The 57,207-nt window shown below is 70.6% G+C and carries 51 protein-coding genes, 1 tRNA gene and 1 pseudogene (1 of these 53 only partly in view); 19 read left to right on the forward strand and 34 right to left on the reverse strand.

Annotation, left to right across the window (positions count from 1 at the left end):
* Positions 1-55: 55 nt before the first annotated feature.
* From STRIP9103_RS02835 to STRIP9103_RS02860, 6 genes are all read right to left on the reverse strand, one after another.
* Entirely contained in the window at positions 56-1,234 is a 1,179-nt protein-coding gene (locus tag STRIP9103_RS02835; RefSeq protein WP_009297385.1) for a serine hydrolase domain-containing protein, read from the reverse strand.
* 87 nt (positions 1,235-1,321) lie between these two features.
* Positions 1,322-1,768: an organic hydroperoxide resistance protein gene (locus STRIP9103_RS02840; protein WP_009297314.1), complete on the reverse strand. Its 447-nt coding sequence runs from the start codon at positions 1,766-1,768 to the stop codon at positions 1,322-1,324.
* A 114-nt stretch (positions 1,769-1,882) separates the two neighbouring features.
* A complete protein-coding gene (locus STRIP9103_RS02845; protein ID WP_009297379.1) occupies positions 1,883-2,347 on the reverse strand; it encodes a MarR family winged helix-turn-helix transcriptional regulator in 465 nt (154 codons plus the stop codon).
* 75 nt (positions 2,348-2,422) lie between these two features.
* Positions 2,423-3,226 (reverse strand): energy-coupling factor ABC transporter ATP-binding protein, encoded by an 804-nt coding sequence (locus tag STRIP9103_RS02850; RefSeq protein WP_048819578.1) that lies wholly within the window; start codon positions 3,224-3,226, stop codon positions 2,423-2,425.
* 8 nt (positions 3,227-3,234) lie between these two features.
* Positions 3,235-3,996: a cobalt ECF transporter T component CbiQ gene (gene cbiQ / locus STRIP9103_RS02855; protein WP_009297347.1), complete on the reverse strand. Its 762-nt coding sequence runs from the start codon at positions 3,994-3,996 to the stop codon at positions 3,235-3,237.
* A gap of 1 nt (position 3,997) precedes the next feature.
* Positions 3,998-5,065 (reverse strand): energy-coupling factor ABC transporter permease, encoded by a 1,068-nt coding sequence (locus tag STRIP9103_RS02860; RefSeq protein WP_009297312.1) that lies wholly within the window; start codon positions 5,063-5,065, stop codon positions 3,998-4,000.
* Positions 5,066-5,288: 223 nt separating this feature from the next.
* On the opposite strand from STRIP9103_RS02860, the gene STRIP9103_RS02865 reads away from it, so the two are divergent.
* Both STRIP9103_RS02865 and STRIP9103_RS51155 read left to right on the forward strand, forming a co-directional pair.
* Complete coding sequence (locus STRIP9103_RS02865) at positions 5,289-5,633, forward strand: SsgA family sporulation/cell division regulator (protein WP_009297316.1); 345 nt, start codon at positions 5,289-5,291, stop codon at positions 5,631-5,633.
* Positions 5,634-5,701: 68 nt separating this feature from the next.
* Complete coding sequence (locus STRIP9103_RS51155; protein WP_009297377.1) at positions 5,702-5,947, forward strand: hypothetical protein; 246 nt, start codon at positions 5,702-5,704, stop codon at positions 5,945-5,947.
* Between the two features lie 20 nt (positions 5,948-5,967).
* On the opposite strand, the gene STRIP9103_RS02875 is transcribed toward STRIP9103_RS51155, so the two are convergent.
* From STRIP9103_RS02875 to STRIP9103_RS02900, 6 genes and pseudogenes are all read right to left on the reverse strand, one after another.
* Positions 5,968-6,834 carry an intradiol ring-cleavage dioxygenase gene (locus tag STRIP9103_RS02875; RefSeq protein WP_009297359.1) on the reverse strand — a complete coding sequence of 289 codons (867 nt, stop codon included), beginning with the start codon at positions 6,832-6,834 and terminating at the stop codon, positions 5,968-5,970.
* Between the two features lie 132 nt (positions 6,835-6,966).
* A complete protein-coding gene (locus STRIP9103_RS02880) occupies positions 6,967-7,284 on the reverse strand; it encodes a hypothetical protein (protein ID WP_048819579.1) in 318 nt (105 codons plus the stop codon).
* Positions 7,285-7,299: 15 nt separating this feature from the next.
* Positions 7,300-8,174, reverse strand: a pseudogene (locus STRIP9103_RS02885) (LLM class flavin-dependent oxidoreductase).
* Positions 8,175-8,228: 54 nt separating this feature from the next.
* Complete coding sequence (locus STRIP9103_RS02890) at positions 8,229-8,741, reverse strand: DinB family protein (RefSeq protein ID WP_048819590.1); 513 nt, start codon at positions 8,739-8,741, stop codon at positions 8,229-8,231.
* Between the two features lie 289 nt (positions 8,742-9,030).
* On the reverse strand, positions 9,031-11,280 hold the full coding sequence (locus STRIP9103_RS02895) for an MMPL family transporter (protein ID WP_009297327.1): 2,250 nt from the start codon (positions 11,278-11,280) through the stop codon (positions 9,031-9,033).
* 225 nt (positions 11,281-11,505) lie between these two features.
* Positions 11,506-12,105, reverse strand: a complete 600-nt coding sequence (locus tag STRIP9103_RS02900) for a TetR/AcrR family transcriptional regulator (protein ID WP_048819580.1) — start codon at positions 12,103-12,105, stop codon at positions 11,506-11,508.
* 266 nt (positions 12,106-12,371) lie between these two features.
* On the opposite strand from STRIP9103_RS02900, the gene STRIP9103_RS02905 reads away from it, so the two are divergent.
* Positions 12,372-15,764, forward strand: coding sequence for a S41 family peptidase (locus tag STRIP9103_RS02905; protein ID WP_009297283.1), 3,393 nt, complete (start codon positions 12,372-12,374; stop codon positions 15,762-15,764).
* A 107-nt stretch (positions 15,765-15,871) separates the two neighbouring features.
* Here STRIP9103_RS02905 and STRIP9103_RS02910 read toward each other — a convergent pair whose 3' ends face one another.
* The 4 genes from STRIP9103_RS02910 to STRIP9103_RS02925 form a co-directional block, all read right to left on the reverse strand.
* On the reverse strand, positions 15,872-16,123 hold the full coding sequence (locus STRIP9103_RS02910; protein ID WP_009297323.1) for a hypothetical protein: 252 nt from the start codon (positions 16,121-16,123) through the stop codon (positions 15,872-15,874).
* Between the two features lie 105 nt (positions 16,124-16,228).
* A complete protein-coding gene (locus STRIP9103_RS02915) occupies positions 16,229-17,134 on the reverse strand; it encodes an SDR family oxidoreductase (RefSeq protein ID WP_009297398.1) in 906 nt (301 codons plus the stop codon).
* Positions 17,131-18,096 carry an alpha/beta fold hydrolase gene (locus tag STRIP9103_RS02920; RefSeq protein ID WP_009297297.1) on the reverse strand — a complete coding sequence of 322 codons (966 nt, stop codon included), beginning with the start codon at positions 18,094-18,096 and terminating at the stop codon, positions 17,131-17,133. Before STRIP9103_RS02920 ends, STRIP9103_RS02915 begins: the two co-directional genes overlap by 4 nt.
* Positions 18,093-19,721 (reverse strand): flavin-containing monooxygenase, encoded by a 1,629-nt coding sequence (locus STRIP9103_RS02925; RefSeq protein ID WP_009297356.1) that lies wholly within the window; start codon positions 19,719-19,721, stop codon positions 18,093-18,095. Before STRIP9103_RS02925 ends, STRIP9103_RS02920 begins: the two co-directional genes overlap by 4 nt.
* A gap of 177 nt (positions 19,722-19,898) precedes the next feature.
* Between STRIP9103_RS02925 and STRIP9103_RS02930 the strand changes: the two genes are divergently transcribed.
* Positions 19,899-20,549 (forward strand): MerR family transcriptional regulator, encoded by a 651-nt coding sequence (locus STRIP9103_RS02930; RefSeq protein WP_048819581.1) that lies wholly within the window; start codon positions 19,899-19,901, stop codon positions 20,547-20,549.
* Positions 20,550-20,574: 25 nt separating this feature from the next.
* Here the strand turns inward: STRIP9103_RS02930 and STRIP9103_RS02935 are convergent, their stop codons facing one another.
* A complete protein-coding gene (locus STRIP9103_RS02935; protein ID WP_048819591.1) occupies positions 20,575-21,369 on the reverse strand; it encodes an exodeoxyribonuclease III in 795 nt (264 codons plus the stop codon).
* 117 nt (positions 21,370-21,486) lie between these two features.
* On the opposite strand from STRIP9103_RS02935, the gene STRIP9103_RS02940 reads away from it, so the two are divergent.
* The gene (locus STRIP9103_RS02940; protein WP_009297369.1) at positions 21,487-21,963 is read left to right on the forward strand and encodes a GNAT family N-acetyltransferase; all 477 of its coding nucleotides are present in this window, start codon (positions 21,487-21,489) and stop codon (positions 21,961-21,963) included.
* A gap of 58 nt (positions 21,964-22,021) precedes the next feature.
* Positions 22,022-22,399 carry a hypothetical protein gene (locus tag STRIP9103_RS02945; protein WP_048819592.1) on the forward strand — a complete coding sequence of 126 codons (378 nt, stop codon included), beginning with the start codon at positions 22,022-22,024 and terminating at the stop codon, positions 22,397-22,399.
* A gap of 69 nt (positions 22,400-22,468) precedes the next feature.
* On the opposite strand, the gene STRIP9103_RS02950 is transcribed toward STRIP9103_RS02945, so the two are convergent.
* The 7 genes from STRIP9103_RS02950 to galU form a co-directional block, all read right to left on the reverse strand.
* A tRNA-Ala gene (locus STRIP9103_RS02950) sits at positions 22,469-22,542 on the reverse strand.
* Between the two features lie 223 nt (positions 22,543-22,765).
* Positions 22,766-24,157, reverse strand: a complete 1,392-nt coding sequence (gene sepX / locus STRIP9103_RS02955; protein WP_009297375.1) for a divisome protein SepX/GlpR — start codon at positions 24,155-24,157, stop codon at positions 22,766-22,768.
* A gap of 200 nt (positions 24,158-24,357) precedes the next feature.
* Positions 24,358-24,996, reverse strand: a complete 639-nt coding sequence (locus STRIP9103_RS02960) for a GNAT family N-acetyltransferase (RefSeq protein WP_009297354.1) — start codon at positions 24,994-24,996, stop codon at positions 24,358-24,360.
* A 20-nt stretch (positions 24,997-25,016) separates the two neighbouring features.
* The gene (locus tag STRIP9103_RS02965) at positions 25,017-25,604 is read right to left on the reverse strand and encodes a MogA/MoaB family molybdenum cofactor biosynthesis protein (protein ID WP_009297335.1); all 588 of its coding nucleotides are present in this window, start codon (positions 25,602-25,604) and stop codon (positions 25,017-25,019) included.
* Positions 25,601-26,083 (reverse strand): cyclic pyranopterin monophosphate synthase MoaC, encoded by a 483-nt coding sequence (gene moaC / locus STRIP9103_RS02970; RefSeq protein ID WP_009297304.1) that lies wholly within the window; start codon positions 26,081-26,083, stop codon positions 25,601-25,603. The genes STRIP9103_RS02965 and moaC overlap by 4 nt, the downstream gene beginning before the upstream one ends.
* 148 nt (positions 26,084-26,231) lie before the next feature.
* Positions 26,232-27,554: a molybdotransferase-like divisome protein Glp gene (gene glp, locus STRIP9103_RS02975; protein ID WP_009297358.1), complete on the reverse strand. Its 1,323-nt coding sequence runs from the start codon at positions 27,552-27,554 to the stop codon at positions 26,232-26,234.
* 5 nt (positions 27,555-27,559) lie between these two features.
* Positions 27,560-28,462: a UTP--glucose-1-phosphate uridylyltransferase GalU gene (gene galU, locus STRIP9103_RS02980; RefSeq protein WP_009297300.1), complete on the reverse strand. Its 903-nt coding sequence runs from the start codon at positions 28,460-28,462 to the stop codon at positions 27,560-27,562.
* 133 nt (positions 28,463-28,595) lie between these two features.
* On the opposite strand from galU, the gene STRIP9103_RS02985 reads away from it, so the two are divergent.
* The gene (locus tag STRIP9103_RS02985) at positions 28,596-29,171 is read left to right on the forward strand and encodes a 5-formyltetrahydrofolate cyclo-ligase (protein ID WP_100243830.1); all 576 of its coding nucleotides are present in this window, start codon (positions 28,596-28,598) and stop codon (positions 29,169-29,171) included.
* Between the two features lie 107 nt (positions 29,172-29,278).
* On the opposite strand, the gene STRIP9103_RS02990 is transcribed toward STRIP9103_RS02985, so the two are convergent.
* Positions 29,279-32,056, reverse strand: a complete 2,778-nt coding sequence (locus STRIP9103_RS02990; RefSeq protein WP_009297287.1) for a penicillin acylase family protein — start codon at positions 32,054-32,056, stop codon at positions 29,279-29,281.
* 250 nt (positions 32,057-32,306) lie between these two features.
* Here STRIP9103_RS02990 and STRIP9103_RS02995 point away from each other — a divergent pair, with 250 nt between their 5' ends.
* The 6 genes from STRIP9103_RS02995 to mscL all read left to right on the forward strand — a co-directional run bounded on the left by STRIP9103_RS02995 (position 32,307) and on the right by mscL (position 38,402).
* Positions 32,307-33,890, forward strand: a complete 1,584-nt coding sequence (locus tag STRIP9103_RS02995; protein ID WP_009297336.1) for a potassium/proton antiporter — start codon at positions 32,307-32,309, stop codon at positions 33,888-33,890.
* 369 nt (positions 33,891-34,259) lie between these two features.
* Positions 34,260-35,540 carry an MFS transporter gene (locus STRIP9103_RS03000; protein WP_009297318.1) on the forward strand — a complete coding sequence of 427 codons (1,281 nt, stop codon included), beginning with the start codon at positions 34,260-34,262 and terminating at the stop codon, positions 35,538-35,540.
* A 69-nt stretch (positions 35,541-35,609) separates the two neighbouring features.
* Positions 35,610-35,936, forward strand: a complete 327-nt coding sequence (locus STRIP9103_RS45435) for an FmdB family zinc ribbon protein (protein ID WP_009297381.1) — start codon at positions 35,610-35,612, stop codon at positions 35,934-35,936.
* A 130-nt stretch (positions 35,937-36,066) separates the two neighbouring features.
* Positions 36,067-36,990 (forward strand): S-methyl-5'-thioadenosine phosphorylase, encoded by a 924-nt coding sequence (locus STRIP9103_RS03005; RefSeq protein ID WP_009297322.1) that lies wholly within the window; start codon positions 36,067-36,069, stop codon positions 36,988-36,990.
* A 173-nt stretch (positions 36,991-37,163) separates the two neighbouring features.
* Positions 37,164-37,820 (forward strand): CpaB family protein, encoded by a 657-nt coding sequence (locus STRIP9103_RS45825; RefSeq protein ID WP_309474689.1) that lies wholly within the window; start codon positions 37,164-37,166, stop codon positions 37,818-37,820.
* Positions 37,821-37,943: 123 nt separating this feature from the next.
* Entirely contained in the window at positions 37,944-38,402 is a 459-nt protein-coding gene (mscL, locus tag STRIP9103_RS03015; protein WP_078613776.1) for a large conductance mechanosensitive channel protein MscL, read from the forward strand.
* Positions 38,403-38,430: 28 nt separating this feature from the next.
* Here mscL and STRIP9103_RS03020 read toward each other — a convergent pair whose 3' ends face one another.
* Entirely contained in the window at positions 38,431-38,613 is a 183-nt protein-coding gene (locus tag STRIP9103_RS03020) for a hypothetical protein (RefSeq protein ID WP_009297373.1), read from the reverse strand.
* 181 nt (positions 38,614-38,794) lie between these two features.
* On the opposite strand from STRIP9103_RS03020, the gene STRIP9103_RS03025 reads away from it, so the two are divergent.
* From STRIP9103_RS03025 to STRIP9103_RS03040, 4 genes are all read left to right on the forward strand, one after another.
* Positions 38,795-40,069, forward strand: coding sequence for a low temperature requirement protein A (locus STRIP9103_RS03025; protein ID WP_009297321.1), 1,275 nt, complete (start codon positions 38,795-38,797; stop codon positions 40,067-40,069).
* Positions 40,070-40,109: 40 nt separating this feature from the next.
* The gene (locus STRIP9103_RS03030) at positions 40,110-41,153 is read left to right on the forward strand and encodes a P1 family peptidase (protein ID WP_048819596.1); all 1,044 of its coding nucleotides are present in this window, start codon (positions 40,110-40,112) and stop codon (positions 41,151-41,153) included.
* Between the two features lie 208 nt (positions 41,154-41,361).
* Entirely contained in the window at positions 41,362-42,582 is a 1,221-nt protein-coding gene (locus STRIP9103_RS03035) for a L,D-transpeptidase (RefSeq protein WP_048819597.1), read from the forward strand.
* Positions 42,583-42,757: 175 nt separating this feature from the next.
* Positions 42,758-43,522: a DUF6227 family protein gene (locus tag STRIP9103_RS03040; RefSeq protein WP_009297282.1), complete on the forward strand. Its 765-nt coding sequence runs from the start codon at positions 42,758-42,760 to the stop codon at positions 43,520-43,522.
* A gap of 27 nt (positions 43,523-43,549) precedes the next feature.
* Here the strand turns inward: STRIP9103_RS03040 and STRIP9103_RS03045 are convergent, their stop codons facing one another.
* From STRIP9103_RS03045 to STRIP9103_RS03065, 5 genes are all read right to left on the reverse strand, one after another.
* Entirely contained in the window at positions 43,550-43,828 is a 279-nt protein-coding gene (locus tag STRIP9103_RS03045; protein ID WP_009297306.1) for a hypothetical protein, read from the reverse strand.
* A 235-nt stretch (positions 43,829-44,063) separates the two neighbouring features.
* Complete coding sequence (locus tag STRIP9103_RS03050) at positions 44,064-46,154, reverse strand: PTS fructose transporter subunit IIABC (RefSeq protein WP_009297378.1); 2,091 nt, start codon at positions 46,152-46,154, stop codon at positions 44,064-44,066.
* A gap of 201 nt (positions 46,155-46,355) precedes the next feature.
* Positions 46,356-47,303 (reverse strand): 1-phosphofructokinase, encoded by a 948-nt coding sequence (gene pfkB / locus STRIP9103_RS03055; RefSeq protein WP_048819583.1) that lies wholly within the window; start codon positions 47,301-47,303, stop codon positions 46,356-46,358.
* A gap of 11 nt (positions 47,304-47,314) precedes the next feature.
* Positions 47,315-48,076, reverse strand: a complete 762-nt coding sequence (locus tag STRIP9103_RS03060) for a DeoR/GlpR family DNA-binding transcription regulator (RefSeq protein ID WP_009297382.1) — start codon at positions 48,074-48,076, stop codon at positions 47,315-47,317.
* 134 nt (positions 48,077-48,210) lie between these two features.
* On the reverse strand, positions 48,211-49,593 hold the full coding sequence (locus tag STRIP9103_RS03065) for an MFS transporter (RefSeq protein ID WP_086019213.1): 1,383 nt from the start codon (positions 49,591-49,593) through the stop codon (positions 48,211-48,213).
* A gap of 412 nt (positions 49,594-50,005) precedes the next feature.
* Between STRIP9103_RS03065 and STRIP9103_RS03070 the strand changes: the two genes are divergently transcribed.
* The gene (locus tag STRIP9103_RS03070) at positions 50,006-50,983 is read left to right on the forward strand and encodes a helix-turn-helix transcriptional regulator (RefSeq protein WP_009297393.1); all 978 of its coding nucleotides are present in this window, start codon (positions 50,006-50,008) and stop codon (positions 50,981-50,983) included.
* Between the two features lie 740 nt (positions 50,984-51,723).
* On the opposite strand, the gene STRIP9103_RS03075 is transcribed toward STRIP9103_RS03070, so the two are convergent.
* Positions 51,724-52,722, reverse strand: coding sequence for a sigma-70 family RNA polymerase sigma factor (locus STRIP9103_RS03075; protein ID WP_009297329.1), 999 nt, complete (start codon positions 52,720-52,722; stop codon positions 51,724-51,726).
* A 235-nt stretch (positions 52,723-52,957) separates the two neighbouring features.
* Between STRIP9103_RS03075 and STRIP9103_RS03080 the strand changes: the two genes are divergently transcribed.
* On the forward strand, positions 52,958-53,476 hold the full coding sequence (locus STRIP9103_RS03080; RefSeq protein WP_009297308.1) for a GNAT family N-acetyltransferase: 519 nt from the start codon (positions 52,958-52,960) through the stop codon (positions 53,474-53,476).
* 38 nt (positions 53,477-53,514) lie between these two features.
* Here STRIP9103_RS03080 and STRIP9103_RS03085 read toward each other — a convergent pair whose 3' ends face one another.
* Both STRIP9103_RS03085 and STRIP9103_RS03090 read right to left on the reverse strand, forming a co-directional pair.
* The gene (locus STRIP9103_RS03085; protein ID WP_009297384.1) at positions 53,515-53,862 is read right to left on the reverse strand and encodes a DUF1330 domain-containing protein; all 348 of its coding nucleotides are present in this window, start codon (positions 53,860-53,862) and stop codon (positions 53,515-53,517) included.
* Positions 53,863-54,076: 214 nt separating this feature from the next.
* On the reverse strand, positions 54,077-57,207 hold the 3' portion of the coding sequence (locus tag STRIP9103_RS03090) for a wHTH domain-containing protein (RefSeq protein WP_009297394.1). It continues 943 nt past the right edge of the window; only the last 3,131 of its 4,074 coding nucleotides appear in the window; the start codon falls outside the window, past its right edge; it ends in the stop codon at positions 54,077-54,079.

Here is a 57,207-nt window from a genome sequence, read left to right on the forward strand (position 1 = left end):
CCCCACCGCCGCCGGACCAGCGCCCCTCACCGCCGCCCCGTACGAGCGCGCCCCCTCACCTCTGAAGCGCGCGTCCCACCGCCCGTACCAGCGCCTGTGCGCGGGGGTCCGCCGTCACCGTCTTGCGGTAGCCGTTCGTGACGTAGCCGAAGGCGATGCCCGACTCGGGGTCGGCGAAGCCGAGGGGGCCGCCGCGGCCGGGGTGGCCGAAGGAACCGGCGGCGAGGAGGGGGGAGGCGCTGCCGTGGAGCATGTAGCCGAGGCCGAAGCGGGTGTTGATGACGAGGGTCCGGTCGGGGCCGGCGGACTCCTCGGCTCGGGCGGCCTCCATCGTCGCGGGGCTGAGGAGTCGTACGCCGTCGACCTCGCCCAGCAGCGCGGCGTAGAAGCGGGCCAGTCCCTCCGCCGTGGCTATGCCGTTGGTCGCGGGGAGGGCGGTGGCACGGTAGGCGGGGTCGTTCTGGTCCGGGAACGGGGTGATCGCGGCGAAGGCGCGACGGGTGAGGGAGTCCGGGTCGTCGTAGGCCTCGGTGACCGCGCGCTTCGGGCGGAGCCGTAGTCCGCCGGCGGGCTCGGGCGCGGCCTCCAGACGGCCCGCGCGCCCCACCCGGCCCGCCGCCGCGACCGCCTCCGGCAGCCCGAGCCACAGGTCGAGCCCCAGCGGCCCGGCGATCTCGGACGCGATCCACTCACCGCTGCCCCGGCCCGTGACGCGCCGCACGACCTCGTCGAGGAGCCAGCCGTACGTCAGCGGGTGGTAGCCGTGGTCGGTGCCGGGCTCCCACACGGGGGTCTGCGCGGCGACCGCCTCGGGGCCCCGGCGCGGGTCCAGCGCCTCGGCCGGGGTGAGCGGACGGTCCAGCAGCGGGAGCCCGGCGCGGTGGTTCAGTATGTGCCGGACCAGCACCCCGTCCTTGCCGTGCGCCTTGAACTCCGGCCAGTACCGTCCCACCGGCGCGTCCAGGTCCAGTTCCCCGCGCTCGGCCAGCATCAGCGGTACGGCGGCGGCGACGCCCTTCGTCGCCGAGCGCATGATCTGGGCGGTGTCCGGCTGCCAGGGCCGGTCGCCGTCCGTGCCGTCCACGTCCCGGGTGCCGGCCCACAGATCGACGACCTTGCGGCCGTGCCGGTACACGACGACCGCCGCGCCCCGCTCCCCCAGCGCCTCGAAGTTCCGTACGAACGCCTCCCTGACCGGCTCGAAGCCCTCGGCCACCACGCCGTTCACGTCCACGCCCGTACTCCCTGTCCGTCTGTCCGTCCACTCGCCACGATGACGGGTGCAACGTACACACACGGGCCGGGATTCCTCGCTCGGCGGTCAGCCCAGCACGATCGTGACGTCGATGTTGTCGCGGGTCGCGTTGGAGTACGGGCAGACCTGGTGGGCCGCGTCGACGAGTTTGGCGGCGATGTCCTGGTCGATGACGGGGAGGGAGACGCTGAGGGCGACGGCGAGGCCGTAGCCGCGCTGCTTGTTGGGGCCGATGCCGACCTTCGCCGCGACGGTGGACCCGGTCAGGTCGTAGCCCTCCCGGCGGCCGACCAGCACGAGCGCGTTGTGGAAGCAGGAGCTGTACCCGGCGGCGAACAACTGCTCGGGATTGGTGCCGTTGCCGTCGCCGCCCAGCTCCGGCGGCATCGCGACCTTCAGGTCGATGCGGCCGTCCTGGCTGGTGATGTAACCGTCCCGGCCGCCGTGCGCGGTGGCCTCGGCGACGTACATGATCTTCAGCGGACGGGTGTCGACAGCCGCGCCGTCAGTCATTGATCGGCCTCCCCCAGGACACGAGTGCACGAATACATCGTGCACAAGGTACCGGTCGGTAGGCGCCGCCGGGTTACCAGGGGGTAGTAACCATGGGTAATCCAAGGTCACCGCTCAGCGGCCCGCCGCCCTCCCGGCCCGTACCGCCAGCTCCCACAACTCCTCGCGCAGCCGGGCCACATCGTCGCCGCGCAACCCGGTGGTCGCGGCCAGCGTGGCCGGGATGCCCGAGGCCCGCTCCTTGAGCTGCTCGCCGCGCCCGGTGAGGGCGACATGGACCGACCGTTCGTCACGGACCGACCGCTCGCGGCGCAGCAGCCCGGCCGACTCCAGCCGCTTCAGCAGCGGCGACACCGTGCCGTAGTCGAGGCGCAGGGCGAGGGCCAGGTCCTTGACCGTGGTCTCGCCGCGCTCCCAGAGGCAGAGCATGACCAGGTACTGCGGGTAGGTGAGACCGAGTTCGTCGAGCAGCGGACGGTACGCGGCGGTCACCGCGCGCTGGGCGGCGTACAGCGCGAAGCACAGATGCTCGTCGAGGAGCAGCGACCCGTCCCAGGCGGCATCCTCTTGGTTCGTCACGCGCCCCATTGTCACGGACGGCCCACCGCCACCATCGACGGGCCACCTCCACCATCAGGCACCATCAGGGAGCCGTCAGCGAAGCGGCCCGGCGTCCACCGATCGCGGGTCGAAACCGAACGGCAGCTCCAGCCGGTGCGCCCGCATCAGCGCGTCGTCGGCGAGGAGTTCACCGGTGGCGCCGTCGGCGGCGATGACCCCCTCGCTCAGGATCAGCGAACGGGGGCACAGTTCGAGGGCGTACGGCAGGTCGTGGGTGACCATGAGGACGGTGACGTCCAACGACCGCAGGATGTCGGCGAGTTCGCGGCGCGAGGCCGGGTCGAGGTTGGAGGACGGCTCGTCGAGTACGAGGATCTCCGGCTCCATGGCGAGCACGGTGGCCACGGCCACGCGTCGCCGCTGCCCGAAGGAGAGGTGGTGCGGCGGCCGTTCCTTGAACTCGACCATGCCGACCTGTTCGAGGGCCTTGTCCACGCGGGCCTCCAGCTCGGCCCCCTTGAGCCCGGCAGCCGCGGGCCCGAAGGCCACGTCCTCCCGCACCGTCGGCATGAAGAGCTGGTCGTCGGGGTCCTGGAAGACGATGCCGACCTTCCGCCGGATCTCGGCCATGTGCCGCTTGCCGACGGGCAGCCCCGCGACGGTCACCGTCCCGGCGCCCCCGGTGAGGATGCCGTTGAGGTGGAGTACGAGGGTGGTCTTGCCGGCGCCGTTGGGCCCGAGCAGCGCCACCCGCTCGCCCCGGCCGATGCTGAAGTCGACGCCGAACAGCGCCTGGTGGCCGTCGGGGTAGGCGAAGGCGAGCCCGGCGACTTCGAGGGACGGGACGGAGGCCCGGGCAGCGGCCCCGGCGGCGGTCGTGGCGGTCACAGGGTCCATGGAGGGGGTCACAGAGTCCATCCCAGCAGACATACGACGAGCGCGGTGAAGGGGAGGGCGAAGGCGTACGACCACTGCGCCCGGGACGCGGTCACCTCGTCGATGACGGGCATGGTGCCCGCGTACCCCCGGCTGATCATGGCCAGATGGACGCGCTCGCCGCGCTCGTAGGAGCGGATGAACAGCGCCCCGGCCGACTTGGCGAGCACACCCCAGTGCCGTACGCCGCGCGCCTCGAAGCCACGGGACTCCCGCGCGATCCGCATCCGCCGCATCTCGTCCGTGATGACGTCGCCGTACCGGATCATGAAGGACGCGATCTGGACGAGCAGCGGCGGCAGTTTGAGGCGTTGCAGCCCGAGGAGGAGTTCGCGCAGCTCGGTGGTGGCGGCGAGCAGGACGGAGGCGGCGACGCCCAGCGTGCCCTTGGCGAGGACGTTCCACGCACCCCAGAGCCCGCTGACGCTGAGCGACATCCCCAGGACCTCCACCCGCTCGCCCTGTGCCACGAACGGCATGAGCACGGCGAAGGCGACGAAGGGGATCTCGATCAGCAGCCGCCGCAGCAGAAACCCGGCGGGTACGCGGGCCGCGTACGCCACGCCGCCCAGCAGCACCGCGTACAGCCCGAACGCCCACATCGCCTCGCGCGGCGTCGACACCACGACCACCACGAAGGCGAAGACGGCCGCGAGTTTGGTGTGCGGGGGCAGGGCGTGCACGGGTGAGTGCGCGTGCCGGTAGAGCCGGTGGGCGTGGCCCGCGCCCATGTCAGGCCTTCCCGGGGACGTCGGCCACGGAGGAGGGCGACGCGGCCTCGCTCGTACGGCGCCTGCGTACGGCCCAGAAGACACCGGTCCCGGCGACGACGGTGACGCCGACGCCGATCACGCCCGCGAGGCCGCCGGAGAGCCGGGCGTCGGTGAGGCCCTGGACGCCGTAGTCGGCGAGCGGGGAGTCGGCGGTGGCGTGCTCCTCGGCCTTGGCGTCGATGCCCTTGTCGGCGGCGACCTTCTCCAGGCCGTCGGGGTCGGCCGAGGCGTAGAAGCTGACGACACCGGCGAGGAGGAGGGAGACGCCGAGCCCGGCGAGGAGGAGATTGCGGGGGGAGCCCGTGGCGACAGGGGCACGGGCGGGCTCGGCGGCCGGTACGTCGACGAGTTCGCCGTTGACGCGGAGCTTGAGCGGGGCGGTCAGGCCGCGGGCGCCGTGGACGAGGTCCGGGCGTACGGCGATGACGGCGCCGACGGTGAGGGCGGTGATCGTGGCCTCGCCGATGCCGATGAGGGTGTGGACGCCGACCATGGCGGTGAGGACCGAGCCGATCGGCACGTCCGTGGTGCCGCCGACGGCGTAGACGAGGGTGAAGACGGCGGCTGCGGCCGGCACGGAGACCAGGGCGGCGACGAAGGCGGAGACGGTGATGGAGCGCCGAGTCCTCGGCAGGACCTTCGCCGGCACCCGGAAGACGGCGTACGCGACGACGGTCGTGACGACGGCCATGATGCCGATGTTCACGCCGAGGGCGGTGAGGCCGCCGTCCGCGAAGAGGATGCCCTGCATGAGCAGGACGACGGACACACAGAGGATCCCTGTGTAGGGGCCGACGAGTATCGCGGCCAGGGCTCCGCCGAGGAGATGTCCGCTGGTCCCTGCGGCGACCGGGAAGTTCAGCATCTGCACGGCGAAGATGAACGCCGCGACGAGCCCGGCGAGCGGCGCGGTCCGCTCGTCCAGCTCACGCCGGGCCCCGCGCAGGCTCACGGCGACGGCACCTGCGGCGACGACTCCGGCGACCGCCGAGACGGGGGCGTTGATGAATCCGTCGGGGACGTGCATGCGAGGGCTCGCTCTCCTGGTGGCTGGAACCTCACGATGATAGAGCCCTATTGCAACCTTCTTGCAAGAGCGCGAGAGAGCCGTTTAGCGAACGGATCGCTGGAGCCCCGGCAGCGGCGAAGCCCCTCCCCGGGCGCGACGGCGAAAATATGCGACATTGGAAAGGCAGTAGACAGCGGATTCACAGCTTCTGCTGGGGTAACTCACTGTGAGGAGCCGCGCGATGTCTGTCACCGTCGAGCAGTACGCCCGGGCCCATGTCGTCACGGACTCCCCCGAGGACCAGGACACCGTGCCGGTCCTCCTCCGCTACGACCCCGACGACGCCCCCACCACCGTCCACGTCGACCTCCCCGGCTCCCACGAGTGGACCTTCTCCCGCGACCTCCTCGAACGCGGCCTGAGCGCCCCCACCACCGTCGGCCCCGTGAGCATCTGGCCCTGCGGCCGGGTCCAGGCCGTCATGGAGTTCCACACCCCCGAGGGTGTCGAGGTGATGCAGTTCGACACGAAGGCGCTGATGCGGTTCCTGCGGCGGACGTACACGTCGACGACGGTGGTGCGCTGACGTCGAGTGCTACGGGAACACCGCGGGCGGCGGAGTGCCGTCCATGACCGCTGGGCAGAGGGTCATGTATGACAGCGCACGTCAGCGGTATGGAGGAAGCCGGGGAGCCCCGGGAGGCCGATGCCGCGGCCAGGGCGGACGGTGGGCCGGCGCCCCCGTACTCGCTCGCCGGGTTGTGGGCCGTACGGCATGGGCAGAGCACCGCGAACGTCGCCTACGAGGAGGCCGAGCGGACCGGGTCGACGGTGCCGTTGCCGGGCCGGGGCGCCCCCGGGCGGCTGGTGCGATGGGGTGACACGACGCACCTCGGCTGAGGGGGCGGGCCGCCGTCTGCTCACACAGGGACCGTGAGCGTGGCCGTGTATCCCTTCTCGGCGCTGCCCTCGATGGTGGCGAGCTGCTGGTCGTAGCCGTCGCTGAAGATGTTGTCGGTCTCCAGGGAGAGCCGGCTGAGGTTGCTGACGCTCTGGCTGTACCCGTCCGTCGCGTACACGGTGTCACAGACGTCCTTGGGGAAGGCGAGCTGTGAGGTGGCCACGATGTTCTGGGCGGCGGTGGCGTCGTCGAGGCTGCCGTACACCTCGAAGTGGATGTGCGGCCAGCGGCCCGTGTAGCAGGCCGGGAAGATCGACGTGAAGGTGACCTGGCCCTTGTCGTCCGCCTCCTGGACACCGCGCAGATAGTTCTCCTCGGTGACGCCGTCGGAGTAGAGGGAGTACCTGCCCTCCCGGTCGCAGTGCCAGAGGTAGACGGCGGCGCCCGCCTTGGGCGTCTCGCAGCCGGACGCCTGGTCGACGATGGTCAGAGTGACCGTCAGCGGTACGCCCTCGGCGACACCGTCGGCCGACCCGAAGCTCTTGGTGATGTCCTGCCGGACGACACCGCTCTCCTTGAGCACGTTCGGGCCGTTCGAACCGTCACCCGGGTACGGCCCCGCCGTCTCGCTCGGGATGGTCTCGCAGGAGGCGTCGGACGCGGAGGAGGACGTACCGGAGGAGCCCGAGGAGGAACCCGACGAGTCCGTGCCGGCGGAGTCGTCGGAACAGGCCGCCACCAGCGGGACCATGCTCGCCCCGGCCAACAGTCCGATCATGCGGCGCCGAGCGAGCACCGGAAGGTCGTGGGCGAGCCCTCTGTCGAACTCGTCCTCGTGGTCGTGGTGGTGACTGCCGCTGTGGCTGTGCGTCTTCTTCTCGCTCATGGTGTGCCCGCGCGTTCTCTGAGTGTTCCCGTCATGGAATGCGCGTGATGCTATGGGCGCTCGCTGTGGGATTCCCAGGTGTCGGCCATGGGTCCCTTGTCAGGCGACGAGGGCCCTCCGTCACGACGAACGTCACAACGAAGTCGGCAGGACCAGGAGCAGAAAGAGCACGACCGGCGCGACGAGCATCGTGACCAGGTGGGCGAGCAGGGCCCGGCCCATGCCCAACACCGAGAAGACCACCAGCCCACCCACGAGCCAGTAACCGTAGACCCGCCCCGCGACACCCCAGGCGTCGGCCTCCTCCGCGCGGGTGGTGGGTTCGATGAACAGCACCCCGGCCGCCGTCAGAAGGAGCACGCCGCACAGCAGCAGGTCCGCCATCCCCACGGCGACGGCAACCGACTTGTCCGCCTGGCGCGCCCGCCTCCGGAGTCGTATCGCACTCACCGGACGGATTCTGCCCTACGGCACCAGCGGCCGGACCTCCTCCGCCACGAACCGCACGAAACCTTCCGGGTCCGGCTCATCCCCCGTCGGCTGGAGGACGACCATGTCGGCGCCGGCGTCCGTCAGGCGTTGGACCGCCTTGGCCACGGCGGTCGCGTCCCCGGCGACGCCCAGGTCCGGGACGGAGGCCAGGCCCTCGGCGGTCAGTTCGGCACGCAACCGGGTGGCGGCGTCCGGGCCGGTGGCGGTGAGGAGGTAGACGATCAGCTGGTGGGGGTCGGTGCGGGCCGCCAGTTCCCGGCCCTCGTCGATGAGTTGGCGTGCCCGGCGGACGCCGTCGGGCGCGGTGCCGGCGTGCAGAATCGTGCCGTCGGCCGCCTCTCCGGCGAGGCGGAGTGTGCGAGGGCCGGTTGCTCCGGCCAGCAGCCGCACCTCACCCTCCGGGGGCCAGTCCAGCGCGACGTCGTCGAGCTTGACGTAGCGGCCCTCCGTCGTGATGCGCTCCCCGCGCAGCAGGGCACGCAGTGCGTCCAGGTGTTCGCGGAGGAGTGTCAGGGGGGGGAGTCGGCTCGTGCGCCGACCTGGCCCATCCAGTCCTGTACGCCATGCCCCACGCCGACGATCGCACGGCCCGGGAACAGGCGGTCCAGCGTGGCCAACTCCATCGCCGTGATGGCGACGTTCCGGAGGGGGACGGGGAGGAGGCCCACGCCCACTCGTACGCGTTCGGTCCAGGCCAGCGCGGCCGACGCGGCCGAGATGCCGCCTTCCCGGAAGCAGTCCTCCCAGAGCCAGAGCTCCTCCAGGCCGGTCTCGTCGGCGAGGCGGGCGATGTCGCGGAGTCGTTCGGGGGGCAGTTGGGGCCGGAACACGGCGCCGAGTCCAGTCATGAGGACTTCCTATCCGGCGGACGGTTCCCCGACAACGGGATTACGCCCGCCCGCTCACGCGCCCACCGTCCCGTCCACCCCCTCCCGCAGGAAGTCCGCGTGGCCGTTGTGGCGGCCGTACTCCAGCAGGACGTGCAGCATCACCATCCGCAGGGAGACCTCTTCCTCCCATCTCGGCTGGTAACCGGCGACATCCAGGGACTCCGCCGTCCTCTCGATCCGGCGGGAGTTCGCCACCTCCGCCTCCCACGCCGCGAACGCCTCCGCCCTGGTCGAGGCGGTCGCGTCGTACGCCGCCTGGAAGTCGAAGTGTCTGTCCGACCAGACCATGGGCGCGTCATGGTCCTCGAACACACGGCGGAACCAGGCCCGTTCGACCTCGGCCATGTGCCGGACGAGGCCGAGCAGCGACAGGGTCGACGGGGGCATCGACCGCTGCCGCAGCTCCTCGTCCGTCAGGCCTTCGCACTTCATCGCGAGGGTCGCACGGTGGTGGTCGAGATAGGCCCGCAGCATCTCGCGTTCACTGCCGAAGAGGGGTGGGTCCGGGCGGTGGGTGGGGACCATGCGGTTCGCGCTGTTTTCGTCGGTCACTGCTCGCGCCCTTTCGCCGTCGGATGAGTCGGAGTCAAGTCGTCGGACCGGTCGGCGAATCCTGCCATCGCGTTGTCATCGAGTCCGACCGAGCCCTCACCGGGCAACTGCCGGACCCGCATTCTCCTGTCGGCGCCCTCTGACGCAGAAAGCCGGTGAGGGCTCCCGTCCCCACGGGCCCTCACCGGCGGTCCTGTTCGGGAGCCGGTGCGTCGGACGCGTACCGCTCGGTGCGTCGGACGCGTACCGGCTCACCGGCTCGTCACGCGCGCACCAGCTCCTTCTCCTCGTCGTCCTCGTCCGACCGCTTCGGCTCGTCGGCGTCGAGCGTGCGCAGTCCCTCACCCTCGACGTCGACGTTCGGCAGGGCGCGGTCCAGCCACTTCGGCAGCCACCAGGCCTTCTTGCCGAGAAGGGCGAGGACCGCCGGGACGATCGCCATGCGGACGACGAAGGCGTCGAAGAAGACGGCGACGGCGAGGCCGAAGCCGATCATCTTGACCATCGACTCGCTGGAGGTGATGAAGCCGGCGAAGACGGCCATCATGATGATCGCCGCGGCCGTGACCACCCGGGCGCCGTGCTTGAAGCCGGTCACGACGGCCTGGCTGGGCTTCTCGCCGTGGACGTATGCCTCACGCATCCGCGTCACGAGGAACACCTCGTAGTCCATGGCCAGGCCGAAGACCACGCCGATCATGAAGATCGGCATCATCGACATGATCGGGCCGGTCTCCTCGACGCCCAGCAGGCCGGACAGCCAGCCCCACTGGAAGACCGCGACGACGGCGCCCAGCGCGGCGAGCACGCTCAGCAGGAAGCCGAGGGCCGCCTTCAGGGGCACCAGGATCGAACGGAAGACCAGGATCAGCAGGAGGAAGGCCAGGCCGACGACGAGACTCAGGTAGGGGACCAGCGCGTCGTTCATCCGCTGCGAGAAGTCGATGTTCATGGCCGTCTGGCCGGTGACGAACACCTCCGCGTCCGTGTCGGCCTTGATGTCGGCACCGGTGTCACGGATGGCGTGGACCAGGTCCTCGGTCTGTGTCGACGCGGGCTTGGAGCCCGGGATGACGGTGATGATGAAGGTGTCGCCGGCCTTGTTGAGCTGGGCCGGGGCCACCGCCGCGACATCGTCCAGTCCCTTGATCTTGTCGGCCACCGCCGTGGCGGCGGCCTGCGGGTCGTCGCTCGCCTTGGCGTCGCCCACGATCATCAGCGGGCCGTTGAAGCCGGGACCGAAGCCCTCCGACAGGATGTCGTAGGCGCGGCGCTGCGTGGTGGACGTCGGCTGTGTGCCGTCGTCGGGCAGACCCAGTTCCATCGAGGTGACCGGGACCGCGAGAGCGCCCAGGCCGACGACGCCCAGGAGCAGGACGGCGACGGGACGGCGGACGACGAAGCTCGCCCAGCGGGTGCCCATGTTGGGCCTGGCCGCCGTCTCCGGGCTCCCCGAGCCCTCCGCGGCCTTCTTACGACGGCCGAACAGCTTGCTCTTCTCACCCGTCGGCTGGACCTTCCGGCCCGCGTAGCCGAGCAGCGCCGGGATCATGGTCAGGGCGATCAGGACGGCGATGACGACCGTGCCCGCCGCCGCGAGGCCCATCTTGGTCAGCATCGGGACGTTGACGACCGAGAGGCCGGCCAGGGCGATCACGACCGTCAGGCCGGCGAAGACCACCGCGGAACCCGCCGTGCCGGTGGCCCGTCCGGCGGCCTCCTCGCGCTCTCGGCCCTCGGCCAGCTCGGACCGGTAGCGGGAGACGATGAACAGCGCGTAGTCGATGCCGACCGCGAGGCCGATCATCACCGCCAGGGTGGACGTGGTCGAGCCCAGCTCCAGGGTGCTGGCGAGGGCGGTGATCACCGAGACGCCGATGCCCACGCCGATGATCGCCGTCAGCAGCGGCAGCCCGGCCGCGACCAGCGAACCCAGGGTGATGACGAGGACGATCGCGGCGATGGCGATGCCGACGACCTCGCCGGCCCCGGCCTCCGCGACCGTCTGGAGCGCGTCACCGCCCACCTCGACGGTCAGCCCGGCGTCCCGTGCCTGCTGCGCGGCCTCGTCCAGGGCATCCCGGGTGCTGTCCTTCAGCTCCGGGCCGGCGACCTTGTAGGACACCGAGGCGTACGCGACCGTGCCGTCCCGGCTGACGGCGTTGGCGGTGTACGGGTCGGCGACGGAGACGACCTCGGAGCCGTGGGACAGCTCCTTGACGGTCGCCTCGACGGTCGCCTTGTTGTCGGCGTCGGTCATCTTCTCGCCGCTCGGCGCCTTGAAGACGACACGGGCGGTCGCTCCGTCGGCGCTCGTGCCCGGGAAGCGCTCATCCAGCAGGTCGAAGGCCTTCTGCGCCTCGGTGCCGGGTATGGAGAAGGAGGTGGTGCCCGCGCTGGGGGCACTGGCCGCGCCGACGCCCGCGAGCGTCAGCAGGGCCACCCAGATCAGGGCGACGAAGTGTCGTCGCCGGAAGGCGAGTCGGCCGAGTTTGTAGAGGAATGTGGCCACGGGGCGGTACTCCCGTTCAGGTCGTGGACGTGCGGAGGGCAGGACTGATCAGCCCGTGCGGGGGCATGGCGGTGCCCGTGCGGGGGCGTGGTGGCGCCCATGCGGGCGTGTTGAAGCCCGTGCGGGGACAGGGGCTTACGCAGGGGTGATCGGCCCGACGACGATGGGGGAGGTCGCGTCAGGTAAGGGGCAGCCACCGGAGAGGGCGGCTGCTACGCGGAGGTGTCAGTCGGTCGGCACACCGAGGGCCGGAAGGACCACGGCGTCGATGTACGAACGGAGGTAGGCCTGCGTCGGCGGACGGTCCTCCAGGAGGGTCCGCGTGGCGAAGGCGCCCAGCATCATGTGCACGATGTAGCCGAGCGCCGGGTTGTCCGGGTGGACTTCCCCACGGTCGACCGCCCGCTGGACGACCCGCCGGAATTCCTCCATCTCGGGGTCGACCAGATGCTCCCGGAACGCCGCCAGGAGCTCGGGATTGCCGTGCACCACCATGAACAGGCCCCGCATCAGCTGGGCGTTCTGCTCGATGGTGCAGTCGTCCTCACGGGAGGTGAGGGCATGCAGGTCGCCACGCAGGGACCCGGTGTCGACGTCGGCGATGCTGCCCGGCTTGTTGGCCCGCATCGCCTTCGCCACCAGCTCGACCTTGCCGCCCCACTGGCGGTAGAGGGTGGCCTTGCTGGACCGGGTGCGCGCGGCCACGGCGTCCATGGTGAGGGCGTCGTAGCCGACCTCCCGGAGCAGGTCGAGCACGGCCGCGTAGAGCTCGGCCTCACGCTCGGGCGTGAGCCGACTGCGGCGCACAGTCGCGGTCTCAGTCATCCCACTCCCCTTACTCCGGCTGCACGTTCGAGACGACAAGGCTACCGGCCGCATGCCATGTGACCGATGAGCCAGATGGACCTGGGGCCGTCTCCCATGGCAGAGCTCGGACATCCCGCCTCCCAAACGAAACGGTTTCGTACATCTATGAAGATACCCTGAGAGTCAGAGAAACGAAACCGTTTCGTACGTGTGCTGGCTCACGCTCCCCGCCGCCACCCGTCCCACAAGTTGCCGCGCCCCTCCACCCAGCAAAGCATGGGGAGGTGAGCGACGCCTACGAGAACACGGCCGGGACCCCCGGCTACCTCCGCTTCCCCCACCTCAGCGGCGACCGGCTCTGCTTCGTCGCCGAGGATGACCTCTGGCTGGCCCCGCTCGACGGCTCGGACCGCGCCTGGCGGCTCACCGCCGACCGTACGAAGGTCGCGACCCCGCGCTTCTCGCCCGATGGCCACCAGATCGCGTACACGAGCTGGCGCAACATCGTCCCGGAGATCCATCTGACCGCGGTGGACGGCGGCCGGCCCTCCCGCCGCCTCACCTACTGGGGCAGCCCGGACACCGAGGTCTGCGGCTGGACCCCGCCCGACGAGCAGGGCCACTCGGACATCCTGGCCGTCGCCTCGCACGGCGAGCCCTTCTCGTACTTCACCTGGGCGTACAAGGTCCGCCTCGACGGCGACCCCGGCCGCAAGCTGCCCTGGGGCCCGGCCTCCGCCATCCAGGTCGCCGAGATCGACGGCGAGCGCAAGACCCTGCTGCTCACGGGCACGCCCCCGCACGAACCGGCATCCTGGAAGCGCTACCGGGGCGGTGCCATGGGCCGCCTCTGGCTGCACGGCGAGCGGCTGCTGGCCGACCTCGTCGGCCACCTCCACTCCCCCATGTTCGTCGGCGGCCGTATCGCCTTCCTCTCCGACCACGAGGGCGTCGGCAACCTCTACTCCTGCGCGTACGACGGCTCCGACCTGCGCCGGCACACCGACCACGACGCCTTCTACGCCCGGCACGCGGCGAGCGACGGCACCCGGGTCGTGTACCAGTGCGCGGGCGACCTCTGGCTCGTCGACGACCTCTCCCCCGACTCCGTCCCCCGCCGCCTCGACGTACGGCTCGGCGGCCCGCGCACCGGCCGGCGGTCGTACCAGGTGCCGGCCGCGCAGCACGTCGACGGCATCTCGGTCGACGACACGGGCCGGGCCAGCGCGGTCGTCGTACGCGGCAGCCTGTACTGGCTGACCCACCGCGACGGGCCCGCCCGTACCATCACCGACGCCCCCGGCGTACGCGTCCGGCTGCCCGAGATGCTCGGCTCCGGCGGGCAGGTGGCGTATGTGACGGACGCGGAGGGCGAGGACGCGATCGAGATCGCCTACCTCCCCCGGGCATCCGGCGACCGCGAGCCCCGCCGACTCGCCTCCGGCGAACTGGGCCGCGTACTGGAACTGGTGTCGGACCCCGCCGGTGAACGCCTCGCCATCGCCGCCCACGACGGCCGCCTCCTCCTCATCACCGTGTCCGACGAAACGGCTGCCGCCGCAGGGGCCGAGGAGTCGGAGGATGAGGAGCCGGGTCGCGAGGAGTCGGGTGGTGAGGAATCGGGTGGTGAGGGGTCAGGTCGCGAGGATCCGAATGGCGAGGTCACCGAGCTGATCACCTCCCTCAACGGCCCTGTCCGCGACCTCGCCTTCTCCCCCGACGGCGCCTGGCTGACCTGGTCCCACCCGGGCATCGGCCGCTCGCTCCGCCAGATCAAGATGGCGCGCATGAAGGACCGTCACATCGTCGACGTCACCAACGGCCGCTTCGAGGACGAGAATCCGGTGTTCACGAGCGACGGCCGTTACCTGGCGTTCCTGTCCTGGCGCGGCTTCGACCCGGTGTACGACGTCCACACGGGCGACCTCTCCTTCCCGCTGGGCTGCCGCCCGTACCTGGTGCCCCTGTCGTCCGCCACGCCCTCCCCCTTCGCCCTGAACCCCGACGGCCGCCCGGTGGCCGGGGGCATGGCCGAGGCGGAGGCCGAGGACACCGGCGGCACGGTGACCGTGGAGATCGAGGGCCTGGAGAACCGGGTCACCCCCTTCCCGGTCACCGCCTCCAAGTACTCGGCGCTCCACCCCGTCGCCGGCGGCGGTCTGGTCTGGCTGCGCTGGCCGATCTCGGGCGCGCTGGGCGAGACCTTCGCCAACCCGGCCGACATGACGGGGCGCCCGACCCTGGAGTACTTCAACATCAGCAAGGCGAAGAGGTCCGAGCTCGTCGAACACCTGGACTGGTTCACGGTCAGCGGCGACGGCTCACGACTGGTGGTCGTCGACGAGGGCGACCTGCGTGCCGTCCCCTCCACCGAGCCCGGCGACAGCGACTCGACCGTCTGGATCGACCTGCGGCGCATCATGCACGAGGTCGACCCCGGCGCGGAGTGGCGCCAGGCGTACGCGGAGGCCGGCCGTCTCATCCGCGCGTACTTCTGGGACCCGAGGATGAGCGGCATCGACTGGGACGCCGTTCTCGACCAGTACCGCCCGCTCGTCGAACGGGTGGCGTCCCCGGACGAGTTCGCGGACCTCCTCCGCGAGGTCCTGGGCGAACTGGGCACCTCCCACGCGTACGTCGCCGCCGCCCGCCGCAACGAGGGCCCGCCCCACTACCAGCGCCGCCAGGGCCTGCTGGGCGCCAACTTCGTCCACAGGGACGAGGGCTGGATGGTCCGCCGCATCCTCCCCGGCGACTCGTCGGACTCCAAGGCACGCTCGCCGCTGGCCGGGACGGGCATCAGGGAGGGCGCGGTGCTCACCCACGTCGACGGCCGCCCGGTGGACCCGATGACGGGCCCGTATCCCCTCCTCGCGGGCGCGGGCGGTACGACGGTGGAGCTGACGTTCCTGTCGGCCGAGGGCGAGGGGCGCTCCCGCCGCGTGGCCGTGGTCCCCCTGATCGACGAACGCCCCCTGCGCTACCAGGACTGGGTGGCCAAACGCCGCGCGGTGGTACGGGAGCTGAGCGCCGGCCACTGCGGCTACCTGCACATCCCCGACATGGGCGGCTCCGGCTGGGCCCAGTTCAACCGCGATCTGCGCATGGAGGTGTCCCGGCCGGCCCTGATCGTCGACGTACGCGGCAACGCGGGCGGCCACATCAGCGAGCTGGTGATCGAGAAGCTCACCCGGACGATCCTGGGCTGGGACCTCACCCGCAACGCCCAGCCGGTGTCGTACACCTCCAACGCGCCGCGCGGCCCGGTGGTCGCCCTGGCCGACGAGGCGACGTCCTCGGACGGTGACATGATCACGGCGGCCTTCAAGCTCCTGAAGCTGGGCCCCGTCGTGGGCCAGCGCACCTGGGGTGGCGTCGTCGGCATGACCGGCCGCCACCAACTGGGCGACGGCACGGTCATCACCGTCCCCATGAACGCCGCCTGGTTCGACGCGTACGGCTGGTCCATCGAGAACCGGGGCGTCACCCCCGACGTGGAAGTCCTCCGCACCCCCCTCGACTGGGCCGAGGGCCGCCACGCCCAACTGGCGGACGCGGTCCACCTGGCCCTGGACCTCCTGAAGACCAACCCGGCAGCCACTCCGCCCGACTACAGAGAAGCCCCGAACCGCACCCGCCCGAAGCTGCCGCCACGCAACGCCCACCCCTCGGGTTAGCAAAGACTCAGGGCCCCTCCAAAAGAAGGCCCCCTCCAAAAGAAGGGCGCCCTCCATGAGAAGGGCGCCCCACGCCTTGGCCAAAGCCGAACCGCAGCCGGCCGGAACTACACGTCGTAGTCCTGGCTGAACCGGTCCTCGGCCTCCTGCTGCTCACGCTCCGTCTCCGACTGCCGCCCACGCTGCCCACGCTGCTGCCGCTCACGCTCCCGCTGAGCCCGCTCACGCAGTTGCTCAGGAGTCAACTCCTTCTGACCCTGCTGCCCCTGCTGACCCTGCTGGCTCTGCTGACCCTGCTTGCGCTTGGTCTGCTGCTTGAGTTCGTCGGCCTTGTCCTGGAACTGGTCCTTGATGCCCATGTGTTTTCACTCCCGTAGTGGGTGAGGGGATCGGGCTCGATCAGACAAACACGGGCGAACACGGCACGCATGTCGATCAGTCACACCACGTCACGGCCCACCCGGTCACCGGCCCCCGGCACCCACCCGCCGCTCCCGCTCATCGGCGGCCCCACCGGCTCCCACCAGCCCCTTGGCCGCCCCGCGCAACCGCTCCTCGAACCGCCGTACATCCCGGGGCGCGACCGCCCCGATGATCCCGGGCAGGTATCCGCGCACGCCCTGCATCCCCCGCAGCCACCACTGCCCGTACACATGGCTCGCCCGCCGCTCGATCCCGGCGACGATCCGGTCGACGGCCGGCCCCAGCGGATACGTCTTGCCCGCCGGCCAGGGCAGCCGCTGCCTCAACTCCCGCATGGCGTGGTCCTGATCGGCGCCGCGCACCATGTCCGTGTCGGTCCAGGACAGATAACCGACCCCGACACCCACCCCCTTGTGCCCGACCTCGCCCCGCAGACAGTGCGCGTACGCCTCGACGCCCGACTTGGAGGCGCAGTACGCCGTCATCATCGGCGCCGGGGTCATCGCGGCGAGGGAGGCGATCTGCAGCAGATAGCCCCGGCTCTCGATCAGCGCGGGCAGGAACACCCGTCCGGTCACGGCGGATCCGATGAGGTTGACCTCGATGACGCGCCGCCAGGAGTCGGGGTCGGAGTCCACGAAGGGACCGCCGTTCGCGACACCGGCGTTGGCGACGACGATGTCGACCCGCCCGAAGCGCTCCTTGACCTCCTCGGCGACCCGGGCCATGGCGTCGTGGTCGGTGACGTCGGCGTGCCAGTACGCTCCCCCACCCCCGTACAGCCGCTCCGACACCCGCTTCAGCTCGTCCGGCTCCAGCCCGACCAGCGCGACCTTCACCCCGCGCACCGAGAGCTTCCGGGCGAGGAGTTCCCCGACGCCCCGCGCCGCCCCGGTGACGACCGCGACCCGCCCCTCAAGCGTGCTTCCCCTGCTGCCCCGGCTCATGCGCCCGCCTCCTCCAACTCGCCCCGCCCGGTCATGGTCCGCTCGTCCCGCCCGCTCTTCGTCTCCCCGTACGCCGTCACGAGCCCCCGGATCCGGGCGGTGACCGCCTCGGGCGCCTCCACCGGCGCCATGTGCCCCACCCCGGTCAGCCCGGTCACACCCACACAGTCGGGCAGCGCCGCGGCGAGCGCCCGCGCGTGCACCGGCGGGGTCATCCGGTCCGCGGTGCCCACGACGACCGCCGTCGGCACCGTCAACTCCCGTACACCGTGGTCGAGATCGAGCGAGTCGAGGACGTGCGACCAGGCGTACCGCACCTTCGTGGGACACGCGTGCACTATCCGCGCGCACGCCTCGACCATCATCGGCGCCGAACCGGGGCCCATGGTCCCGTACTTGAGGATCGCCCGGGCGATCGGCGTGACCGGCCCGAGCGGCGCCCGCGAGCCGAGGATCCGCCGGGTGAGCCAGGTGCGTACGCTCCCGGCCCGTACGGGTACGACCAGCGACTCGGCGACCAGCCGCGAACTGCCCGTGCTGCACAGCAGGACCGCCGCCGCGTGCTCCCGGAAGCCGGCCCGCGCCGAGGCCGCCATCAGTGTCATCCCGCCCATGGAGTGCCCGACCAGCACCGCTTTCTCGTCCGGCGCGAGCGTCGCCGCGAGCACCGCCTCCAGGTCGTCGGCGAGCACGTCCGTACTGCATGTGGCGGAGGCGGGGCTGCGTCCGTGGCCGCGCTGGTCGTAGGCGATGACCCGGTGGTCGACGGCGAGATCCCGCAGCTGCGCCGCCCAGAAGGCGGTCGAACAGGTCCAGCCGTGCACGAGCACCACCGCCGGCGCGCCCTCGGGTCCATGTACTTCGACGTGCAGCCGGGCCCCGTCGGCGGACACGGCCGCCAGCTCCCGGGCGGCGACGGGCGGCGCGTACGGCCCGTGTTTCACATGCATCAGTCGGGTCACGCTCCGGCCTCCACCTTCGTCACCTTCGCCGTACGGCCACTGTCGGTACGGTCATTGCGCGTACGGTCGTTCTCCCTACCCGCCACCGGTGGCCGCAGCACCTGGTACTCGCTCAGGTCGACGCGCCGCGTGGCACTGCGGAACTCCGTGGTCGTCCCCGGCCAGATGGTCGTGTTCCGCCCGCTCGCGTCGAAATACCAGCTGCTGCACCCCCCGGTGTTCCACACCGTGTGCTTCAGGCGCTCCTGGACGCGCCGGTTCCAGGCCTGTACGGCGATGGGGCGGGCGTCGAGGGCGACACGGCCGCCGAGGACGTCCACCTGCCGTAGGAAGTCGGCCATGTAGTTGAGCTGGGACTCGATGATCAGGATCATGCTGGAGTTCCCGAGGCCGGTGTTGGGCCCGATGATCGTCAACCAGTTGGGGAACCCGGCGATCGAGGCCCCGCGCAGCGACTGCATCCCGCTGTCGGCCCAGGCCTCGGCGAGCGTCAGGCCCTCGGCGCCCACGACCCGGTCGGCGATGGGCATGTCGATGACGTGGAACCCGGTGCCGAAGACGATCGCGTCGGCCTCGGCGGTGGTCCCGTCGGCGGCGACGAGCGTGGAGCCGTCGACCCTGGCCAGCCCGGAGGCGACGACGTCCACGTTGGGCCGGGCGAGCGCCGGATAGTAGGTGTTCGACAGGAGGATCCGCTTGCAGCCGATGCGGTAGTCGGGGGTGAGGCGGGCGCGCAGGGCCGGGTCCTTGACGGCCCGGCGCAGATGCCGTTCGGCCATCCGCTCCACCAGGCCCAGTTGGTCGGGGTGCTTGGTGAACGCCTGGACCTGCAACTCCCGGATGCCCCAGAGCAGTCCGCGCCGGGCCTGCGTGGTGAAGGGCAGCCGCCGGTGCAGCCACCGCTCGGGGCCGCTGATGTCCCGGTCGACGCGGGGCAGCACCCAGGGCGGCGTCCGCTGGAAGAGGGTCAGCCGGCCGACCTCGGGCTGGATCGCCGGCACGATCTGGATCGCCGACGCCCCCGTACCGATCATCGCGATCCGCTTGCCGCGCAGGTCGTAGCCGTGGTCCCAGCGGGCGGAGTGAAAAACCTTGCCGGGGAAGGAACCCAGCCCCGGAAGGTCGTCCTCGCTCGGGATCTTCGGATCGGACAGCGGCCCGGTGGCCGAGACGACGACATCGGCGGACAGCCGCCCCCGACCGGTCTCGATCTCCCACCGGAGCCGCTCCCCGTCCCATCTCATCCGCTTCACCTCCGAGTCGAAGCGGATGTGCGGCCGGAGCCGGAAGACGTCCGTCACATGCTCCAGATACGCCCGGATGTGCTCCTGCCCGGAGAAGGTGCGCGGCCAGTCGGGGTTGGGCGCGAACGAGAACGAGTAGAGGTGGGACGGCACGTCACAGGCGCACCCGGGGTAGTCGTTGTCCCGCCAGGTACCGCCGACGGACCCGGCCCGCTCAAGCACGACGAAGTCGGTGATACCTTCCCGTCGCAGCCGCACAGCGGCCCCGATCCCCCCGAACCCGGACCCGACCACGGCGACCCGCACATGCTCGTACGAGAGCCCACCCTCCTGCTCGTACTCCTGCCCCTCCCCCTGCTCTCCCTGCCCCTGCTCGGTCATCCGGCACCTCCACACACCACAACCCTTCCGTGCCAGTAATCACTGGCGCAATGGGAGAGTAGGGCAGGACCGTACCGAGGGGTAGGGGTTGGGGGCGCTGAAGTTACCGGTGGTACGACATAGGCTTCCCACGTGGCAGAAGGTGTACCGGAAGACGGCGAGCGACGTGAGTACCGCATGGACGAGCTGGCCAGGAGGGCCGGCATCACCGTACGCACCCTGCGCTTCTACCGGGAGCGCAAACTGATACCACCGCCCCGCCGCGAGGGCCGTATCGCCTGGTACGACGACACCCACCTGGCCCGCCTGCGCACGATCTCGGCGCTGCTGGAACGCGGCCACACCCTGAGCGGCATCGCCGAGCTGGCCGAGGCCTTCGACCACGGCCGCGACGTGGGCGAGCTGCTGGGCCTGGGCGCCCCCACCGAGGAGACCCCGGTCCGCCTCACCCCCGAGGCCCTCGCCGACCACTTCGGCGACCAGGCGACCCCGGAGAACCTCTCCGCCGCCCTGGACCTCGGCTATCTCGCCATCGACGGCGGCGAGATCGTCCACATCAGCCGCCGCCTCCTGGAGGTCTCGGCGGCCCTGGTCCGCGAGGGCATTCCCCTCGCCGACATCCTGACGGCAGCCCGCCGAGTCCGCGAACACGCCGACGCCCTGGCCACCCTCTTCACCGACCTCCTCCTCGCCCACGGCAACCACACCCCCGAGGACCTGCGACGCCTACGGCCCCTGGCGAAGAGCGTGGCGGATGCGGAGCTGTCCATGGCACTGGATCGGCGACTGCAAGGCGAACCCGGCGACCGGCCGCGGCAGCAGGCGTAGGCGGCAGACGGGCGACCAGAGGCAGTCAGAGGTCGTACACGACGGTCACCGGCGCGTGATCCGACCACCGCTCCGCATGCGTGGCCGCCCGCTCCACGAACCCCTTGACCGCCTTGGCGGCCAGCCCGGCCGTGGCGACCTGGTAGTCGATGCGCCAGCCGCTGTCGTTGTCGAAGGCACGCCCCCGGTACGACCACCAGGTGTACGGCCCCTCGACGTCCGGATGCAGGGCGCGCATGACGTCGACGTACGCGCCGTCACCCTCGTCGAAGACCCGCCCGAGCCATTCCCGCTCCTCCGGCAGGAACCCGGAGTTCTTGACGTTGCCCCGCCAGTTCTTGAGGTCGGCCTCGCGGTGGGCGATGTTCCAGTCGCCGCAGACGACGACCTCGCGCCCGTCGGCGGCGGCCCGCTCCCGCAGCCCCTTCAGATACGTCAGGAACTCCCCCATGAACCGGACCTTCTCGTCCTGCCGCTCGGTCCCGACCTCACCGGAGGGCAGATAGAGGCTCGCGACGGTGACCCCGGGCAGGTCGGCCTCGATATACCGCCCACCGCCGTCGAACTCGGCCGACCCGAAGCCCACCTGGATCCGGTCGGGCTCACGGCGGCTGTACAGCGACACCCCCGCACGCCCCTTGGCGACGGCCGGAGCGTGCACGACATGCCACCCGTCCGGTTGCCGCACACCCTCGGGCAACTGCTGCGGTTCGGCCCGCACCTCCTGGAGGCAGATCACATCCGCCGAGGTCCCGGCGAGCCATTCCACGAAACCCTTCTTCGCGGCGGCACGCAGCCCGTTCACATTCACAGAGGTCACAGTGAGCACCCGGGCACGATACCCGCACGTTGGACACAGTCCAGAATCGGACGAAGATCACACCACACGAGCGCACCATGGCACTCACCCTGGCTGCACAAACGTACGATTATCGCCATGATGATCCGCCGCGTGCCCTTCGACCACCCCGACGCCGTCAAGCTGAACGACGAGGTCCAGGCCGAATACAGCGTCCGCTACGGCGACGACGGCGACGCCACACACATGGACCCGGCGCACTTCATACCACCGGCCGGGCTGTATCTGATCGCCTACGACGAGCACGGGCGCCCCCTGGCCACGGGCGGCTGGCGCACCCAGGACGCCAACGACGAGGGCTATCTGGACGGCGACGCCGAGATCAAACGCATGTACGTCATCCCGGAGGCCCGCGGCCTGGGCCTGGCCCGCCGCATCCTGACCGAGTTGGAGTCGGACGCCCGTACGGCAGGCCGCACCCGCATGGTCCTCGAAACCGGCACCAAGCAGCCCGAGGCCGTCGCCCTCTACACCTCCAGCGGCTACGAGCCCTGCGCCAAGTTCGGCTACTACCGCTTCCACGAACTGAGCCTGTGCTTCGCGAAGCCGCTCTGAGGCACGGCCATGTGAAAATGCCCGTGCCGCACGGCGGTTGGGCCCCTACGGTGTCCCCGTGAGAAAGAACCACCGACTGCGCCGTCTCGTCGTGGGCGACACCACCTGGCGTTGGACGGTCCGCCAACGGTCCCGCGTCGCCTACGACCACTGCCACCTGAAGCTGACCCTCTACCCGGAGGGCCCCCGACGCCGCCGCCTGGTTCTGCTCTTCGGCCCGTCCGAACACCGCGTCGTCTCGAACTGCTACTTCGACGCCGGCGCCCTGGTCCGCCTCCCGAACCGCACCTACCTCAACCTCTACGAGCCCGGCACGGTCCGCCGCCTCCTGGACGCAGCCGCCCCGAACCTGGACCGCTTCCCGTCCGCCCAGACGGTCGAGGTGGACGGCTGGCCGTACTTCGACGCGATCACCGAGCCACCGGCAGATGCCTGACCACACGCAAGTGCCTGACAACATGTCAGAGCCCCCAGTGGTGATCACCACTGGGGGCTCTGAGCTGCGTGGACCTGAGGGGATTTGAACCCCTGGCCCCCTCGATGCGAACGAGGTGCGCTACCGGACTGCGCCACAGGCCCTTGCAACGAGTGAAACTCTAGCATCCCCATCGCGGTGCTTGGAAATCCGTTCCCGACCGCCTCCAGGCCCCTCACCCACCGGTCCCCGGTCGGCTTTCGATCGGTTCCCCGGCTGGTCAACGGAGTGGAGAGGGGAGCGGAGACCCGGCAGTCCAGGAGGGTCCCGGAAGCCCGGGGGCCCCGAGAGTCCCGAGAGTCCTGGAGGTTCAGGGAACCCGGGCGGTCACTCGTTGGCCGCCCGAGGGCGGTCACCGTCCTCGTACTGGTCGAAGAGCGGTGTGCGCCCCCGCTCGCGGGAGCGGCGGGCAAACTTGGCGCGACGGGCGTCGGAGCGGCCTCCGCCGGGGGCTTCGGCGGGCGCGGCGGAGTCGGCCTCCGCCGGCGGCTCCTTGGCGCCGGGTTTCGCCTTCGACCCGCGCGCGGGCGCGTTCGGCTCGCTCGCGGGCGCGTTGCCCGCCGCGTTCGTGGAGGCGTGCGGGTCGGCCGCGCTGGAGCGCGCGGAGCTCCACGCGTCCGGTCCGCAGAGGTCCACGCCGGACGTGGCCCGGGGCGCCACCGGCGCCGTGACATACGTCGGGAGCGGCACGGGTACCGGCTCCCAGCTCTCGCCCTGGCCGGGCCGCCGCTGGCGCTCCCGCTGCTGGTCGACCCACTCGGCGTGGTCGGTCTGCTCGACGAGGGCGCGGCGGTCGGCCGCGAGCGCGGTCAGGTCGAGCCTGGGTTCCTCGTTCTCTGGCCCGTCCTCCGGCTCGTCGGTGTCCGCCGCATCGGGCATTGGCCGCCGTCGGGGCTGCCGCTCCCGCAGCCGCTGCGCCGCCGCCTCGGCCTGCCGCCGGTCCATGATGTACGCGAACCGGTTCCGCTCCTGGCGGCGCAGGTGCGCGATGTACGCGCTGAGCAGCACCGCCGGTACGGCCGGCGCCCACAGGAAGGTCAGTCCGCCGACGGCCGCGACGACCGCGCCCAGTGTGAAGGCGAGGAAGAGCATTATGGTCGTACGCCGCCGGCGCGCGAGCACCTTCGAGCGCCGGGCCCGCGCCACGGCCTCCGCCGAGGTACCCCGGCGTGCGCCCACCATCCGTCTGCCCGGAGACTTCGCACGGGAGGCCCCGCCGGGAGTCCCCCCGGTTCCGGCAGCACCCCCGGTTGCGGCAGCGCCCGAAGCGCCCGCGCCACCGGTCGGCGACCCCGGCTTCCCCGAAGCCCTGCCTCCCTGCTGCGGCACCGCCTTCGCCTGGGCCCCCGCCCCCGGTTTCGCCCCCGGCTGCGACTGCTGTGACGGCGGCGACTGTTGCGGCGACTCACCCCGCTCCACCGGCAGTTGGGCCCTCGTGTGCTCCCGATGCGGGGGCATGGCGAAGGCCCGGACGTCCACCGAGTCGGTGATGCCGTCCGGTTCGGCGTCGAACTCCCCCTCTTCGGCGGAGCGCGTCCGCAGGTCCCTGGCGTATCGGCGCTCCATGCCCGCCCGTCCGGAAAGCAGCCGGATGGCGGTGCTGAAGCGTTCCGTCGGACGGGCCTCGTTCAGCTCGTCCTGCCTACGGAGCCACATCGGCACCAAGTAGGCGGCCCAGGCCCCGACGATGACTGCGTAGATGAGGCCGCTGCTGCTCACGTCTCACACGGTAGAGGGGTTTGCGTGAGGCCATCTGCCAATTGGGCCGGTGTGTCGCACGATCCGGCTGATATTTCGAGCTTTTTTTGTGACCGATGTGATCAACAGATCATCGAGAGCGGGAAATCAACGCGCCAAGAACGCGTCGACTCGTTCAACTCGATCGCCGATCGAACCCCTTTTTCGAACACGTATTTCATTTATTGAGGCGGTCCGGGCTGACCCGCGTCGGATCCGGCGTTCCGCGTCCAGTGCCGCTGTTCCCGCCGCCAGCGGCCGAGCAGTCCCTCCGGCACCTCTTCGGCGGTGAGCGCGAAGACGAGATGGTCGCGCCAGGCGCCGTCAATGTGAAGATATCGTGGACGGAGGCCTTCCTCACGGAATCCGAGTTTCTCCACGACCCGCCGACTGGGCCGGTTCTCGGGCCGAATGCAGACCTCGATGCGGTGCAGTCCCACGGTCCGGAAGCAGTGGTCGACGACGAGCGCCACCGCTGTCGGCATCACCCCGCGCCCGGCGACCGACTCGTCCACCCAGTAGCCCACATGCCCGGAGCACATCGATCCCCAGGTGATCCCGGCGACCGTCAACTGCCCGACGAGGCGCCCCTGGTACTCGATCACGAACGGCAGCATCCGGCCCGCGTTCGCCTCCGCCCGCAGATGGCGGACCATCTGACGGTACGTCGGCCGGTGCGCTATCGGCCCGCTGGGCGTGGGCGGCGGAATGGTCGCCTCCCAGGGCCGCAGCCAGTCCCGGTTGCGCTTGTTGACCTCGCGCCAGGCCCGTTGGTCGCGCATCCTTATGGGCCGGAGGAGCACATCGCCTTCCACCAGCACTACGGGCCAGGATGGGCTGTTCAGCTCGCACCCCCACTGGGTCTGGAGGGCTCCTCGTCCGCCGAGGAACCCTCGTCGAGCCTCGGGTGGTCCCCGCCGCGGATCTGGTCCACGGCGTGGGTCAGCAGCGGCTCCAGTACGGCCAGACCGTCCCGTACGCCGCCGGTGGAGCCCGGCAGGTTGATGATCAGGGTGCGGCCCGCGACTCCGGCGAGGCCCCGGGAGAGCACCGCCGTGGGCACCTTGTCGCGGCCGTACGCCCTGATCGCCTCGGGGATGCCGGGCACCTCGTGGTCGAGCACCGCGCGGGTCGCCTCGGGGGTGCGGTCGGTGGGCGAGATGCCCGTGCCGCCGGTCGTCACGATCACGTCGTACCCGGCGTCGACGCCGGCCCGCAGCGCGGCCTCCACCGGGTCGCCGTCCGGCACGATCTGCGGGCCCTCCACGGCGAAGCCGAACCCCGCGAGCGCCTCGGCGATCAGGGGGCCGCCCTTGTCCTCGTAGACCCCGGCGGCGGCCCGGTTGGAGGCGGTCACGACCAGGGCGCGGTACGGCGCGGCGGGGGCGCCCCCGGTCGCCCTGGGCGATGAACGCGGGGCGCTGGTCATGACCGGCTCCAGTCGCCGGACTTACCGCCCGTCTTCTCCTCCACGCGTACGTCCGTGATGACCGCCCCCTTGTCGACCGCCTTGACCATGTCGACCACGGTGAGCGCGGCGACGGAGACCGCGGTCAGGGCCTCCATCTCGACGCCCGTACGGTCCGTGGTCTTCACGGTGGCGAGGATCTCGACGGCGTCGTCCGCGACCGACAGATCAAGCTTGACACCGGCCACTGACAGCGGGTGGCAGAGCGGGATGAGGTCGGGGGTGCGTTTGGCGCCCATGATGCCCGCGATGCGCGCGGTGGCGAGGGCGTCGCCCTTGGGCATCCCCTCGCCGCGCAGCAGTTCGACGACCTGGGGCGAGACCAGGACCCGGCCGCTGGCCCGGGCGGTGCGCGCGGTCACGTCCTTCCCGGAGACGTCGACCATGCGGGCTGCCCCCGCCTCGTCGATGTGGGTCAGTCGGTCCTGCGGCGTACTCATGGTGGTGTGGCGCTCCCGGTCGGGGCCCGTCGCGGTGCGGCGCGCGGCCTGTTGTGCGCGACACGGTACGCCAACGTCGGCGATTCGGCCGAGTGGGGAGTCCTGCCGTCCGGGCCGCTCGGCCCGACGCGGTGACGACGCCCGCCGCTCAGCCCAGCAGGACGACCTCGACCTCCGTGCCGGGCTCGACCGACTCGACGTCCTCGGGGATCACGATGAGCGCGTCGGCCTGCGCCAGAGCCGCCACGAGATGCGATCCGGCGCCCCCTACGGGGGTGACCTCGCCGTCGGCGTACGCGCCCCGCAGGAACTGCCGACGGCCCGGGGGCGAGGTGAGCGCCTTGGTCGTCTTGAGGGTCGCTCGGGTCGTGGGCCGGTGGATGTCGTCCAGGCCCATCAGGGTGCGGATCGCGGGCCGGACGAAGAGCTCGAAGGAGACGTACGACGACACCGGGTTGCCCGGGAGGGCGAGCAGCGGGGTGTGGTCGGGGCCGATGGTGCCGAAACCCTGGGGTTTGCCGGGCTGCATGGCGAGCTTGCGGAACTCGATGCCGGCGCCCTCCTCGTCCTCGTCGCCGACGGACTCCAGGGCCTCCTTGACGACGTCGTACGCCCCGACGCTGACCCCGCCGGTGGTGACCATCAGGTCGGCGCGGACGAGCTGGTCCTCGATGGTGGAGCGGAGGGTCTCGGCGTCGTCGGCGACGGCGCCGACCCGGTAGGCGATCGCCCCGGCGTCGCGGGCGGCGGCGGTGAGGGCGAAGCTGTTGGAGTCGTAGATCTGGCCCGCGCCGAGCGGCTCGCCCGGCGGGATCAGTTCGCTGCCGGTGGAGAGCACCACCACGCGTGGGCGCGGGCGTACGCGTACCGAGGCGCGGCCGATGGCGGCGAGCAGGGCGATCTGGGGCGGGCCGAGGATCGTGCCCGCCGCGAGGGCGCGGTCGCCGGCCTTGACGTCGCTGCCCATCGCGCGTACGTGCGCGCGTGCCTCGGCGGCGCGGTGGACGGCGACCTGGCCGGTGGCGTCCTCGGGGCTCGCGCTGCGGGCGCGCATCGCGGAGACGGGGCCCTCGCCGAGGCCGCCGTCGGTCCACTCCACGGGGACGACCGTCTCGGCGCCGGGCGGCAGGGGGGCGCCGGTCATGATGCGGGCGGCCTCGCCGGGGCCCACATGGGGCTGTTCGCTCTGGCCCGCCGCCACGTCCCCGACCACCGTCAGCACCGCCGGGAACTCCTCGCTCGCGCCCGCGACATCCGCGACCCGCACCGCGTACCCGTCCATGGAGCTGTTGTCGAACGGCGGCAGCGAGACCGGCACCGTGACGTCCTCGACCAGGACACAGCCCTGGGCGTCGAGGAGCTGCAGCTCGATGGGTTCCAGGGGGCGGACGGTGGCGAGGATGTCCTCCAGATGTTCGGTCACCGACCAGAAGTGGTCCCGGCCGGTGGTGCGGGTCGCGGCGGTGCTCAACGTGACTACATCTCCTCGGCTACGTAACTGCGAAGCCAGGTCCGGAAGTCCGGGCCCAGGTCTTCACGTTCGCATGCGAGTCTGACAATGGCACGCAGGTAGTCGCCACGGTCGCCTGTGTCATAGCGGCGGCCCTTGAAGACGACGCCGTGCACGGGGCCGCCGATCTTCTCGTCGGCGGCGAGCTGCTGGAGGGCGTCGGTGAGCTGGATCTCGCCGTTGCGGCCCGGCTCGGTCCGGCGCAGTACGTCGAAGATCTGCGGGGCGAGGACGTAGCGGCCGATGATCGCGTAGCTCGACGGGGCGTCGGCCCGGTCCGGCTTCTCGACCATGCCCGTCACCTGGACGACGTCGCTGTCCTCCGTGGTCTCGACGGCCGCGCATCCGTAGAGATGGATCTGCTCCGGCGCGACCTCCATGAGCGCGATGACGCTGCCGCCGTGCCGCTCCTGGACCTCGACCATGCGCTTGAGCAGCGGGTCGCGCGGGTCGATCAGGTCGTCGCCGAGGAGGACCGCGAAGGGCTCGCTGCCCACGTGCGGGGCGGCGCACAGGACGGCGTGGCCGAGGCCCTTGGGGTCACCCTGGCGCACGTAGTGGATGGTCGCGAGGTCGCTGGACTCCTGGACCTTGGCCAGCCGGCCCGCGTCGCCCTTCTTCTGCAGGGCGGACTCCAGCTCGTAGTTGCGGTCGAAGTGGTCCTCAAGGGGGCGCTTGTTGCGGCCGGTGATCATCAGGACGTCGTCCAGCCCTGCCGACACGGCCTCTTCGACCACGTACTGGATCGCCGGCTTGTCCACGACCGGCAGCATCTCCTTGGGAGTCGCCTTGGTGGCCGGAAGGAACCGGGTTCCCAGACCCGCCGCGGGGATGACAGCCTTGCTGATCCTGGGGTTCGCCTCACTCATGGGCGCAACCTTATCCGGTGCCTTTGTGGGGAATCTGTGGCTCCGATTAATTCGCTCTCATATGAGCCGATTACGAATAGTACTGGAGCGACCTGTGAGCCGGATGGGATCTCAACCGGAGTCTGCCAAGCGAATGTTGCGTCGCGAGTTCCTCCTGGTGAGGAACAGGTTGACGCCGGATGACGTCCGGAAAACGACGGACGCGCTTGCCGCCCGGGCCCTCGACCTGCCCGAGTTGGCGCACGCGCGCACGGTCGCGGCGTACGTCTCCGTGGGGAGCGAACCGGGCACCCTCGCGCTCCTGGACGCGCTCCGCGCGCGCGGGGTGCGCGTCCAGCTCCCGGTCCTCCTCCCGGACAACGACCTCGACTGGGGCGCCTACGAGGGCCGGCCCTCCCTCGCGCGCGTGCGGCACGGCGGCAGGATGGCCCTCCTGGAGCCGACGGGCGACCGCCTGGGCCCCGACGCCGTGACCACCGCCGACGTCGTCCTCCTGCCGGGCCTGGCCGTCGACACCCGCGGCATGCGCCTGGGCCGGGGCGGCGGCTCGTACGACCGCGTCCTGACCCGCCTGGAGCGCGCGGGCGCCGATCCGGCCCTGGTGGTCCTGCTGTACGACTCGGAGGTCGTGGACCGGGTCCCGGAGGAGCCGCACGACCGTCCCGTGCACGCGGTGGTGACCCCTTCGGGTGTACGCCGCTTCCGGTGAGCCGGGTACGACGGTTCCGGTGAGCCGGGTACGACGGTTCCGGTGAGCCGGACATGAAAGCGGCCCCCACGCGTGCGTGGAGGCCGCTTTCCGGGTTCAGGCGAGGGTCATGGTTTGAGCAGCAACGTGTCGCTGGTGTTGCTCTCGACCGCCTTCTCCGAGAACGACCACGTCAACAGCTCGCCCTTGACCCACTTGTCGGTCTGGTCGGTGTAGTGGGCGCTGTAGGCGTGCCCGGAGGCGCCGGTGAGGTTGATCCACTTGGACTTGTCGAGGTCCCCGAGGTTCACGATCATGCGCATCGAGGGCACCCAGACGACCTCGTAGCCGCCGGCCGCGTTCCAGCCGGTGGCGTTGACCGCGGCCTCGCCGCCGCCGAGCTTCCAGGGGCCGCGGTTGAGCATGTACTGCACGATGCCGGGGCCCTCGGTGCCGAGGGTCTGGTTCTTCAGGAACAGGCGGTGCAGCCGGCCCCAGCTCCAGGTGTCGATGTCCTTGCCGAGCTTGGCGGTCAGCTCCCAACGGGCGTCCCGCATGGCGCGCTTGAACAGCTCGTCACGGGTGTTCGCGGCCTTCTGGGTGCGCGCCTTCGGGGTCGACCACCAGTCGTTGTCCTGGTCGTCGATGATCCGGCGGACCACCTCGAACCAGCGGTCGCCACCATCCGGCTGCGCCTGGTCGGCGTCGCGCCTGCCGCACTCACGGACCTTCTGGTCCTCATCCGCGGGCCCGGTGGTGTCGACCGGCTCGACCGACAGGCACTGCCCCTTGACGCGCAGCTCCTTGGGCAGCTTGTTGCCGAAGGCGAGCTTGAGGATGTTGCGCCAGACCGCGTTGAAGTACGCGGCGGCGGCCGAGTCGGCGTCCTGGGTGTAGTCCCAGCCCTCCAGGAGCTTCTGCGCCTCGCGGACGTGCTTGTCCTCGACGTCGATCTTCAGCAGCAGCGGTACCAGCAGCTTGGCGATCTCGCTGCTGTTGTCCATCTGCATCTGGCGCATGTCCTCGGTGGAGATCTTCCCGCCGCCCTTGATCTTCGACTCGATCAGGCTGGTGATGCGCTGCGCGCGCGTGCCATAGCCCCAGTCGGTGGTGAGGGTGTACGGGTAGGCGTCCTTGTCGACGACGGCCTGGTTGGCGGTGACGATGTAGCCGCGGTCCGGGTTGTACTCGTACGGCAGTTCGTCCTGGTCGAGGTAGCCGGTCCAGCGGTACCTGGTGTCCCAGCCCGGCGCCGGCACCGATCCGTCGCCCTTGCCGCGGGTGGGGATCCTGCCGGGGAGCTGGTAGCCGATGTTGTCCTCGGTGTCGGCGTAGATCAGGTTCTGCGAGGGGACGTCGAACAGGGCCGCGGCCTTGCGGAAGTCCTCCCAGTTCGCGGCCTTGTTCATCGCGAAGACGGCGTCCATGGTGGTGCCGGGTTCGAGGGCGGTCCAGCGCAGGGCGATGCCGTAGCCGTCGCCGCGGTCGGGGGCGTCCTGGTCGACGGTGGCCTTCTTGCCGACCTGCACGAGTTCGTCGTCGCGGTCGGACAGCAGGGGGCCGTTGTTGGTCGTGCGGACGACGATCTTCTTGGACTCGCCGCCGGCGACCTGGATGGTCTCCTGGCGCGTCTCGAAGGGCACCACCTTGCCGCCGGACTGGTAGCCGTCGCCGGTGAGCTTCTCCAGGTACAGGTCGGTGACGTCGACACCGGAGTTGGTCATGCCCCAGGAGATGTCCGCGTTGTGGCCGATGACCACGCCGGGCATGCCCGCGAAGGTGTAGCCGGCCACGTCGTACTGGCACTTCTCGGAGACCGACTTGCAGTGCAGGCCCATCTGGTACCAGACCGAGGGCAGCGAGGGAGACAGGTGCGGGTCGTTGGCGAGCAGCGGCTTGCCGGTGATGGTGTGGTCGCCGGAGACGACCCAGGAGTTGGAGCCGATGCCGTTGCCGTTCACACCGACGGCCTCGGGCAGGTCGTCGAGGACGTCGTAGAGGCCCGCCAGCTGGGTCTGGAGCGCCCCGGAGCCGGAGGAGGTACCGGCGGTGCCCACGCCCGTTCCCGTGCCGCCGGTGCCCTGTGTGGAGCCGTCGGCGTTCTGCGACGACTGCGAGCTGTCGCTCCAGACCTTGTTGATCTCGTCGTACTCGCCCTCCTGCACGATCGCCTTGTTGCGGTCGTAGGGGTACTCCGGGTAGAGATCGGCGATCTGCTTGGGGCCGAGGCGGCTCGTCATCAGGGCGCGGTCGATCTCGTCCTGCATGTTGCCGCGCAGGTCCCAGGCCATCGCCTTCAGCCACGCGATGGAGTCGACCGGGGTCCACTCCTCGGGCTTGTAGTCGTTCGCGAAGCCGAGGGCCGCGTACTCCAGGGAGATCTCCTCGGCGTCCTTGCCGGCGAGGTAGGCGTTGACCCCCTTGGCGTACGCGTCGAGGTATTTCTTGGTCTCGTCCGAGAGAGTCGACTTGTACTCCTCCTCGGCGATCCGCTGCCAGCCGAGGGTGCGCAGGAACTCGTCGTTGTCGATCTGGCTCTTGCCGAACATCTCCGAGAGGCGGCCGGCCGTCATGTGGCGGCGCACGTCCATCTCGTAGAACCGGTCCTGCGCCTGGACGTAGCCCTGCGCCATGAACAGGTCCTCGTCGGAGGAGGCGTAGATCTGCGGGATCCCGTAGCCGTCGCGCTTGACGTCGACCGGCCCGGACAACCCCTCCAGGGTTATCGAGCCCTTGGTCTGCGGGAACGAGGCGCGGACGGTGCCGACGGACCAGAACGCCCCGTAGCCGACACCGCCGATGACGGCCAGGACCAGGACGATCAGGAGAAGCCGGGCTCTGCGCCCCTTCTTCCTGACGGACTTGCCGGTCTGCTGGCCGGAGGAGGCGGTGGTGTCGGTGGGCATCGCTGTCCTTGCTGTCCTAACACGAGCGGCAGGTCGGGCTGTGCTTTGTACTGAACGCTGGAGCAACCATAGGCGCAGGGCCCGACACGACTTGACGCGGAGTCGGGAACTGGCGCGGACGGACGTTCGATCTTGCCCTTGCAAGCGTCAAGAAATCGTCAAGAGTTAGGTAAGGTAACGAAGTACTTGCACTGAGGTAACCGCATCAGCACGGTTCACGTGATCGGCTTCGCATGCCCACCACGCGCGCGTGCCCGCATCCAGCTGCGCGGCACCCAGTGCTCCACCCACGTGCGGTTCGGCGAGAAAGGTACGGCCCCTGACTGTCCACGACCTCAACCAGCTCCTGCTCGTCTGCTCGCTCGTCCTGCTGGTCGCGGTGGCCGCGGTCCGGATCTCGTCGCGCAGCGGGCTCCCCAGCCTGCTCGTCTACCTGGGCATCGGCATCGCCATGGGCCAGGACGGCATCGGCGACATCCACTTCAACAACGCCGAACTGACCCAGGTCATCGGCTACGCGGCCCTCGTCGTGATCCTGGCGGAGGGCGGCCTCGGCACGCAGTGGAAGGAGATCAAGCCGGCCCTGCCGGCCGCCAGCTCACTGGCGCTGGTCGGAGTCGCGGTGAGCGTCGGCGTCACGGCCGCGGGCGCGCACTACCTGGTCGGGCTGGACTGGCGTCAGTCACTCATCATCGGCGCGGTGGTGTCCTCCACGGACGCGGCGGCCGTGTTCTCCGTACTGCGCAAGATCCCCCTGCCCGCGCGCGTGACGGGCACTCTGGAGGCGGAATCCGGCTTCAACGACGCCCCCGTGGTCATCCTCGTCGCGGCGCTCTCCACGGCCGGACCGGTCGAGCACTGGTACGTGCTGATCGGGACGATAGCCCTGGAGCTCGCGATAGGCGCGGCCATCGGCCTGGCCACCGGCTTGCTCGGCGCGTACGGCCTGCGCCATGTGGCGCTCCCCGCCTCCGGTCTCTACCCGATCGCCGTCATGGCCATCGCCGTCACCGCCTACGCGGCCGGCGCCCTCGCCCACGGCAGCGGCTTCCTCGCCGTCTACCTGGCCTCCATGGTCCTCGGCAACTCCAAGCTGCCGCACTGGCCGGCCACCCGCGGTTTCGCCGAAGGGGTCGGCTGGATCGCGCAGATCGGCATGTTCGTCCTGCTCGGCCTGCTCGTCACCCCGCACGAGATGGGCGACGACATCTGGCCCGCGCTCGTCATCGGCCTGGTGCTCACCATGGTCGCCCGGCCGCTGAGCGTCATCGTCGCGCTGTCGCCGTTCCGGGTGCCGTGGCGAGAGCAGGGGCTGCTGTCGTGGGCCGGACTGCGCGGCGCGGTGCCCATCATCCTGGCGACGATCCCCATGGTGAGCGGGATCGAGGGCAGCCGCCGGATCTTCAACATCGTCTTCGTCCTGGTCGTGGTCTACACCCTCGTCCAGGGGCCGACCCTGCCCTGGCTGGCCCGCAAGCTACGCCTGGGCACCGCCGGGGAGACCACCGACCTCGGCATAGAGTCGGCGCCCCTGGAGCGGCTGCGCGGCCATCTGCTGTCCGTCGCCATCCCGGAGAAGTCCCGTATGCACGGCGTCGAGGTCAACGAACTGCGGCTCCCCGCGGGCGCCGCCGTCACCCTCGTCGTCCGCGACGGCAAGTCCTTCGTGCCCCTGCCGACGACCGTGCTGCGCCGCGGCGACGAACTCCTCGTCGTCGCCACGGACCCCGTCCGCGACGCCGCGGAACGCCGCCTGCGGGCCGTCGGCCAGGGCGGCAAGCTGGCCGGCTGGCTGGGGACGGGGAACGGGAACGGCGGGGCGGGTGGCTTTTGAGAAGGAACGTCTGGGAGGGGACGTCTGGGAGGGGACGCCCGGTGGCTCCTGGGAGCGCGGGGCTCTCCTCCCCGGCCGCCCGGCGATCGTCAAGGCCATGTTTCGCGCCGCTCACACCGCCCGGAATCAGAGGTACGGCACGTCATGGTGCTCATTTTCACAGGTGACCCGGTCGATCGCCCTGTACGATGAAGGCGCACTTGATCGGACCAACTCTGCCTGACGCAGAGCTGGCGCGACCGTATGGCGGTCGGAACGCCCCTCGCTGTGGGCGCCGGCATCTACCGCAGTAGCGCAAGAGGACAGCTCTCGGCGCCCGATCCCCCTCCCCCCGGGGGTCGCGCTACCAGGCGGCGGAAAGGCACGGCCGTGGCATCCACGGTCACCTCGAACACCTCGAAGACATCCCGCCCGGGCTACGGGCAGCTGCTGCGCACCCGTGGCGCGTGGACGTTCCTCCTGCCCGGTTTCGCGGCCCGCCAGCCGTTCGCGATGCTGACGCTCTCCCTCGTGCTGCTGGTCCAGCACACCACCGGCTCGTACGGGGCGGCCGGCGCCGTGGCCGCCGTCACCGGTGTCTCCATGGCGCTGTTCGCCCCGTACAGCGGCCGTCTCGCCGACCGCTACGGCCAGCGCGCCGTCCTGCTCCCCGGTGTCGTCCTGCACACCCTGGCCGGTGGCTCCCTGACGGCGCTGGCGCTCGCGGACGCGCCCCTGTGGGCGCTGTTCGCCGCCGCCGTGCCGACCGGTGCCTCGGTGCCGCAGATCGGCCCCATGGTGCGCGCCCGCTGGGGCGTCAAGCTCAAGGGCTCGCCCCTGATGACCACCGCGGCGGCCTTCGAGTCCGTCACCGATGAGCTGACCTTCGTGCTCGGCCCGCTGCTGGCGACCGCGCTGTGCACCGCCGTGCACCCGGCCGCCGGTCTGCTCGCCGAGGCCGCGCTCACTCTCGTCGGCGGCCTGCTGTTCGCCGCCCAGCGCGGCACTCAGCCCGAGGTCGTATCCGTGGCCCACGCGCGCGTGGAGCACGCCTCCGCCCTGTCCGTCCCCGGAGTGCGCGTCCTGATCGTCACCTTCCTGGGCATCGGCTCCGTCTTCGGCGGCATGCAGGTCTCGCTCGCCGCCTTCTCCGAGTCGATCGGCGCACCGGGTCTGAACGGCGTCCTGTACGGCGTCTTCGCCGCGGGCAACATGATCTCCGGCCTCGTCTGCGGCGCGATGGCGTGGAAGGTGGCCCCTCAGCGGCGCCTGATCGTCGGATACGCGGCCCTCGCCCTGACCGCCTCCGCCCTGTGGACCGCCGACTCGGTGCTCGTCCTCGCCGCGCTGGGCCTGCTGGTCGGCATGTGCATCGCTCCCGCCCTGATCACCGGCTACACCCTGGTCGAGGGCCTGGTCCCGGCGGGCGCCCGCACCGAGGCGTTCACCTGGCTCACCGGCGCGGTCGCGCTCGGCCAGGCGGCGGCCGTCACGGCCGCCGGACAGCTGGAGGACCGGCTGTGGGGCGGTGCCGGGTTCCTGGTCCCGATGGCCGGTACGGCACTGGCGCTGGCGACCCTCGTGGCCCTGCGCTCACGCCTCGCGACACGACCCCGGAGCCGTACGGTCGCACGTGTCATCGGTCACCGAGTGCCGGTGACAGTGGACTGATCGGCGGGGAATACGTCACTATGGATTGTCGTTAGCACTCATCGAGTGAGAGTGCCAGGAGGAAGACCAGTGCCGACGTACCAGTACCAGTGCACCGAATGCGGTGAGGGCCTCGAAGCGGTGCAGAAGTTCACCGACGACGCCCTGACCGAGTGCCCCAGCTGCAATGGCCGCCTCAAGAAGGTGTTCTCCGCGGTCGGCATCGTCTTCAAGGGCTCCGGCTTCTACCGGAACGACAGCCGCGGCTCGTCGTCGAGCAGCAGCCCCGCGTCGAAGTCGTCGTCGTCCGACTCGAAGACCTCGTCCTCGACCTCGTCGACGTCGTCCTCGTCGACGTCCGACTCGAAGTCGTCGTCCTCGACCTCTTCCTCCACCAGCAGCAGCTCCGCCGCGTAGCTCTCCCTTCCGCCTGACTCCTTGGCCCTGCCGTCGTCGTATGACGGCAGGGTCTTCGGCGTTCCCTGGCGGCGGGGGTGGGGGACATGGCCCGTCCCGGGGGCGGATGTCGCCCGGCTAGGGTGCGGGCATGGCGAACACGGAGCACGTGGAGAACGCGGCGGCGAGCACCGCAGCCGGGGTGGCGGAAGCGGTTGAGGCAGCGGCGACAGCACCCGCCACTGATCTGGCGGAGATCGGTGTCATCGGGGGGTCGGGGTTCTACTCCTTCCTCGACGATGTGACCGAGATACAGGTCGACACCCCCTACGGGCCGCCCAGCGACTCGCTCTTCCTCGGTGAACTCGCCGGTCGGCGGGTCGCCTTCCTCCCCCGTCACGGCCGCGGCCACCATCTGCCGCCGCACCGCATCAACTACCGCGCGAACCTGTGGGCCCTGCGTTCCGTGGGGGCGCGCCAGGTGCTCGCCCCGTGCGCGGTGGGCGGGCTGCGGCCGGAGTACGGCCCCGGCACGCTGCTCGTGCCGGACCAGCTGGTGGACCGTACGAGTTCCCGGACCCAGACGTACTTCGACGGCCTCCCGCTGCCCGACGGCACGACCCCCAACGTCGTCCATGTCTCACTCGCCGACCCGTACTGCCCCGTCGGCCGCAAGGCCGCCCTCGCAGCCGCCCGCGGGCGGAACTGGGAACCGGTGGACGGCGGCACCCTGGTCGTGGTCGAGGGCCCCCGCTTCTCGACCCGCGCCGAATCCCTCTGGTACCGGGCCCAGGGCTGGTCCGTCGTCGGCATGACCGGCCACCCCGAGGCGATCCTCGCCCGCGAACTCGAACTCTGCTACACCTCCCTGACCCTCGTCACCGACCTCGACGCCGGCGCCGAGACCGGCGAGGGCGTCTCCCACGAGGAGGTCCTGGAGGTCTTCGCCGCCAACATCGACCGCCTGCGTGAAGTCCTCTTCGACGCGGTGGCCGCACTACCGCCGAACGACACCCGAGACTGCCTGTGCACGAAGGCACTGGGCGGAATGAACCCGGGGTTCGTGCTGCCGTGACGGGGTGACAGGGCTGACAGGGCTGACAGGGCTAGGGGCGACGGGGCGGAACCCCTCGTTCGGGTGGCGGAGTTTTCCACAACCGGCCAGTAGTCCACGGCCCGCAGCGAACTCCGCCCCGAAGCCTCATCGTGAGACCGCAAGCCGATCTCACGACAGCAGGTGGTGACCCCATGTCCAGTTCCACGTCCGGTTCCACGTCCAGCCCCATGTCCCGTCCCCCGTCCCGTCGCGCCTCCAGCCCCATGTCCGGCCCCTCAACCGCGCCCCTTCCGTACCCGGCACCCACCCGCTCGTACACGGCCCGCACCCCCTCCTGGGCCGCCGGCCCACCTGGTACGGACACCCCTCCCACCTGCGAGATCCCACCCTTCGCCCCACTACGGGTACGCGGTGGCGCGCACCGGCTGCGACGCCTGGTCCGCTGCCGAAGGCGGGCCGTGGCCGCAGGTCTCGCGGTGACTGCCGCCGCCCTGCTGGCGACGGGCGCGGGCCCGAGGGACGCCGAACGGGTCAGGGGCCACCCGGTGCCCGACCCGGCGCCCAAGCGCGGCGCCATCGCCGAGAAGGTGGCCGCCCCGGTACGGATCGCCGACGGCGCGACGGTACGGCTGCTCCGGCCGGGCGACCGCGTCGACGTGATCGCCGCCGAGGACTCCGCGACGGGCGGCACCGCACGCGTGGTCGCCCGAGGCGCCCGTGTCACCGAGGTGCCGACCGCGAGCGCCACCGAGAGCGGAGCCCTGATCGTCCTCTCCGTGCCGCGCCCCACGGCGGCACGACTGGCCGGCGCGGGCGCCACGTCCCGTCTGGCGGTGACGCTGTGGTGAGGCTGCTGTCAAGGCCCTCGTCGGAGGGACCCGGGTGGACACGTCGACCAGTCCCTGCCGTAGGTTGCGGAGTCGTTTGTTCCACAACCAGCTTTTCGACAACCAGCGCAGAGAGGCCTCGTGGTGAGCGAGAAGAAGGAGCCGAGCATCTGGGAGGGCTTCAAGGCCTTCCTGATGCGGGGGAACGTCGTCGACCTGGCCGTGGCCGTGGTCATCGGCGCGGCCTTCACGAACATCGTCAACTCGGTGGTGAAGGGGATCATCAACCCACTGGTGGGGGCGATCGGCACCAAGAACCTCGATCACTACAGCTCATGCCTGAGCTCGACGTGCGAGGGCGAGCAGGGCATTCAGATCCTGTGGGGCTCCGTCCTCGGCGCCACCCTCAGCTTCGTCATCACCGCGGCCGTCGTCTACTTCCTGATGGTCCTGCCGATGGCCAAGTTCCTGGCCCGCCAGGAGGCCCGCCGCAAGGCGAAGGAGGGCACCCACGAGGTCATCGAGGTGACCGAGCTGGAGGTACTGAAGGAGATCCGCGACGCCCTGGTGGCTCAGCGCGGCTCGGGCCACGACCGCGAGTAGCGCCGTTCGCGGCCGTCGGCCGGTGGTGTCAGAGGTGGTGGGGCGGCTTCTCGTCGAGGAAGCGCTTCAGGTCGGCCGCGCTGTCGCCTGCTTCGCCGGGTCGCTCGCCCCAGCCGTGGTCCGAGTCGTCGGACGACGGACGGCTGAGCGGGTCGTCGAAGACCAGCGCGGCCTTGGGGTCACGTGGTTCGGGGGCAGCGGCGGTACTCATGCCCCCAGAGTACGGCCCGCTCGCCCGTGACCGCCCCGCTCCCGCCCACTGGTGGACTTATGTCCGCAAGCACATTCGCATCCGTGAGCGCACTCGCATCCGCACGCGCGCTCCTATCCGTAAGTGCACTTGTGAACGTCTGGGCGAGAATTCCCCTTGGTTTTCTGCTCTGCTGGGCCCTATGACGCCCAGTTCGGCTCCTTCCGGCTCCCGCCCGGAACCCACACCCGCGCCCGTTCCAGCAACCCCGAGAACCTCCCCCTCCGTCGCGCACCTGCCGCTGCGCAGGCTGGTGGCCCGTGGGCGCGACGAGGAGCATCGGGTCGCGTCGCCGCTGGAGCTCTTCTTCGACCTGTGTTTCGTGGTCGCCGTCGCCCAGGCCGGCGTCCAGCTGGTGCACGCCGTCGCGGAGGCACACGCGGCCGAGGGCATCGCGAACTACGCGATGGTCTTCTTCGCGATCTGGTGGGCCTGGATGAACTTCACCTGGTTCGCCTCGGCGTACGACAACGACGACGTGCTCTACCGGCTCGTGACCCTGGTTCAGATAGCGGGCGTGCTGGTGCTGGCCGCCGGGGTGACCCGGGCCTTCGAGGACCATGACTTCGTGCTGGTCTGGCTCGGCTATGCGATCATGCGGCTGGCGATGATCGCGCAGTGGCTGCGGGCCGCACGGTCCGCGACGGCCGACGAGCGGGTCATGGCGCTGCGGTACGCGGGTGGCGTGGCGCTGTGCCAGGTCGGCTGGCTGGGGCTGCTGATCCTTCCGGAACCGGCGAGACCATGGCTGTTCCTGGGGATGGCGATCGTCGAGCTGTGCGTCCCGGTCTACGCGGAGAAGGACTTCAACACGTCCTGGCATCCGCATCACATCGCCGAGCGGTACGGCCTGTTCACCATCATCGTGCTCGGCGAGACGATCCTGGCGGCCACGGTCGCGGTGAAGTCGGCCGCCGACGAGAACGACGCGCTGGGCGAGCTGCTGCCCATCGCGGCGGGCGGGCTGCTGATCGTGTTCGCCGCGTGGTGGATCTACTTCACCGTGCCCATCCACGGTCATCTGCGCTCCAACAAGGAGAGCTTCCTGTGGGGTTACGGCCACTATCTGATCTTCGCGTCGGCCGCGGCGATCGGTGCGGGTCTCGAGGTCGCGGTGGAGCAGGCGGTGCACAAGGCGCACATCTCCACGCCGGCCGCGTCCGCCGCGGTGACCCTGCCGACGGCCCTGTTCCTCATCTCCGTGTGGGCGTTGCACGCCCGGCACTACAAGGTGGGGACGGCTCAGCAGGCGATCCTGCCGCTCGCCGCGCCGGCGATGGTCCTGTGCACGTTCCTGGGCCATTGGGCGGTCCTGGCGGCGGGCGTGGTGGCGGCGGTGACGGTGGCGGTCGGCATCACGCTCACCACCCGCCGGGGCGGAAGGGAGGAGACGACGGGGAAGACGGCGACCGTTTGACGGCTCCCGTGCCGGGGTGACACAGACGAGACTGGTGACCATGACGGTTGACGCGTTGACAGATGTGGCGGGCCTGCGGGTCGGTCACGCCACCCGGGCCGAGGGCGGCTGGCTCACCGGCACCACGGTCGTCCTGGCTCCGGAGGGCGGCGCGATCGCGGCCGTCGACGTGCGCGGGGGTGGCCCCGGCACCAAGGAGACGGACGCGCTCGACCCCAGGAACCTGGTGCAGAAGGTCGAGGCGGTGGTGCTGACCGGCGGCAGCGCGTACGGGCTGGACTCCGCGTCGGGTGTGATGGCCTGGCTGGAGGAACAGGGGCGCGGTGTACGAGTGGGCCCCGACCCGGCGCATGTCGTGCCGGTGGTGCCCGCCGCCTGTGTCTTCGATCTGGGCCGGGGCGGCGACTTCCGGGCCAGACCGGACGCGGCCACCGGCCGGGCGGCGGTCGAGGCGGCGGCCGCGAGCGGGCCGGGTGCCCCGGTCGAGCAGGGGTGCGTGGGCGCCGGGACGGGGGCCACGGTCGGGCCGTTCAAGGGCGGTGTCGGCACCGCGAGCACCGTGCTGGACTCGGGGATCACGGTGGCCGCGCTGGTGGTGGCCAACGCCGCGGGATCGGTGGTGGATCCGGGGACGGGGGTGCTGTATGGGGAGTTGTTCCAGGGGCGTACGACATGTCCGGAGCCCGGAGTCCACGAGGCCGCGCGCCGTCGGCTCGCCGAGATCGCCGCGAAGAACATCGCGCCCACGCTGAACACCACGCTCGCCGTGGTCGCGACCGACGCCGACCTGACGCGGGCCCAGGCCCACAAACTGGCCGGCACCGCCCACGACGGCATCGCCCGCGCCGTGCGACCGGTCCACCTCCTCAACGACGGCGACACGGTCTTCACCCTGGCCACGGGCGCCCGCCCGCTCCCACCCGAGGCGGGCCCGCTCGCCCTCAATGAACTCCTCTCGGCGGGGGCGGACTTGGTGACCCGGGCGATCGTGCGGGCGGTACGAGCGGCCGAGTCGGTGGACGGCCCGGGCGGGACGTGGCCGTCGTACGGGGAGTTGTACGGAGACCTCGCCGGGAGTTCGTGACGGGTGTCGGGAGGGGCGCGGGGACGGTCGGGGGGGGCGATTGTCCCGGTTCTGTCACGTGATGGCGTTGTGGGTGGAGGGTGGGAACCCAGTGGGACGTCGGACGCTCTTTCTCCACGTACTGGAGCGGATCACATGGATCACGTAGATCGCGCGGATCGCATCAGATCACGTGGATCACGCGGACGCGGAGAAGTTGGAGCAGAACGTGACGAGGCCGAAGGTTGCTGTGCGGCGTGCGATGGGGGCCTGTGCCGTGCTGGTGGTCGGGGCGTTGACGCTCACCGGGTGCGGTGGGGACGCCAAGGCCGACAACAAGGGCGGGGACGGCAAGGAGGCGTCCGCCAAGGACTCGGCGGCGACGATCACGATCTCGGCGAAGGACGGTTCGACGGGGGCGTCCATCAACGCGACCGGGGTGAAGGTCAGCGGCGGCAAGTTGACCGAGGTGACGATGACCGCGACGGAGAGCGGCACCGACGTACCGGGGGAGATAGCGGCGGACGGGCGGTCCTGGAAGCCGAAGGGGCAGTTGGAGCGGGGCACGAAGTACCGGATCTCCGCGACCGCGAAGAACGCCGAGGGGAAGACGTCGGCGGCCAATTCCATCTTCACGACCGTCTCGACGGCCAACAGCTTCATCGGGACGTACACGCCGGACAGCGGCACCACGGTCGGGGTGGGGATGCCGGTGTCGTTCACCTTCGACAAGGCGATCACCGACCAGAAGGCCGTGCAGTCGCACATCACGGTGACGTCGAGCAGTGGGCAGGAGGTGGTCGGGCACTGGTTCGGGGCGCAGCGGCTGGACTTCCGGCCCGAGGAGTACTGGAAGGCCGGGTCCAAGGTCACGATGAAGATCGACCTGGACGGCGTCGAGGGCGCGAACGGGCTGTACGGGGTGCAGGACAAGACGGTCACCTTCACCGTCGGGCGCTCGCAGGTCTCCACGGTCGACGTCAACACGCAGACCATGACGGTCGTACGGGACGGCAAGACGATCAAAACGGTGCCGATCTCGGCTGGCAGTGCGCAGAACCCGACGTACAACGGGCAGATGGTGATCTCGGAGAAGTTCACGCAGACGCGGATGAACGGATCGACGGTCGGGTTCGGCGGGGAGTACGACATCCCGGACGTCCCGCACGCGATGCGGCTGACGACGTCGGGGACGTTCGTGCACGGCAACTACTGGTACAGCAGGTCCAACCCGCCCTTCGGGCGGCAGGGCACCAGCCACGGCTGCGTCGGGCTCGCGGACGTCCAGGGGGCGAGTGGCGACACCGAGGGCAAGTGGTTCTTCGACAACTCACTGATCGGTGACGTCGTGATCGTCAAGAACTCCCCCGACGACACGGTCGCGCCGGACAACGGCCTCAACGGCTGGAACCTGTCGTGGGACGCCTGGACGGCGGGAAGCGCCACCTGACCGCGGGAGGCGCCATCCGGCCAAGGGATCATGGGACTTCGTACGGCCGCGCGGGAACCAACCGTGCGGCCGCGTCGTTTTATGGGTACGTTTTCTCGGTTCCCGGACATGATGTCCGACCGAGGGGCTACGGTATGCACCCACAAGGTGACATGCAGCAACGCCGGGAGAAACCTTGAGCGTTCCGTACGAGACGGCAGCGTACGAGCCACCCGAGTCGCCCGAGTCTCCGGAGGAGCACCTCGCGCGACTCCTCGGTCGCGCCCTGAACTCCTTCGAACTGCCCGACGAGACGATACGACAGCTCGACAGCGCCCTCGCGCACGACAGCTCGCTGCACTCCGCGCACTACAGTTCAGGGCTGCACCGGGCGACGTACCGGCACACCTGGCTGCTCGCCGACGGCTCCGCGGTCACGCTGTGGGAGCTCGTGCACAACACGGCTCCGGGCAGCGACACCCAGCACGAGGTGTACACGGACGACGAGGAGCTGCGGGCCGCCACCGCCCGGCTGCCGCTGCCCCCGGACACCCCCGACGACTTCGATCTGTCCGACATGGTCGTGGAGCTGACGGCGTTCCCCGAGCCGCGCCACGAGTATGTGCCCGATGACTCGGCGGACCACGCCCGACGACTGCTGCGGCGCGCGGAGAACCCGGATCCTCCCGGGGACGAGCTCGCCACACTGCTGCTGCGGACCGCGTTCGCACATGAGATCACCCAGGCCTTCGGCCGCCCGAGCCGGCTCCGTAGGGGCGGTCGGCCCGGGCTCAGCTTCTCGCTCTACGAGCACGCGTTCCTGCTCACCGACGGGCAGGAGATCTCTCTGTGGGAGGTCGAGCACACGGCCACGCCGGACGGACGCCATATGTGCGAGGTGTACGCGACGGAGGACGCGGCGCGGGACGCGATGGAGCGGCACGCGGGGAACAGCGGCTAGACGCCGCGGGGCGACAGGCCCGGGCCTTCAGGCCCGGCCGTCGTCGCTGAACCGGCGGGCCAGGAAGGCGAAGGCGTCCTGTTCCGCCGGGGTCAGTTCCACGTGCTCGACATACGGGCCTTTGCGGCGCTGGTGCGGCAGGCCCCGCAGGCGGTCGCCGCGGCGCCGGGCCAGCTCGGCGAAGCGCACACGGTGCACCTCGCGGTCCCGGCGCAGTACGCGAACCAGCACGGCCACCCAGATGACCGCCGCTAGGGCGAGGGCGGCGACGCCCACCAACTGGAGGATCGACACGTGCTCAGGCATGCCCTCCAGTAGACACCACCGATGGGGACTTTGTGCCCGAACCGTGACGTATCTCGCAGGTGCGGCGTACAAGTCACAGGGGTTGTAAAGGCGCCCAAAGGGGCGCGCGGGACGTGAACCCCGCGCGCGAACGCGTACGGGCACCGTGTACGGCCGCAGCCCTCTGTACGAGACGCCTACGGCCGCAGCCTCTGGACGAGAGCTGCGGCCGTACGGATCGGGATATGGGGTGGGTTCAGGCCGCGACCGGCTGCTTGGACTCGGTCCTGGCGGGGGCGGGCGCGGAGTCGGATGCCGTGCCCGGCTGGATCTTGCGCATGCCCTTCAGGACGATGACCAGGCCGGCCGTGACCGCCGTACCGACCGCGATGGCCAGCAGGTACAGGAACGGCTTGCCGATCAGGAAGGTGACCCAGATGCCGCCGTGCGGGGCGCGCAGGGTCGAGCCGAACGCCATGGTCAGCGCGCCGGTGACCGCGCCGCCCGCCATGGAGGCGGGGATCACGCGCAGCGGGTCGGCCGCCGCGAACGGGATCGCGCCCTCGGAGATGAAGGAGGCGCCGAGCACCCAGGCCGCCTTGCCGTTCTCGCGCTCGGCGGTGGTGAACAGCTTCTTGCGGACCGTCGTCGCGAGGGCCATGCCCAGCGGGGGGACCATGCCGGCGGCCATGACCGCCGCCATGATCTTCATCGCCGAGTCGCTGGGGTTCTGCACCGCGATACCGCCGGTGGCGAAGGCGTACGCGACCTTGTTGACCGGGCCGCCCAGGTCGAAGCACATCATCAGGCCGAGCAGAACACCGAGCAGAACGGCGTTGGTGCCGGAGAGGCCGCTCAGCCAGTCCGTCATGCCCTTCTGTGCCTCGGAGATGGGCTTGCCGATCACCACCAGCATCAGGAAGCCGACGACCATGGACGAGAGCAGCGGGATCACGACCACCGGCATGATGCCGCGCAGCACCGGCGGGATCTTGATCCGCTGGATACCGAGGACGACGGCACCGGCGATCAGACCGGCGGCCAGGCCACCGAGGAAACCGGCGTTGATGTTGGCGGCGATCATGCCGCCGACGAAGCCGGGTACGAGACCGGGCCGGTCCGCCATGCCGTACGCGATGTAGCCGGCGAGGACGGGGATCAGGAAACCGAAGGCGACGACGCCGATCTGGAACAGCAGCGCGGCCCAGCTGTCGACCTGGAGCCAGTCGAAGTGCTCGGTGACCGGCTTGGCCTTGTTGATCTCCCAGCCGCCGATCGCGAACCCGAGGGCGATGAGCAGACCGCCCGCCGCGACGAACGGGACCATGTAGCTCACGCCGGACATCAGCCACTTGCGCAGCTTGGTGCCGTAGCCCTCGCCGGGCTCGCCCGAGCGTTCGACGGGGGTGCCCGGTCGCGCGGCGGCCGTGACCTCGCCGCGCGCGGCCTTCTCCCGTACCTCGGCGATCAGTTCGGCGGGACGGTTGATGCCTGCCTTGACACCGACGTCGACCGTGGGCTTGCCGGCGAACCGGTCCTTCTCCCGTACGGGCACGTCGTGGGCGAAGACCACGCCGTCGGCGGCTGCGATGACCGCCGGGTCGAGCCGGGTGAAACCGGCCGAGCCCTGCGTCTCGACAACGAGTTCGACGTCCCCGGCGTCCCGGCCGGCCTTCTCCAACGACTCGGCGGCCATGTAGGTGTGCGCGATACCGGTGGGGCAGGAGGTGACGGCGACGATACGGAACGGGCGGGCGCCGGGGGCGGAAGCCGGGGCGGGCTCGTCGGGCTCGTCGGTGGCGCCCGGCGCCGGGGTGGTGCTGCCGACCGCGGCGGCGTCGGGGGAGGCCGTTTCGCCCGACGCCGCCGCGGAGTCTTCGGTGTCCTCGCCGGCGTCCTCGCCGGCGTCCTCGCCCCGGATGAGCGCGGCGGCGCGGGTCGCGTCGTCCACCGAGCGCAGCGCGTCCGTGAACTCGGTGTTCATCAGCTGGCGGGCGAGGGACGACAGGATCGTGAGGTGGGCGTCGTCGGCGCCGGCCGGGGCGGCGATCAGGAAGATCAGGTCGGCGGGACCGTCGGCCGCGCCGAAGTCGATACCGGCGGCGCTGCGGCCGAAGGCCAGGGTCGGCTCGGTGACGTGTTCGCTGCGGCAGTGCGGGATGCCGATGCCGCCGTCGAGGCCGGTCGGCATCTGGGCCTCACGGGCGGCGACGTCGGCGAGGAAGCCGTCCAGGTCGGTGACCCGGCCCTTCGCCACCATGCGCTCGGCGAGGGCACGCGCCGCCGCTTCCTTCGTCTCGGCGGACAGGTCGAGGTCGACCAGGTCCGCGGTGATCATCTCGCTCATCGCGGGCTCCTTCGCACGCGTATCGCCCGGGGGGTGTGGTGGGCGGGGGTGGGGACGTGGGTGTGGGGGGCGCGGGCCGTTGGGGCCGACAGGGTGCGGGGCGGGGCGGTGGCGGGTAACGCGGAGTACCGCGGCTTCGGGGCCGACTCCGGGGAGGCAGATCGAAGATTCGTTCGCGACACCGTCCTCATGACACCGTCCTCATGACGCCGGCTCCCTCAGCACCCGGTCCACCGGCACCTCCGCCGTCACCGTCACCGCGGCCGGATCCAGGTCGGCCGGGGTCGGCATGACGCTGCCGGGCAGTTGTACGGCGGCGGCGCCGTGCGCGACGGCGGAGGCGAGGGCTTCGGGACCGTTGCCGCCGGCGATGAGGAAGCCGGCCAGCGACGAGTCACCCGCCCCCACGTTGCTGCGTACGACATCCACGCGGGCGCTGCCGAACCAGGTGCCCGAGGCGTTCACCAGGACCTGGCCGTCGGCGCCGAGGCTGGCGAGTACCGCGCCGGCGCCCATCTCGCGGAGTTCCTCGGCGGCCTTGACGGCGTCGCCGACCGTGGCGAGGGGGCGTCCCACGGCTTCGGCCAGTTCCTCGGCGTTGGGCTTGACCACGTCCGGGCGCTCACGCAGGGCCGCCAGCAGGGCCGGGCCGGAGGTGTCCAGTGCGATGCGGGCGCCCGCCTCGTGCGTACGGGCGACGAGTTCCGCGTACCAGGAGGGGGCGAGGCCGCGCGGGAGGCTGCCGCAGCAGGCGATCCAGGCGGCGTCGACGGACTGGGCACGGACGGTCTCCAGGAGGAGTTCCTGCTCGGCGGCCGACAGTTCCGGGCCGGGTGCGTTGATCTTCGTCAGAACGCCGTCGGCCTCCGCGAGGGCGATGTTCGACCGGGTCGCCCCGGCCACCGGCACCCGCGCCACCTCGATCCCCTGCGCGTCGAGCAGATCCGCGACCAGCGCGCCCGGCGCCCCGCCCAGCGGCAGTACGGCGACGGTGCGCTGTCCGGCGGCGGCGACCGCGCGGGAGACGTTGACGCCCTTGCCGCCCGGGTCCATGCGTTCGCCGGTGGCCCGGATGACCTCCCCGCGGTCGAGGGAGGGGACCTCGTAGGTGCGGTCGAGGGAGGGGTTCGGGGTGACGGTGAGGATCATGCGCACTCGTTTCATACACACAGCACTTCGGTGCCGCCGCGCTCGATGGCAGCCGCGTCGTCGGGGCTCAGCCCGCTGTCGGTGATCAGCAGGTCCACGTCGCCGAGGTCGGCGAAGCGGGCGAAGTGCTCCTGGCCGCTCTTGGAGGAGTCGGCGAGCAGTACGACACGGCGGGCGGCGGCCACGGCCGCGCGCTTGACGGCGGCTTCGGCGAGGTCGGGGGTGGTCAGGCCATGGTCGACGGAGAAACCGTTGGCGGCCACGAACAGGACGTCGGCGCGGATCTCGCCGTAGGCCCTCAGCGCCCAGGCGTCCACGGCGGCGCGCGTACGGTGGCGGACCCGGCCGCCGACCAGATGGAGCTGGATGCCCGGGTGGTCGGCGAGGCGGGCCGCGATCGGAAGGCTGTGGGTGACCGCCGTGAGCGTCGCCTCCAGCGGGATCGCGGCGGCGAGGCGGGCGACGGTCGTACCGGCGTCGAGGACGACCGTGCCGTCGTTCGGCAGTTCGGCGAGGGCGGCGTGGGCGATACGGTCCTTCTGGTCGGCCGCCGTGCCCTCGCGCTCGGCGAGGTCGGGCTCGAAGTCCAGTCGGCCGGCCGGGATGGCACCGCCGTGCACACGCTGGACGAGTCCGGCGCGGTCCAGCGCCTTCAGATCCCGCCGGATCGTCTCCGCAGTGACCTGGAACTCCTCCGCCAGCGACACCACGTCCACCCGGCCGCCGTCCCGGGCCAGTCGAAGGATCTCCTGCTGCCGCTCCGGTGCGTACATGTCCGTTCACCTCCGACCGATGCCCGATTCTGTGGTTTCGCCTGGAGGCTACGCCCGGATTTCCGAAAAGTAAACAGGTTCGGGCATCAGATGGGCACGAACGGGCGCCGGCCGCACCCCGGTGATGAACCGACTCAGCGTTGCCGCGTACCTCCCCCCGGCAGCGCGAACATCAGCAAGAAGATCGTCAGCAGTACCGCGGCCACCCAGCCAAGGGCGTATTCGAAGGCGTTGACGAAGGCGGGGCCGATTTGGGCGGGGCGGAGGTGGTCGTCCGTGGGGCCGAAGAAGACTACGGCGACCAGGCCGAGGCCGAGGGCGTTGCCCATTTGCTGGACCGTGCTGATCAGGCCGGACGCGGAGCCGGCGTGTTCGCGTGGGACCTCGGAGAGGATCGCGTCGGTCAGCGGGGCGACGACGAGGCCCATGCCCGCGCCCATCACGATCAGCGGGAGCGCCATCTGCCAGGGGGTGATGGCGAGGCCGTACCGTTCGGACTCCCACAGGTACAGCAGCACACCGGTGGCCATGAGCAGCGCGCCCGCCTGGAGGACCTTGCGGCCGAAGCGGGGCACGAGTTGCTGGACCGAGACTCCGGCCGCGATCGAGACCGACACGGAGAACGGGATGCCGGTCAGACCGGCCCGCAGGATGCTCCAGCCGAGGCCGGTCTGCAGATAGAGCGTCCAGACGAGGAAGAAGACGCCGAGGGCGATGCCGAAGACGGTCTGCACGGCGATGCCCGCCGCGAAGCTCTTCACCTTGAAGAGGGACAGTTCGATCAGTGGGGACCCGTCGCGCACCGTCTTGCGCCGCTCGTACGCCACCAGCGCCGCGAACACCACCGGCGAGCCCGCCATCGAGACGTACCCCCACAGCGGCCAGTCCAGATCGTGGCCCCGGGTGAGCGGGTAGAGCAGCATCAGCAGACCGAGGATGACCAGGGCGACGCCCACGAGGTCCAGCTTCAGGGCGTGCGGGGCCTTGGACTCGGTGATGAAACGGCGGCCCAGGATCAGGCCCGCGACACCGACCGGGAGGTTGATCAGGAAGATCGCCCGCCAGCCGAGGCCGAAGAGGTCCCACTCGGTGAGCAACGCGCCGAGCAGGGGGCCGGAGACGGCTCCCAGGCCGACGATCGCGCCGAACAGCCCGAACACCTTGCCGCGCTCGTGCGCCGGGAACGTCGCGTGCACGATCGACAGCACCTGCGGCACCATCAGCGCGGCGGTCGCGCCCTGCGCGATCCTCGCCGCGACCAGCATCTCCGGGTTCGCGGCGAGGCCGCAGAGCGCGGAGGTGAGGGTGAAGCCGCCGACGCCCAGGAGGAAGAGCCACTTGCGGCCGTGGATGTCGCCCAGCCTGCCGCCGGTGACGAGGCCTGCGGCGAAGGCGAGGGCGTAGCCGGCGGTGATCCATTGGATCTGGCTGAACGTGGCGCCTGCGCTCCGCTCGATGGACGGGATGGCGATGTTGACGATGGTTACGTCGACCAGGTCCATGAAGGCGGCGGTCATGACGATGGCCAGGGCGATCCATCGGCGGCGGTCGGCTTCGCCGGGTCGGGTTCCGCCGGGTCGGGTTCCGCCGGAGAGGGCTGGATCGAGCGCCGTTGGGGTGACCGCCTTCGGGGCACTGCGAGTCGCTTGTGGCTGGTGGCGCCCGCCTGGCGGAGCCGCAGACGTCGCAGCCCCGAGCCCCTTTGAGGCGTGGGTGTGGGGCGGCGTTTCGAAGTGGGGGTCGTCCGAGGTCGTGTCCAAGGCCGTGTCCAAGGCCGTGTCCGCGCTCGACGTCATGTGTCCGCTTGAGGTCATGGGGCGACCGCAGGAAGCCAATAGGTCAGATCCGGTCCTAGTTGTGCGGCATCCTCTGGCTCATGACGACTACACACAGGGCAACCCGCGAAACGCGCGCCGGAAGGCGGATCTCATGACCACCGACACACCCGCCCGGCTGCTTCAGCTCCTCTCGCTCCTCCAGACGCCCCGGGAGTGGCCCGGTGGTGAGTTGGCGGATCGGCTCGGAGTGTCCCGGCGTACCGTTCGGCGGGACATCGATCGGTTGCGTGAGCTGGGGTATCCGGTGCAGGCGACCAAGGGGGCCGACGGCGGTTATCGGCTGGTGGCCGGGAAGGCCATGCCGCCGCTCGTGCTCGACGACGAGGAGGCCGTGGCGATCGCGGTCGGGCTGCGGGCCGGGGCCGGGCACGCCGTGGAGGGCGTGGACGAGGCCTCCGTACGGGCGCTCGCCAAGCTCGAACAGGTGCTCCCCTCTCGGCTACGGCACCGGGTGTCCACGCTCCAGGCCGCCACCACTCCCCTGACCAGCGGCGACGGTGCGACCGTCGCGCCCGAGACACTCACCGTGATGGCCTCGGCGGTCGCCGGCCAGGAACATCTCCGCTTCGCCTACCGCTCCGGCGACGGCACCGAATCACGGCGCCACTGCGAGCCGTACCGGCTCGTCTCGACCGGCCGCCGCTGGTATCTCGTCGCCTACGACCTCGACCGCGCCGACTGGCGCACCTTCCGCGTCGACCGGGTCGAGGAGCCCTTCGCCACCGGCGCCCGGTTCACGCCGCGCGAGCTGCCGACGGGGAGCGCGGCGGAGTATCTGAGGCAGTCGATGTACCGGCGGCAGGAGGCGTACGACTTCGACGTCACCTTCGCCGCGCCCGCCGAGTTCATCGCGGCCCGGCTCCCCCGCTGGCTGGGCACGCCCGAACCCCTCGACGACCACAGCTGCCGCCTCCGCGCCTCCACCGGCGATGCCGTGGAGTGGCTGGCGGTACGCCTCGCCGTCGTCGACTGCGAGTTCACGGTGCACGAACCGCCGGAACTGATCGGGTTCGTACGGGAGTTGGGCGCCCGCCTGACCCGGGCGGCGGCGGGCGACGCCGAGCAGTGAGGGACAGGGAAGGGACAGGGAAGGGGGACGGCTGAGGGGACGGCTGAGAAAAGGAGCCGGGCTCCGGCGCCGGGGGGGGGAGGCGCCGAAGCCCGGCTCTGGGAGAGTCCCGGCACTGGGGGGAGAGCGTCGGGACTCGGCTTCGGTGGGTCGGCTCAGTTTCGGTGAGTCGCTCAGTCCAGTCGACTCACCGGGTGGCGTGGCTCAGTGGACTTCGTCTGACTTCGTGACTTCGGCTGACCTGATCCGACTTCGCGGCGGCGCCCTCGACTCCCCGACACACGGACTCCTCTCGCACGGACTCCTCCCGGACTTCCGGGTCCCGGGCCGTGCGGCTCCGGGCCGGTGAAGTCAGTGGGCCCGGAAGTCTTGTGCCCCGGGATCGGGGGGTTGAAGCGACGTAGTACAGCCAAGCTGTGGCCGACGTACGACGGTACGGCAGCGCCGACGTACGACGGGGTCCGATGCATGACGGACCCTCACGCGACGGGAAGGCCGAGGCGCCACTTACCCGTCACACGACGGGGCCGAGGCGTGGCGTACCGTCACCCTCGCACGGCACGACAGACACGGCACAGGACGGCACCACGGCACGGGACGACACCACGGCACCTCTCGCGTGTCACCGCGCCACCGCGTCCGCCGTACTCACGGCTCCGACGCGGTGGTTCCGACGCCACCGCGTCCGCGCGTCCCTGTCCCGCCCCGTCTCACCCAACGCGGCCCAGCGCCTCCCCGTGTCACGCCACCGCGTCGAATCCCGTGTCGCGGGCGAGCTTCTTCAGTTCGAGGAGGGCGTGCTTCTCGATCTGGCGGATGCGCTCGCGGGTGAGGCCGTGCTCCTTGCCGACCTCGGTGAGGGTGCGCTCGCGGCCGTCCTCGATGCCGTACCGCATCTTGATGATGGAGGCCGTGCGCTGGTCGAGGCGTCCGATGAGGTTGTCGAGCTCCTCGCTGCGCAGCAGGGTGAGCACGGACTGCTCCGGCGAGACGGCGGAGGTGTCCTCCAGCAGGTCGCCGAACTGGGTCTCGCCCTCGTCGTCCACCGACATGTTCAGGGAGACGGGGTCGCGGGCCCAGTCGAGGACGTCGCTGACGCGGTCCGGGGTGGAATCGAGCTCGGCGGCGATCTCATGGGGCTCGGGCTCGCGCCCGTGCTCCCGGTTGAACTCGCGCTGCACCCGGCGGATGCGGCCCAGCTCCTCGACGAGGTGGACGGGCAGCCGGATGGTGCGCGACTGGTCGGCTATGGAGCGTGTGATGGCCTGGCGGATCCACCAGGTGGCGTACGTCGAGAACTTGAAGCCCTTGCGGTAGTCGAACTTCTCGACCGCGCGGACGAGGCCGGCGTTGCCCTCCTGGATGAGGTCGAGCAGGGGCAGGCCGCTGCGCGGGTAGCGGCGGGCGACGGCCACGACGAGTCGCAGGTTCGACCGGATGAAGATGTCCTTGGCCCGCTCGCTGTCGGCGACGAGGGCCTCCAGTTCCTCACGGGTGGCGTCCGCCCTGGCCTCCTCCTCACCCTCGAGGATCTGCTGTGCGAACACACCCGCCTCGATGATCTGGGACAGCTCGACTTCCTTGGCGGCGTCGAGCAGCGGTGTACGCGCGATCTCGTCGAGGTACATGCCGACCAGGTCGCGGTCGGCGATCTCGCCGCCAGAGGCGCGAACGCTGCTTGCCGTGTCGCTCCCGCCGGAGGCGGACGAACGACGAGCGGCGACGGCACGGGTTGCCATGCGTGCTCCCTTGCGATGGTGGGCTGGCAGGGTCGTGTCTGGTCCTACGTGGGTCCGGTGGCCGCGCGGACACTGCTGCACCGCTTCACCAGTGACTGGTCTGGTCACTGCTTCTCACTGCTGCGAGTGCCCGGCTTCCGAAGGAAACAACGATTGGAATCAGGACAGAATTCCCAACCCGTCCCACTATTTTTCTGATCTTGCAGTACCCTGTGCCGCCACAACGGGAGGCAGGATGTCCACGGATTCGGCAGAGGTGCAGGTCAGACCAGGAGTCGAGGCGGACCTCGACGCCCTCACCGACATCTACAATCACTACGTCCGTGAGACGCCCATCACATTCGATACCGCTGTCTTCACTCCGGAAGAGCGCCGCCCTTGGCTTCTCTCCCACCTTGAAGACGGACGGCATCGCCTGATAGTTGCCGCCACGGCAAACTCACAGCGGATTCTTGGCTACGCCACGAGCAGCGCGTTCCGTGTGAAGCCGGCGTACGGCACCTCGGTGGAGGTGTCGGTGTACCTGGCCCCGGACGCCGGCGGCCGGGGCGTGGGCACCCTCCTCTACAAGGCCCTCTTCGAGGCCCTCGCCGGAGAGGACATCCACCGCGCGTACGCGGGGATCGTCCCGCCGAACGAGGCGTCACTGCGCCTGCACGAACGCTTCGGGTTCCGGTACGTGGGGACGTACCGGGAGGTCGGACGGAAGTTCGGGCGGTACTGGGACGTGGCCTGGTACGAGAAGGAGCTGTGAGGACTCAGTACGACAAGGAGCTGTGAGAACTCAAGGCGCTACCCGGCGGCAAGGGACTCCCTCATCGCCCTCGCGGTGGCGGTGGGGTCGTAGTCCTCGGGGACGCCCTCGACCAGGATGATGTCGCCCTTGATGTGCCGTGACCGCAGCGGGGCGATCTCCTGGTAGGCGGGTGAGTCCCACCAGCTCCGCGCCTCGTCGATCCCCGGGAAGCCGATCACCACGACGTGCCCGGGCCAGTTCCCCTCCTTCACCTCGTGCTCCGCGACATGCACGAGGAAGCGGCCACCGTACGGTTCGAAGGTGGTGGCGATCCGCTCGATGTACTCCGCCACCTCCGGGTGCGGGGCGGCCTCACGCAGATGAGCTATGACGTAGGCGGGCATGGCGTCCTTCCGGTTGGTCGGGCGGTCGGTCCATACGTACGTACGCCGACGATCGTGGCAGGCGGACGGGCGCGGGGTCGATGACCTCAGGGGTAATGCACCCCTGGCCGGGGGTCGATGATCAGCCCGTCGCCGTGTTGTCGTCAGCGTGCTGCCGTCAGCCCGCGGCGATCGACGTGAGCCGGGTCCGGCTGTCGATTCCGAATCCGGGAACTCACGGCTTCCGTGAGTCGGGCTCAGTGGGGCTTGCGGTGGTCGTACCTCCGTAGGGTCTCGGCAGTTTCGCCATCGCGGCGCGGATGGTGTCCTCGACAGCGGGGACGTCGATGCCGAGGCTGCGGAGGCGGTCGGCGGCTTCGGGGACGGTGATGCCGAACCTGGCGGAGGCCGCGCAGAGGTGATCGAGGGGCACCGGGTCTCCGGGGGTCAGCCACAGGCGGCGACGCGAACGGTATTGGAGATGCTCCTGAATACTGGTGCCGCTCAGATCTCTGCTGAGCAACCGGAGGTCGACCCCGGGATCCCTCTTGTCGAGCAAGTGCCACACGCCGGAGGCGGGGACGTTCAGCCCGTACGACTCCAGACGGGTCGCGACCTCGGTCACGGGTCGGCTCAGCTCATATGCGGTGGCCAGCAGACCCTGCATCGAGACCCCGGTGTCGTTCGTGCGCAGCACTCTCCAGAGGTACAGGCCATCGTCGAGCAGTGCTTCGTCGAGCCCTGTCGGCGTTTCGGGAAGGACCAGCGGACAGACGACCCCCAGCGCACGCAGCCTCTCCACCACGGCTGTGGGCGAAAGCCCCAGAACATTGGCCGCACCCCACACGTAAGCCCATGGAAGGGACTCAGGCACGATCCACCCGTGCTCGTCGTCTCCTTCCAGCCCATGTGCGAGAAGCCGTCGGTCCTCGTCCGAAAGCCGGGTCAGGGGGGAGGCCGGCGGACGCAACCCATAGGCGGTGAGAACGGAGACGACGCCGTCGACGGTCATACGGCATTCCCGAGCGGCCTTCAGAACGTGGGCGACGATCACGGTTCCGCCCGCGTCGAGCCAGTCCGGCGCCGCGTCGAGACCGCGACTGAGCAGGCGCAGATCCTCGGCACACTGGCGTGCGGGCGGGTCGGTCACTCTCAGTCCGTAACTCCGCAGCCTCCGACAGACCTCCCGCACAGGGAGGCCTGTCAGCTCGGCACTCCACAACAGGTGCCCCGGGGCGACCTCGTGGCCACCATGCAGCCATCGGCGCTCGCCTTCGCCGTCCTGGCTCAGCAGGAGGAGGTCGATCTTCTCCGGACGGTTCGGGATGGTCTCGGCCAACGAGACGTCGAAGCCGTACACCGCCATGCGCTCGGCCGTCTCCGCGACGCTCAGGCCCAGGTCCACATAGGCATGGAGGAAGTGCCTCAAAGGCACGGGCTTCCTGGTGGAAAGCCATGCCCCTCCGCGGCGCAGACGAGCGTACTCGTCATCCTGCGAGCCGCCCCCGAGAAGCGCCACGTCCACCGGATCGGGCTCACCGTCCGGGTAGCGGTCGGGCTCCAGCGCACCGACGCCCAGTTCCACGGCGCGCGCGGCGGTCGCCCGAGGAGTCCGACCGATCAGGGCCGCGGTCTGCAGAATCCACGCGGGGCGGGCCATCTGCGCCTCGGACGCGGCCAACAGGACACCATCCGACGGAAACGCCGGAACGAGCGGGCCCACATCAGCCAGTTCCGGGACGACGTCGACCAGCTGGTCCGCCGCTCCATGGGCGAGCAATCGCCAGAGCAGGACGTGGTCGGCGACGCGTACGACCGTGAAACGGTGGTCGAGCCGATGCTCAGGGTGACCGCTCTCGTTCCATACGAGGATCCCGATGTCCTGAGGCAGACAGCCCACCTCCGACGGCCGGAACGCGCGGCCGTCGTCCAGCCGCAACTCCACGTCGGCCGCCATGGCCGCCTCGGTGACGATGTCGGCGACCTTGAGGTGGGTTCTCGCGACCTCGCACACCCACTGGTAGCTGAGCAAGCCACTGGGTGAGGCGACCAGTTCCCCGACGGCCATACGGAGCAGTTCCTCGACGTCCCGCGATATGTCGCTGAGGATCTGGAGGCGGTCGACGGAGAGCTTGGGCACCCGGTTCCCGGTCAGAGTCACCACGGCGCCTCGCAGCACGACATCGTCCTCCGCGTCCTGCGCGTCCTCTGCCGCGAGGACGCCCGTCATCCGGGTGGGCTCGGTCACGATCCCGTCGACCAGCACCCCGCCCCCGGACTCGCACCAGATCACCGCGGGAACGCCGTCCTCCGCTGTCGGACCGGGTACCCGCATACCACCGGCGTTGACGGCGGCCGTTGTGTCCCCCGCCCGCAGCGCGTACTCCCCCGCCGGCCACCTGGCCGACCGCATCCCGTGCTCCGCGGTCGTCTCGAACTCGGCGACTCCGAGCAGCCCGATCAGCTCCGTGACGCACGAGGGTGCGCCCTTGCGCAGGTAGAGCCGTACCGTCGTTCCCGGCTGTCTCCTCTCGGTGCTCCGTTCGATCCGGAACAGGTGATTGGGCCCGTGGATCGCCACCTTGAAGCACGGCTCGGACGTGGCCCCGTCCTCTCCCAGCCTTCGCGTGATCACCTCGATCTCGTCCGCGATCATGAAGTAGCTGAGCACCCCGATGCCGAAGCGGCTGACGGGGTGCATCTGGATACCCGCGCGCTCCCACAGGGCCCGCTCGTTGCGTACGTCCGTCAGGTCGGTGAAGCGGGTGCCCGCGCGGGCGAAGACGCGGCTCAGTTCGGATTCGCCCATTCCGATGCCGTTGTCCTCGCAGAGGAGGTAGGGGCGGCCGTCCGGGCCGACCCCCTGTTCGAACCGGATTCGCCCTTTCCAGTCGTCCGGGGCGCCGCCGCCCGACTCGGCCGCCAGGAACGCGGTCCGCGCCCTGCGGTAGCGACAGGCGTCCAGCGCGTTCTGGTAGAGCTCGCGGACGGCGAGGCCGGGGCTGCGGTAGAGCTGGTCGCCCATCAGGAGTTCCTGCACCCGGCGCGGATCCACCTGGAACTTGCTGTAGCTCTCGAACTTGGGCCGGTCGTCGTCGCCGAGGGCGGCCTCCACGCCCTCGGCGGAGGCTCGCTGCGGCAACGCCAGCAGGGGCGCCAGCGTTTCGTCGGCGCCGGCGGCGCGGCGGATGTCGTACAGCAGCAGGTCGACCTGGTCGACATGGCGGCGCAGCGCCTCGACCACCGCCTCGTGGTGACAGTCGGCGGCCTGGAGGACCATACGGCCGTTGTCGCTGTGCCAGGCGGCTCCGGCCACGGTCTCGCGGAGTTCGGCCAGGCCGACCGGATAGGGGATGCCCAGGTTCT

It is taken from the genome of Streptomyces ipomoeae 91-03, assembly GCF_000317595.1.
Taxonomy (GTDB): domain Bacteria; phylum Actinomycetota; class Actinomycetes; order Streptomycetales; family Streptomycetaceae; genus Streptomyces; species Streptomyces ipomoeae.

Coding starts and splice junctions, on each gene's coding strand:
- STRIP9103_RS02840 (WP_009297314.1), bottom strand. CDS start 1,768: ATGACTGACGGCGCGGCTGTCGACACCCGTCCGCTGAAGATCATGTAC.
- STRIP9103_RS02850 (WP_048819578.1), bottom strand. CDS start 3,226: ATGGACCCTGTGACCGCCACGACCGCCGCCGGGGCCGCTGCCCGGGCC.
- cbiQ (WP_009297347.1), bottom strand. CDS start 3,996: ATGGGCGCGGGCCACGCCCACCGGCTCTACCGGCACGCGCACTCACCC.
- STRIP9103_RS02860 (WP_009297312.1), bottom strand. CDS start 5,065: ATGCACGTCCCCGACGGATTCATCAACGCCCCCGTCTCGGCGGTCGCC.
- STRIP9103_RS02865 (WP_009297316.1), top strand. CDS start 5,289: ATGTCTGTCACCGTCGAGCAGTACGCCCGGGCCCATGTCGTCACGGAC.
- STRIP9103_RS51155 (WP_009297377.1), top strand. CDS start 5,702: ATGACAGCGCACGTCAGCGGTATGGAGGAAGCCGGGGAGCCCCGGGAG.
- STRIP9103_RS02875 (WP_009297359.1), bottom strand. CDS start 6,834: ATGAGCGAGAAGAAGACGCACAGCCACAGCGGCAGTCACCACCACGAC.
- STRIP9103_RS02890 (WP_048819590.1), bottom strand. CDS start 8,741: ATGGTCCCCACCCACCGCCCGGACCCACCCCTCTTCGGCAGTGAACGC.
- STRIP9103_RS02900 (WP_048819580.1), bottom strand. CDS start 12,105: ATGACTGAGACCGCGACTGTGCGCCGCAGTCGGCTCACGCCCGAGCGT.
- STRIP9103_RS02910 (WP_009297323.1), bottom strand. CDS start 16,123: ATGGGCATCAAGGACCAGTTCCAGGACAAGGCCGACGAACTCAAGCAG.
- STRIP9103_RS02915 (WP_009297398.1), bottom strand. CDS start 17,134: ATGAGCCGGGGCAGCAGGGGAAGCACGCTTGAGGGGCGGGTCGCGGTC.
- STRIP9103_RS02925 (WP_009297356.1), bottom strand. CDS start 19,721: ATGACCGAGCAGGGGCAGGGAGAGCAGGGGGAGGGGCAGGAGTACGAG.
- STRIP9103_RS02930 (WP_048819581.1), top strand. CDS start 19,899: ATGGACGAGCTGGCCAGGAGGGCCGGCATCACCGTACGCACCCTGCGC.
- STRIP9103_RS02940 (WP_009297369.1), top strand. CDS start 21,487: ATGATGATCCGCCGCGTGCCCTTCGACCACCCCGACGCCGTCAAGCTG.
- STRIP9103_RS02965 (WP_009297335.1), bottom strand. CDS start 25,604: ATGACCAGCGCCCCGCGTTCATCGCCCAGGGCGACCGGGGGCGCCCCC.
- moaC (WP_009297304.1), bottom strand. CDS start 26,083: ATGAGTACGCCGCAGGACCGACTGACCCACATCGACGAGGCGGGGGCA.
- galU (WP_009297300.1), bottom strand. CDS start 28,462: ATGAGTGAGGCGAACCCCAGGATCAGCAAGGCTGTCATCCCCGCGGCG.
- STRIP9103_RS02985 (WP_100243830.1), top strand. CDS start 28,596: ATGTTGCGTCGCGAGTTCCTCCTGGTGAGGAACAGGTTGACGCCGGAT.
- STRIP9103_RS02990 (WP_009297287.1), bottom strand. CDS start 32,056: ATGCCCACCGACACCACCGCCTCCTCCGGCCAGCAGACCGGCAAGTCC.
- STRIP9103_RS03005 (WP_009297322.1), top strand. CDS start 36,067: ATGGCGAACACGGAGCACGTGGAGAACGCGGCGGCGAGCACCGCAGCC.
- STRIP9103_RS45825 (WP_309474689.1), top strand. CDS start 37,164: ATGTCCAGTTCCACGTCCGGTTCCACGTCCAGCCCCATGTCCCGTCCC.
- STRIP9103_RS03020 (WP_009297373.1), bottom strand. CDS start 38,613: ATGAGTACCGCCGCTGCCCCCGAACCACGTGACCCCAAGGCCGCGCTG.
- STRIP9103_RS03025 (WP_009297321.1), top strand. CDS start 38,795: ATGACGCCCAGTTCGGCTCCTTCCGGCTCCCGCCCGGAACCCACACCC.
- STRIP9103_RS03030 (WP_048819596.1), top strand. CDS start 40,110: ATGACGGTTGACGCGTTGACAGATGTGGCGGGCCTGCGGGTCGGTCAC.
- STRIP9103_RS03045 (WP_009297306.1), bottom strand. CDS start 43,828: ATGCCTGAGCACGTGTCGATCCTCCAGTTGGTGGGCGTCGCCGCCCTC.
- STRIP9103_RS03050 (WP_009297378.1), bottom strand. CDS start 46,154: ATGAGCGAGATGATCACCGCGGACCTGGTCGACCTCGACCTGTCCGCC.
- pfkB (WP_048819583.1), bottom strand. CDS start 47,303: ATGATCCTCACCGTCACCCCGAACCCCTCCCTCGACCGCACCTACGAG.
- STRIP9103_RS03060 (WP_009297382.1), bottom strand. CDS start 48,076: ATGTACGCACCGGAGCGGCAGCAGGAGATCCTTCGACTGGCCCGGGAC.
- STRIP9103_RS03065 (WP_086019213.1), bottom strand. CDS start 49,593: ATGACCGCCGCCTTCATGGACCTGGTCGACGTAACCATCGTCAACATC.
- STRIP9103_RS03070 (WP_009297393.1), top strand. CDS start 50,006: ATGACCACCGACACACCCGCCCGGCTGCTTCAGCTCCTCTCGCTCCTC.
- STRIP9103_RS03075 (WP_009297329.1), bottom strand. CDS start 52,722: ATGGCAACCCGTGCCGTCGCCGCTCGTCGTTCGTCCGCCTCCGGCGGG.
- STRIP9103_RS03080 (WP_009297308.1), top strand. CDS start 52,958: ATGTCCACGGATTCGGCAGAGGTGCAGGTCAGACCAGGAGTCGAGGCG.
- STRIP9103_RS03085 (WP_009297384.1), bottom strand. CDS start 53,862: ATGCCCGCCTACGTCATAGCTCATCTGCGTGAGGCCGCCCCGCACCCG.